The following is a 56,419-nucleotide window of genomic DNA, read 5'->3' as shown; positions in this document are numbered from 1 at the left end:
ACGGCGCGGTCGAGGTCGTCGTGCAGTTCGCGCAGCAGGGAGACGAGGCCCTGTTCGTGGATGGTCCGTTCCTTGGCGGTCAGCGGTTCTTCGGCGCGCAGTTTTTCCAGCAAGTTGTACATGCCGGTAAGCGTGAGGTCCGGGTGTTCAGCCTGGCGCGCCTTGCGGTGGGCGTCGATGCGCTCGGCGAGGTCGCCGATGGTGGCGGCCTGCTGGTCGTCGAGTTCCGGGAAGGCGAAGGTCTCGAAACAGCGGGTCTTGTTGTAGCGGGCATCGTTGCCCATGCCCAGGCGTCCGCCTGCCGCGAGCGCCCAGGCGGCATGGATGCGGCTGGACAGGACACCCAAGGTGGCGGGCCGGTCGATGGCGATGTTCACCAGCATGTTGTCGGGCAGGATGTCCGCGTCGAGGAACTGGAAGACGCGATGCTTCGTGGTTTCGACGGTGGCAATGTAACGTGGCAGTCCGGCAGCCATGGTCCGCCAGTCTCGGCGTGCTTCCCCAAAAAGCCACCAGTAGTCACGGTACGTGGCGCGCTTGTTCTGGTCGCGCTCGGGTTTTACACGTTGGAGCACCCACTGATAGATCGCCGGGAATTGGTCCCTTACCTCGTCGGAAGTGAGACGAAACAGGTCGATGACCCTGACGCCGCGCGGCCTCTGGGTGAGGTCCCGGCCGTTGCGGTACTCGCGGATGACGCGGGCGGTTTGGGGTGTTTTGCCCAAACCGAGTTCCGCTGCCTCGTCCGGCGTCACGATGAAGCCGGCACCGTGCAGTTTTACGCCGGGGCTGCTGATGCCCTGATTGGCTTGCAGGGTGATGGCACCTGCTACGTTGGCGCCGATGGTGAGGTCCGAGAATAGCTTTCCCGGCCTGTGGCTCAGTTCCACGGTGCGGGCGTCGTCGCCGGCGTCCCGTTCGTTGACGACATGGCGCAGGGTGCCGGGCTGGTCTCCGGGTACGCCGACGGTCATGGCAATGCGCACGGCGGCGCCGTCGGCGCTGTCCACCCAGGGGTGGTCGGGAATGGCGAAGGCGAGCGACAGGGGCTTCTTGCTGTCGCTCAGATGCGGTTCGAGCACGCGGCGGTTGAAGGTCTGCCGCAGGCTGTTGGTGGTGATGGAGCCGAACCGCCGGGCCTCGCCCTTGCGCACCTTCTCGGCGGCGATGTGCCACCAGTACATGACGAAGTCGGCGGAGTCCGGGACGATGCCCTTGAAGACCTTGCGCACGGCGTCCACGTAGCCGTCGCCCAGGGCGCGGCGCATGGTGGAGGCGCCGATGAACGGCGGGTTGCCGACGATGAAGTCAGCCTCGGACCATTCGGCGCGGCGGGGGTTGCTGTAGTGGTAGACGGGGGTGCGGCCGGTTTCGTCGGGGATGAGTTCGCCGGTGACGGGGCTTTTCTTGTAGCTGATGCCGTCCCAGATGGTGACGGGTTCGCCGTGCTCGTCGGTCATCGGTTCGCGGGCATCAAAGTCGATCAGCGCGTCGCGGCATTCGATGTTGTGGAAGTCGCGCAGGATGGGTTCGGGCAGGCTGAGGCGGCCGTGCAGGCGGTAGTGCCATTGCAGGTAGCCGATCCACAGCACGATTTCGGCGATGGCGGCGGCGCGCGGGTTGATCTCCAGCCCGAGGAACTGGTGCGGGTCGACGGTGAGTCCTTCGGTGTCGAAGGTGGCCTGGCCGGCGCTCAGGTCGCGGATGAGGTTGAGCACTTCGCCTTCGAGGCGCTTGAGGTGTTCCAGTGCCACGTAGAGGAAGTTGCCGGAGCCGCAGGCGGGGTCGAGCACGCGCGTCTCGCACAGCCGATGGTGGAAGCGGCGCAGCTCGTCCAGGGCCTTGTCAGGCTTGTTCTGTTGCAGCCAGGCCTCGGCGGCGACCTGCACGGTGTTCCATTCGGCGCGCAGGGGCTCGATGAGCGTGGGCATGACGAGGCGTTCCACGTAGGCGCGCGGGGTGTAGTGGGCGCCGAGCTTGTGGCGTTCGCGCGGGTCCAGCGCGCGTTCCAGCAGGGTGCCGAAGATGGCGGGTTCGACGAAGCGCCAGTCGGCCTTGCCGGCCTGGATGAGCAGACCGATCTGGTCGGCGTTGAGCGGGATAGGGTCGATGTTCTGGAACAGGCCGCCGTTGAAGCGCTGCACCTTGTGCATCAGCTGGCCTTCGTAGCCGCCGGTGTTCATCGTCTCCCATAGGGAGCGCATGGCGTCGGGGAAGTGTTCGGGGTTTTGCTGCAGGCGCTCCAGCAGGGCGGTGAAGCTGCCCTTGGGCAGGAGTTCGACGTCCTCGCTGAACATGGTGAACAGGCAGCGCTTGAGGAAGTGGGCGACGCGCTCAACATCAAAGCCCTGCTGTTCCAGGGATTTGGCCAGTTCGGCCAGGCGCGCGCTGACCTCGCGGGTGACGCGGGCGGCGTGCTTGCTGGCGTCGAGCTGGTCCGGCGCGAGCCACAGGTGGTGCAGGCGCTGCTGGATCTCGGGGTCGCGCAGGTCTTCCAGGCGGATGCGGTGGCGACTCGGGTCCGGGTAGGGGACGTAGGTGCCGCCGGAGCGGGAGAACTCGGAGTAGAGCTCCAGGCTGCGGCCGACATCGGTGACGACGATGAACGGCGGGCGGCCTTCGTCTTCCGGCAGGGCGCGCACGTACTGGTCGGCCTGGTTCTGCGCGGCGAGCATGGCCTTGTCCCAGCCCTGGGTGTGCAGGCCCTTGCCGGTCTGCTTGGCCTCCAGTACGAAGCAGCCGCGGCGGTAGAGGTCGATGTAGCCGCGGTTCTCGCTGCCATCCGGGTTGCGGATGGTGACGCGGCGTTCGAACACGTAGGCGTTGTCGGCGGTGTCGTCGCTGGCCGGGTCGGGATGGGGCAGCTCCAGCAGCTTGCACAGCTCGGTGAGGAAGAGCTGGTAGTTGGCGCGCTCGGAGCCGCCGGTGTCGCGCCAGCGCTCGATGAACGCCTCGACCTGCTCGGGGGCGGCCAGCGGCGTTGCGGTGTCGTGATCGAAGAACGCGGCGTGGGCCGGGTTGCCCGGGGTGACTTCCATGTGACGAAGGTCCGTTTTCGTTTGGGGGCTACCTTACCGATCCGTGGCGGTGTTGTCGTCTGTGGCTTCGGTTGGAGATCGCCGCGGCCGCGTTGCGGCCTCGCGATGACGGGGTTTGTGGGGTTTGGATGGTGCGGGTGGGGTGGCTGGCGTGGGAGATCCCGGCTCTTCGCTGCGCTGCAGCCGGGATGACGGGGTGGGGCGCCGCGGCCGGGGTTTGGCGTTGGGGCCTGCCAAATGTGGGGCATCTGTCCCGTCATCGTGAGGCGCGAAGCGCCGTGGCGTCCGGTCCGGTGCCCTGGGCACTCGCCAAGCCTGAACCTTCCGGTCTGCGTGTCTTCCTGCTGGTTCTGGCACGAAGCTCGGGCGCGCGGTTCGCCCTGGCGGGCGCATGATCTTGTTTTCCGCGTGGGCGGTGTGGCGTTCTGACCCGGTCGCGATAACCCATGTGTCGTTTTGCATCATTCCGGAGTGGAGTGTTGCGGTGTGAGCCAGCGGAATCGATCACACTTTGTTTCGATGATGAGATCTTCGTCAGCAGGGGTCATGTTTGGCATCCCCCTTGCTCCTTCTCTGGCGCAGTCAATTGAAAGCCTGACTGGCCCGATTCGGTTGGCTGTGACTCGATTCCAACTTGAAGGAGAGAACCATGATGTCGACTTTCCAGAAAACTGCGATCGCGATGGTGCTGGGTTCCATGTTTGCGCTGGGCGGCCTTGGCGCGGCGCACGCCCAGGCGGGCGGTGACGCCGGCGCAGATACCGGTGCCCCGGAGGCCGGTGCCGGTGCTGAAGGAGGCGCTGGCGCTCCCGAAGGCGCTGCCGGTGGCGGCGCGGGTGCTCCGGAAGGGGGTGCTGGTGGCGCCGGTGGCGGCGGCACCATGGGCGGCGGTGGTGCCGAAGGTGGTGCGGCCGGCGGCTCCATGGGTGACCACGACGAAGAAGACGACGACGATGACGATGACGAAGGGGCCCCTGACTGGTAACAAGCCCCAGTCCCCTCAACAAGCCGGGCTCCCCGCCCGGCTTTTTTGATTGTCTCCCATCGCCCCGGTGCTTCCTCCCTATAGCCCGGCCGGGCGAGGCCTCTAACCCGTTATCGCGGTCCGACCCTGCCGTTGTTCCCGGTCGGTCGTTGGCTTTGTTGCTCCGGAAGCTGCTCTTTGTCCCAGTGTCGTCATCCCGGAAACCGCGAAGCGGTTATGCGGGATCTCGGGCGTTTGGGGGTTGGGCTGGCGTTGGAGATCCCGGCTCTTCGCTGCGCTACGGCCGGGATGACGGGGTGTGGGGCTGCGGCGGGGGTGTTTGGCGAGGCCGGGGAAGACGGTGGGGCGGTAGGTGTGCGGAAGCGGGGCGCGGCCGGGTTGCGGCCTCGCGATGACGGGTGGGGTGTGGGGGCTACAGCCAGCCGCGGCGGCGGAAGAGGTAGAGCATGACGGCGACGACGGCGAGCATGATGCCGAGCAGGATGGGGTAGCCGTAGTAGGTGTAGAGCTCGGGCATAGACCAGGGGCTGTCGGGGTGTTCGAAGTTCATGCCGTAGATGCCGACGATGAAGGTGAGCGGGATGAAGATGGTGGCGATGATGGTGAGCACGCGCATGACGTCGTTGGAGCGCTGGTTGATGGCGGACATGTAGGCCTCGATCAGGGTGGCCGCCATCTCGCGGTAGGACTCCAGCAGATCCATGATCTGGATGGTGTGGTCGTAGGCGTCGCGCAGGTACGGGAACAGCTCCGGGGTGAAGGGCTCGAGGTCGTCGCGCATGAGGCGGGCGATCACGTCACGCGTGGGCCAGAGCTGGCGGCGCAGGACAAGGAGCTCGCGCCGCAGGATATGGATCTCGTTGAGGGTGTGGCGGTCGGGCTGGTCGAGGACGGTCTCTTCCAGTGTCTCCAGGCGTTCGCTGATGTGTTCCAGCACCGGGAAGGCCTGGTCGATCACGCTGTCCATCAGGGCGTAGGCGAGGTACGCGGCGCCTAGCCGGTTGAAGTTGCGGTTGGCGTTGCGCATCCGTTCGCGGACCGGCCCGAAGGGATCGGCCGCGCCGCTATGGACACTGATGACGAGGTGGGTGCCCACCACGAACAGGTTGAGCTGGTCGAGTTCGATGTTGCCGTTGTGATGGCGCGGCTGACGCAGGATGGCGACCATTTGCGCGTCGAAGAAGTCCACCTTGGGGCGCTGGCCCTGGTGGCGCACGTCTTCCAGCGCCAGCGGGTGCAGGCCGAAGGCCTCGCCCAGGTCGTGGAGCTGGCGCGGGCTGGGTGCGCCCTGCAGGTGCAGCCAGACAAAGCCGCCGTCGAGGGCCTGCACGCCTTCGCGCAGGGTGCGTTGCGGGTCGAGGTCGACGAGTTGTTCGCGATGGTAGTGCCAGGCGGAGACGGTGGCGTCGTCGGCGTGCGGATGTTCGGTGGCGTGGGCGCCGTGGCCGGGGGCGGCGCCGGGCTTCAGGTAGGTCTTTTCGAACAGGCGGGTCATCGCGATTCCTGTGCGGATTTTCTGCCCAGTATAGGGTGCTGAAAAGTGCTGCGCGCGGGGGGCAACTCTGGCAGTCTGGGCGGCGACTGAACGGCCCGGAAGCGGCTGGGTCCCACGGGGTGAGGAACAAGGAGCGCGGTATGGAACTGAAGACCATGTTGGTGCCGGTGGATGGTTCCGCCAACGCCTGGCGGGCGGTGGAAGTGGCCGCGGATCTGGCGTCCAAGTATCACGCCCGGGTGGTGCTGGTTAGCGTGCTGCTGCAGGGCGAGGTGCCGCCGCATATCCGCCAGCTCTCGGACCTGCCGGACCCGAACGATCCGCCGCTGGCAGCGGGCGGTGCGGCCGTGGGCGCCGCGGTGCCGCCGAAGGTGCTGCGGGATATCGCGAAGAAGCTGATCGAGCAGGCCCACGGATACTTCACCGATCTGGGCGTGACCGACATCGAGCACCATGTGGAAGACGGCTCTCCGGCCAAGGTGATCCTGCAACAGGCCGAGTATCACGACGTGGACATGGTGGTGATGGGCTCGCGCGGCCTTGGGGGCCTGCAGGGGCTGCTCTCCGGGAGTGTCTCGCACAAGGTGCAGCAGCTGGCGCGCTGCATCGTGGTGACGGTGAACTGAGCCTCTACTCGCGGGGTTCGCGATGTCGCGGTTGTCGATCGATCTGCACGAATGCTTTCGCAATGGCCGCCGGATCGACGCCGAGTTGAACGGCGTGATCGAGGCGGCCTGCGACAAGCGCATCAAGACGGTGGAGATCATCCATGGCAAGGGCAGCGGGCAGCTGAAGAAGCGCGTGCTGCGCTTTCTGCAGCAGCCGGAGGTCAAGGCGCGCTATCACCGCCTGGAGAAGGATTCGAAGAACCACGGGCGGCTGTTCGTGCACTTCAAGCATTGATCCGTGGCCTCCTACAGTTCGGGGTGCTGTCGGCGCGTGCCTGCATCCGACTTTGGCAGGGGCTTCGCGTGCAAGCACGCTCCCACAGGGGGGCTTCCACAGGGTTGATTGATGTTCCGGCGGTCCGGAAGGTGCTGTCATCCCGGAAACCGCAAAGCGGTTATCCGGGATCTCGGGCGTTGGGGGTGGGCGTGGCTTTGGAGATCCCGGCTCTCCGCTGCGCTGCGGCCGGGATGACGGGGTGTGGCGCGGCGGCCGGGATGACCTGGTGGGGCGATGGCCGGGAGGATATGGGCTGGGGTTCTGTAGGAGCGTGCTTGCACGCGAAGCCCCTGCCAGAGTCGGACGCGGGCAGGGGCATTCGCGTGCAAGCACGCTCCTACAGGGGCCTCCACAGGGGGGATGGATGTTTCTGGCGGCCGGGAAGGGGCTGTCATCCCGGAAACCGCAAAGCGGTTATCCGGGATCTCGGGCGTTGGGGGTGGGCTGGCGTTGGAGATCCCGGCTCTTCGCTGCGCTACGGCCGGGATGACGGGGGTAGGGGCGCTGGCCGGGATGACGAGGTATGGCGCTGCCGCCGCGATGAGGGGGTGTGTGGCCGGCGCGGACGTGGGGATGGATCAGCGTCTCCCTAGTTTGCGGTCGGCGAGTTCGTAGCCGAGGTCGATCATCTCGGCGGCGCGGTGGAAGTCGAATATGCCGCAGGCGTTGACCGGGATCTCGATCAGGTGCTCGGGGTTGTAGGCGGCGATGCGAAAGCGCGCGATCGTGCCCTGCATGGCCTCGATGGAGTGGGAGACGATGTCGATCATGCCCAGCGCGTGGGCTTCCTGCTCACGGCTCAGGCCGGGGTCGGTCTCGCCCAGGCCCAGCTTGTCCTGCCAGTCCAGCAGCCAGCTGCCGACGCGATCCGGCAGGGCGTCGGTCAGGCGATGGTTGAGGAACCCGCTGTCGGGTTCTTCCCGGTCCGGGTCGGGCGCCTTGGCGCGCTCGGGACGGATCAGCTCTTCGCCGACGCGGCCGTTCAGGCTGACGGCCAGGGTGATGTCGGTGTCGTCGGTCAGGGTCGGGGCGATCGGGACCGGGTTCAGCAGGCCGCCGTCCACCAGCAGCCGGCCCTTGAGGCGCACCGGGGTGAACACGGTGGGGATGGCGATGGAGGCGCGGATGGCGTCGAACAGCGAGCCGGAGTTCAGCCAGACCTCGCGCTCGCGCTCGATGTCCGTGGCCACGGCGGTGAACGAGATCGGCAGATCCTCGATGTCCATGTCGCCGAGCATGTCGCGCAGCTTCTCGATCAGGCGGTCACCACGGATCAGCCCGGCACCGCGGAAGGAGAAGTCCAGCAGTCGCCAGACGTCCTGACGGCGCAGGGACTTTACCCAGTCCTCGTAGGCATCCAGCTGGCCGGCGGCGTAGATGCCGCCGACCACCGCGCCCATGGAGGCACCGGCAATGGAGCGGATGCGGTAATCCGAGTGTTCCTCCAGCCAGCGGATCACGCCGATCTGTGCCAGACCGCGGGCGCCGCCGCTGCCGAGGACCAGGGAGATGGACTGGGGCTTTCGCGTCATGGTGATCGGTGTGCCTGGGTGGAGTGTTTGCGGAGGGCCCGCCTTCTTGCGTCACAGCCTTCGCTGCGAGCGCCGCCGCCCGCGACGAGCCTGCTTAACCCAACGTTGGGGGTGTAGTGCGCTTTTTCCAGTGGCGGGTCATACGCGGTCCGGGTCGAGCAGGTGGTCGTGCAGGGCCTGGGCGGACTCGCCGGCGGGTTCTTCCACCCGCAGCTGCCACACGGCGGAGGGGTGATCCGGCGACCATTCGCTGAAGACTACGAGGCCGGCGTACGGGCCGTGCCCGCGGATGGTGCCCAGCGTCAGGCGGCCGTCCGGGTCGCCGTACAAGTGCACTTCGAACTCGGGGGCGGGTGGCGGCAGCTTCCAGTAACCGTCCCGACCGGTCTCGCGGAAGGTGGCGTCGGAAGGCTCGGCGTCGTCGCCGAAGTGGCGGCGCAGCAGCGGCACCGACAGTCGGTGCGGCAGCCCCAGGACGGTCTCGATGCCCGTGCGGCCATGGTCAACCGCCTGGGCGGCGGACGCCAGCGGATCCCGCCGGCCCAGCCATTTCTTCAGTAGCTTGCGCATGCGCGGATCATCCGTGTGCCGTCCGCGGTCTGCAAGCGCCGGGCTTCACGTGCTGGCTTGGAGACCGGCGGTCGGCGGCGTTACCGTGCGGGTAGGTAATGCAAAGGAGTACGTCATGGGTTTTGCACTGTCCGAGATGCAGCTGTCGAGTTCCGCCTTTGGCCCTGGCCAGCCGATCCCCAAACGCCACAGCGGCGAGGGTGAGGACACCTCCCCGGCATTGCGGTGGCGGGACGTGCCGCAGGGCGCCCGGTCCCTGGCGGTGATCTGCCATGACCCGGATGCGCCGTTGATCCAGCCGGGCACCTACGGCTTCGTGCACTGGGTGCTGTACAACCTGCCGCCGGATCTGGATGGCCTCCCCGAGGCGACCGATCTGGGCGCGCCCGGCCAGACGGACTTCGGTCGCACCGGCTACGGCGGGCCGATGCCGCCCGAGGGCCATGGAAAGCACCACTACTTCTTCTGGTTGCTGGCGCTGGACGCCGACCTGCAGCTCCCGCCCGGCCTGACCCTGTGGCAGTTCCTGGAGCACGCCGAGCCCCACGTGATCGGCATGAACCGCCTGGTGGGCACCTACCAGCGCGACTGAGGCCTTGTAGGAATGCCTTGTGGGAGCCGGCTTGCCGGCGAAGCCCCTGCCAGCGTCGGACGCGGGCCGGGGCTTCGCGTGCAAGCACGCTCCTACAGTGATGCCCCCACCGGTGGGCAACTAAGGCTTCTGGCGGCCGGGAAGGGGCTGTCATCCCGGAAACCGCGAAGCGGTTATCCGGGATCTCGGACGTTGGGGGTGGGCCTGGCGTTGAAGATCCCGGCTCTTCGCTTCGCTACGGCCGGGATGACGGGGTATGGCGTTGCGGGCGGGATGACGGGGGGTGCGGTTGGTGCGGGCAGGGGGTGGCGGCGTTGTTGGCGCCATCTATCCACAAAAAAGGCCCGGGCCGAGCGAACTCGGTCCGGGCCTTTTGCGTTCCCGGGCGGGTGCCCGGGGCGGCGGCGTTGCTTAGTAGCGGTAGCCGAAGGCCTTTTCGAACTTGTCGGCGAACTCTTCGGCGGTGAAGTGGTGGTTCTGGGTGCCGGAGTGCGCGATCTTGATCGAGCCGATCAGCGAGGCGATGCGGCCGGTGGTCTCCCAGTCGTAGCCCTTTTCCAGGCCGAACAGGATGCCGGCGCGGTAGGAGTCGCCACAGCCGGTCGGATCCTTGATCGCGGCCGGTTCGACCGACGGGATGGTGATCTTCTTGCCGCCGGTGTAGATGTCGGAGCCCTCGCCACCGCGGGTGACGATCATGGCGTCGACCATCTCGGCCAGCTGTTCCAGGCTCAGGCCGGTGCGGTCGGCGGTCAGCTGCGCCTCGTAGTCGTTGAACGCGGCGTAGGTGGCGTTCTCCATGAAGCGCTTCAGGTCGTCGCCGTCGAACATCGGCAGGCCCTGGCCCGGGTCGAACATGAACGGGATGCCGGCGTCGGCGAACTGCTGGGCGTGCTCGATCATGCCGTCACGGCCGTCCGGGGAGACGATGCCGACCTTGATGCCGTCGGCGTCGGTGACCTTCTGCTGGTGCGAGAAGCCCATCGCGCCCGGGTGGAAGGCGGTGATCTGGTTGTCGTCCTGGTCGGTGGTGATGAAGGCCTGACCGGTGTAGGTGTCCTTCAGCTCCTTGACGAACGTGCGCGAGATGGCGTGCTTGTCCATCCAGTCGGCGTACGGGGTGAAGTCGCCGCCCACGGTGGCCATGATCGTCGGGTCCGCGCCCAGCAGCTTCATGTTGTAGGCGATGTTGCCGGCGCAGCCGCCGAACTCGCGGCGCATGTCCGGGACCAGGAAGGACACATTCAGCATGTGCACCTTGTCCGGGAGGATGTGGTTCTTGAAGCGATCGGGGAACACCATGATGGTGTCGTAGGCCATGGACCCACAGATCAGTGCGGACATTGTTGCTCCTTAGCGTTGGCTGAAATCGTTGTCGTGCGCGCCTTTGAAGGCGGCACAGGACGTCCCGTGGCGCGCGCTGGAAGCCCGAATGGCGCGCCGGTCACGGGTCGTGCGATGTGCATAGGGTAAGTATTTGGGCGCAAAACAACAAATCAGGGGGGCTGCACGACGCCCGTCGAGTGCGTCCGCAGCCCCCTGAAGACGTGCCCGGACGGAGGTTCCGGGGCGGTTCGGCTCAGTCGTCCTGTTCGAGCAGGTGGCGTTCCATGTCGACGATGAAGTCTGGCAGGGTGTCGAGGTCGTGCTCGTCGCGGACGCCGAGCTCGCTTTCCAGCACCAGCGCCTGTCCGGGGTGCTTCTCGCTGTGGAGGAACTGATTGGTGATCTGGCCGGGATAGAATACCTCGATCTCGGTCCACTCCGGTTCCGCGTCGTCGAGGTTGCCGTCCACCCGGCGGGCCACGATGTCCGCGTCCTCGTTCTCCAGACCCAGGGTCTGCGGCAGCGAGACCAGATGCCAGCGGGCGCCCGCAGCACTGTGGACGGCGAAGGCCACGTTGTAGGTGCCGCCGTGTTCCAGTGTCTTGCTGTCGCGTTCGTTCGGGGCTTCCAGCGAACGCGTCAGGGCGATGCGCCAGGCACCGTCCTCGTAAGCGCCCGAGGCGCTGATGGCCCCGCGGCTGCCGCTCGGCTCCTGCAGGAAGCGTTGCGGGATGACGTCACCCTCTTCCCAGTCGTGGTCGGGGTCGAACGGGACCGCATTGTCTTCGGAGATGTAGTAGTGGTCATCCTGATCGTACTGGCGATCCAGCAGGGCCTCCCAGTCGAGGGAGCGTGAGCCGGTCTGCTCGGGGTCGAACATCCAGGCGGGCTGGTCCTGCTCGTCGTCCCAGTTGTCGGTGAACATGCTGTCCCCCTCGGAGGACAGCCGGTAGTGCAGCACGTAGTTGTTGTCGGCGTAGCCCATGGGGTGGCTGCGATGCGAGCGCCACTGCCACAGATCGATAAAGCCCCCGGCTTTCTGCAGCTCCTCCAGGGCCCCGTCGTCCTTGATCTGGTCCCAGGACTTTTCCGTGGGGTCTTCGGTCGTGCGGGTCTGGGGCAGGTACTTGCGCACGTCGCTGCGGCCCAGTTCCTCACCCAGCTTGGGATGCTCGGTCACGGCCTCGGAGTCCACCTCGGAGGTCAGGCTGCGCATGCCCTCGTGGGCAGTCATCCAGCCGCCCAGGCGATCGAAGCCGTCGACCGCGCCGTCATCCAGCATCATGGAGATGCGGTCTTCGTACAGGCCATGTTCGTCAGGGCCGGGGCCGCCGGAACCGTAGCGGACCCAGTCGCCATCCTCGTAGCGCCAGACCTGGTGATACCAGCTGGGATCGTCGGTCTCGTACTTGTAATGGATACGGAACTCTTCGTCGTTGTACACCGCGCCGACGCTCAGTACGGCGCTCCCGTCCTCCTCGGAGGGGATATACACGTTGCGATCGGTATCGACCATGCGGGGTTCTGCCAGGCCGAGCCCCGGGACTGTTCCGGCGATCGCGATCACGAGCAGTGAACGTTTCATGGTAAATCCTTTCGTTCTGGGTGGGAATTCAATGTGACACCCAGTAGTTCTGGCAGTTCCGCCGGGGCCTTTTCCCCTTCGGCCAGAGTCCCCGGGGCTGGCCTGTGGCAGCATGGGGTCATTCCCGTGAGCGAGGGCGTGACTGATGAATCCGCGCGTACTGATCCCGATCCTGATCATCCTGCTGTTGTTGCTGAGCCTGTGGTCCATGAGCCTGGACGGCGACGGGGGCATCCTGCCCGGCGCGCCCGATACGGGTGCGGCACCGGCGGCCGAGCGCCTGGCCGCTGGATCAGGATCGGTTGCGCCCCGGGCGGCATGAATACAGCCACGGCGCCCGCCCCGGATGCGCCGCACGCCGGGCGCGAAGTGATCTTCCGCGCCGCCGGGGTGACCAAGGTCTACCGCATGGGCGAGGTGACGATCCACGCCCTGCGCGGCGTGGACCTGGAGCTCTATACCGGCGAGCTGGTGGTGATGCTGGGGGCCTCGGGCTCCGGCAAGTCGACGCTGCTGAACATCATGGGCGGGCTGGATACCGCGTCCGAGGGCGAGGTGCGCTACCGCGACCAGGACCTGGCACAGGCCTCCGAGCGCACGCTGACGGCCTTTCGCCGTGACCATGTCGGCTTCGTGTTCCAGTTCTACAACCTGATCTCCAGCCTGACCGCGCGCGAGAACGTGGCGATTGTCACCGAGATCTCGCGCGACCCGATGCCGCCGGAGGAGGCGCTGGCGCTGGTGGGGCTGGAGGACCGCATGGACCACTTTCCCTCGCAGCTCTCCGGCGGCGAGCAGCAGCGGGTGGCCATCGCCCGCGCGATCGCCAAGCAGCCGGCGGTGCTGCTGTGCGACGAGCCCACTGGCGCGCTGGACTCGAAGACCGGCATCCGCGTGCTGGAGGTGCTGCAGCATATCAACGAGCGCCTGGATACGACGGTGGCGATCATCACCCACAACGCGGTGATCGGCGAGATGGCCGATCGCGTGATCCACCTGAGTGACGGCCGCGTGAGCGAGATCCACGAGAATGCCAGCCGGCAGTCTCCTGCCTCGCTGCACTGGTAGCGGCGCCGGTCCCGTCTCGTGCGCGCCCTGAACCGCAAGATCCTGCGCGATCTCGGCCACCTGAAGGGGCAGGCGGCGGCGATCGCGCTGGTGATTGCCAGCGGGGTGATGACGCTGGTGATCGCGGTGACCAGCCTAGATGCCCTGACCATCACCAAGGAGCGCTTCTACTCCGAATACCAGTTCGCTGATGTGTTCGCGGAGATCACGCGCGCGCCGGAGAGCGCGGTGGAGCGCTTCCGCGATGCGCCGGGCATCAACCAGATCGAGACCCGGGTGCAGGCCCCGGTGCGTCTGGAGGTGGCCGGCTTCGACGACCCGATCCGGGGCACCATGCTCTCCCTTCCGGACGGGGGCGAGCCGCTGCTGAACCGGCTCTACCTGCGCGAGGGCCGGCTGCCCGAGCCGGGCCGCGAGCGCGAGGTGGTGGTTAGCGAGGCCTTCGCCGAGGCGCACGGTCTGGGCGCCGGGGATGCCCTGCGCGCGATCATCGACGGGCGCTTGACCGACCTGCAGATCAGCGGCATCGCGCTGTCGCCGGAGTTCGTCTACCAGATCAGCCCCACCGACCTGCTGCCGGACTACGAGCGCTACGGCATCCTGTGGATGAACCGCCGCGCGCTGGCGGCCGCCTACGGCATGGAGGGGGCGTTCAACTCCGTCACCGTGAGTCTGCAAGCGGGCGCCGACCCGGAGCCCGTGATCGAGGCCATGGACCGCGCGCTGGCCCGCTACGGCGGTCTGGGCGCCTACGGGCGCGAGGACCAGTTCTCGCACCGCTTCCTGTCCGAGGAGCTGACCCAGCTGCGCGCCCAGGCGGCGATCCTGCCGACCATCTTCCTGGCGGTGGCGGCGTTTCTGCTGAACGTCGTGGTCGGACGCATCATCCGCTCGCAGCGCGAGCCGATCGCGGTGCTCAAGGCCTTTGGCTACGGCAATGGCGCGATTGCCGCGCACTACGGCCTGCTGACCGGCGGCATCGTGCTGGTGGGTTGTGCGCTGGGGCTCGCGTTCGGGGCCTGGGCCGCGCAGGGCCTGGCCGGCATCTACGCCGAGTACTTCCGCTTCCCGGAGATGAGCTTTCGCCTGCAGCCCTGGGTGATGGTGCTGGCGGTGGCCGTGGCGATGGGCGCGGCCATGCTCGGCACCTTCCGCGCGGTCTGGCAGGCGGTGCGCATGGCCCCGGCCGAGGCCATGCGCCCACCGGCACCGGAACGTTTTCACCGCGGCTGGATGGAGCGCACGGCGGCGTGGCGCGGGCTGGATCAGCCGACCCGCATCATCCTGCGCAACCTCGCGCGCCACCGGCTCAAGTCCGTGCTGTCGGTGATCGGCATCGGTCTGTCCGGTGGACTGCTGCTGATGGGCGCCTACCAGCTGAACGCCGTGGATCAGATGCTGGATACCCAGTACGGCCAGGTCCTGCAGATGGACATCGACCTGCAGTTCACCGACCCGGTGCCGTCGCGCGTGGCCGGGGAGCTGCGCCACGAGCCGGGTGTGCTGGCGGTGGAGACCTTCCGCGCGGTGCCGGTGCGGCTGGTCGGCGTGAACCGCGAAGAGCGCGTGCGCCTGCTGGGTCTGGACGCGGAACCGCGCCTGCGTCAGTTGCCGATGGCGGGCGGGCGCGGCCGCCTGCCGGACGAAGGCATCCTGCTGACCGACTACCTGGCGGAGCAGCTGGGGCTGCGCGTCGGCGATCCGGTGGAGCTGGAGATCCTGGAGGGACGCCGGCGCACGGTCTCGGTGCCGCTGGCCGGGGTGGTAGAGGAGCCGATCGGCGTTGGCGCCTACATGTACCGCCCGGCGCTGAATCGCCTGATCGGCGAGGGGCCGGCCGTCTCCGGAGCCTGGCTGCTGACCGACCGCGCGCAGGAGGACGCGCTGTTCGCGCGGCTGTCGGATCGCCCGCGCGTTGCCAGCGTCGGTCTGATCGCGGAAGCCGAGCGCAACATCCGCGAATACATCGGCGAGACCATTATCGTGTTCGCCCTGGTGTTCGTGGCGCTGGCGGTGTCCATCGCCTTCGCCGTGACCTACAACAACGCGCGCATCACCTATGCCGAACGCGCCCGTGACCTGGCGACGCTGGAGGTGCTCGGCTACTCGCGCGGACAGGTGAGCTGGATCCTGCTGGGCGAGATCGCCGTGCTGACGCTGGCGGCGATCCCGGTCGCCTGGCTCACCGGTACGGGTTTCGCCTGGCTGCTGAACCAGGCCTTCGCGATGGACCTGCTGCGCGTGCCGTTCGTGATCACGCCGCAGGCCTACGGCTTCGCCGCGCTGGGCATCCTGGTGGCGGCCAGCCTGACCGCGTTCCTCGCCTGGCGCCGCCTGCAGCACCTTGACCGCGTGCAGGCCCTGAAGGCCGCGGAATGACATTCCGGAGGACCGCCCAACATTCGAGCAGGCCGGCCGTCATTGCGAGGAGCCGAAGGCGACGCGGCAATCTCCATCCGGAACCACCACAGCCGGATCTTGAACGCATTCCCAGCTTTCGGAGATTACTCGCTGCGCTCGCCTTTCAGGTCGGCCTGCGGCCGTTCAACGCGCTGCGCGCTTTTGTGCTTCGTCGCTGCGCTCCTCGCAATGACGGGTACGGATTTGGGTGGGTGCGGCGCGGGGCAGCGACGTAGGATGTGATGAGCGGAGCGAATCGCATCATCTGGAAGCCACGGGAATCCACCGATGCAGAAAGGTGGCGAAACCGTGGATACCGGCCATTCGCGCGGCTTCCCGGCGCCGTCTTGATGCGATTCGCTTCGCTCGTCGCATCCTACGTGTGGGGGGCGTGTTGCTCGGGGGTGGCCCTGGGCGCGTCGAGGCGGGATTTGCGAGACTGATGGCATGTTGATGAAAAAGCGGATCACGATCGGGCTGGTGGTGCTGGCGGGGGTGGCCGCACTGGTGTGGGCGCTGCGGCCGCAGCCGGTGCCGGTGTCGCTGAGCGAGGTGCGGGCCGGGGCGTTCGAGGAGACCGTGCGCGAGGAGGGGCGTACCCGGCTGCGCGACACCTACACGGTGTCGGCGCCGATTGCCGGCTATCTGCATCGGGTGGCGCTGGAGGAGGGCGACGCGGTGGCGCTGGGCGATACGCTGTTCCGCCTGGAGCCGTTGCCGACGCCAGCGCTGGATGCGCGCTCGCGCGAGCAGGCGCGCGAGAACCTGGCCGCCGCGCGTTCGCGGCTGCAAAGCGCGGAGGCGAACCTGGAGAACCTGCGGGCCGAGGCGCGTTTTGCCGAGTCCGAGTATCGCCGCCACCAGGAGTTGTTCGACCGCGGGGCGGTGTCCGCGACCGAGATGGAGCGCATGGAGACGATGCGCGACCGGGCGCGTTCCGCCGTGCGCGCGGGCGAGTCGGCGGTGGAGGTCGCGCGCAGCGAGATCGAGAGTGCCCGCGTGGTGCTGGATATCGCCAGCGGCCAGATGCCGGAATCCGAGGCGGATACCCTGTCCGTGCGTTCGCCCGCCGAGGGCGTAGTGCTGGAGCGCTACCGCTGCTGCGAGGGCACCATCGGCGCCGGCGAGCCGGTACTGGTCGTCGGCGATCTGGACGACCTGGAGGTGCAGGTGGACCTGCTGTCGATGGATGCGGTGCGCGTGGTACCGGGAATGCGTGTGCGCCTGACCGACTGGGGTCGTGATGCGAAGCTGGACGCCACGGTGCGCCGGGTGCAGCCCTTCGGCTTCACCAAGATCTCCGCGCTGGGCGTGGACGAACAGCGTGTGCCGGTGATCCTCGATCTGGATGCGGTGGAGGCGCGCCTGGCCGGGCTGGCCGTTGGCTACCGTGTGGAGGCCGAGTTTCTGCTGTGGGAGGGTGACGACGTGCTGCAGGTGCCGACCAGTGCGTTGTTCCGCGACCGTGGCGACTGGTCGGTGTTCGTGGTCGAGGACGGACGCGCCGAGCCGCGCCGGGTCGACGTCGGTCGCCGTTCCGGGTTCACCACGCAGATCCTTGAGGGCCTGGAGGCAGGCGAGCGCGTCGTGACCCGCCCGGGCGACCGCGTGCAGGCCGGTACCCGCGTCGTCGAAAACTGACCTGCCCATGGCCGAAACCCCGAATGCCTCGCCCGAGGCGCTGGATGACCTGCTGAGTCCGCTGGATGCCGCGCTGGCCACGCGCGGTGCGGCCGTGCTGGTGGCCGAACCGGGGGCGGGCAAGACCACGCGGGTGCCGCTGCACCTGGCGGATTCCGTATCCGGGGGGCGGGTCATCGTGCTTCAGCCGCGCCGCCTGGCCGCGCGCATGGCGGCCACGTTCATGGCCGCGCAGCGCGGCGAGCCGGTCGGGCAGACGGTGGGTTACCGCGTGCGCGACGAACAGAAGGTCTCGACGCATACCCGCGTTGAGCTGGTCACCGATGGCCTGTTCCTGCGCCGCATCCAGGCCGACCCGCTGCTGGAGGAAGTCGGCGCGGTCGTGTTCGACGAATTCCACCTGCGCCGGCCCGAGGCCGAACTGGCGCTGGCCTTTGCGCTGCAGGTGCGCCGGTTGCTGCGTCCGGAGCTGCGGGTCGTGGTGATGTCCGCCACCCTCGACGACGAGGCCGTGGCGCGACTGCTTGCGGGGCCGGAGGCGGACCCCGTGCCCGTGCTGCGGGCTCGCGGGCGACAGTTCCCGGTGGAGGTGCGCTACGCGCCGCCGAGGAAGGGCGCCCCGCTGGCCGACGCCGTGGCGCAGGCCGTGCGCGAGGCACTGGAGGCCGAGCCGGGTTCGGTGCTGGTCTTTCTGCCCGGCGAGCGCGAGATCCGCGAGGTCGCTGCGCGCCTGGGGGAGACCCTGGAGACGCCGGTCGGCCCCGCGCGGGTGGCACCGTTGTTCGGGCGGCTGTCGGCGGAGGAGCAGAACCGTGCCGTGCGACCGGCCCCGCAAGGCGAACGCAAGGTGGTGCTGGCCACCGACATTGCCGAAACCAGCCTGACCATCGAGGGCGTGCGCGTGGTGATCGACGCGGGGCTGTCCCGCGAGCCGCGTTTCGATGCCGCCACCGGGCTGTCGCGACTGGTGACGGTCCCCGCCTCGAAGGCCGCGGCGGAACAGCGCGCCGGCCGTGCCGGGCGGACCGAACCCGGTGTCGCGATCCGGCTGTGGGCGCGCGCCGAGGAGGTGCAGCGCCCGGACTACGCGACGCCCGGACTGCAACAGGTCGATCTGTTGCCGCTGGCCCTGGAGCTGGCCGGCTGGGGCGAGGCGGTGGCCGAACTCGACTGGCTGGAGCCGCCGCCGGCGCACGGCATGGCCGCCGCGCAGGCAATCCTCGCGGAGCTGGGCGCGCTGGACGCCGAAGGGCGGATCACCGGTCACGGCCGCGCCCTGCTGCGGCTGCCGACGCATCCGCGCCTGGCGCACATGCTGCTGCGGGCGCGCGAGCGGGGCCTCTCGCGTCTGGCCTGCGAGCTGGCGGTGGTGGTCGAGGAGCCGGGAATGGCCGGGCCGGGTGCCCCGCTGGAACTGGGGGAGCGCCTGGTGCAGGCACGGCGTGCGGGCGGCCGCGCCTGGAAGTCCGGGCTGCGGCGGCTTGAGCAGGCCCTGGCGCGGCTGGACGACAGCGCCGGCGCAGCAGAATCCGTATTGGACGAGGGTGTGGCGCTGGGGGTGCTGGCTGCGCTGGCCTGGCCCGAACGCATCGCGCGGCCACGCGGCGGGCAGGCCGGGCGCTTCGTGATGGGCAATGGCCGCGGGGCGTTGCTGTCGGAGCGCGAGCGCCTGGCGCATGCCGAGTACCTGGTGGCGGTGGACTGCACCGACGCCGAACGCGAGGCACGTATCCGCTGCGCGGTGGCGCTGGACCTCGCCGCGCTGGAGCGCGAGGCCCCGGAGCTTTTCCACCGCGAGACGCGTTGCGACTGGGTGGAGGACGGGGCGCGGCTGGAGAACGCGCGCATCCGCCGCATTGGCACGTTGGTGGTCGAGCGGCAGATGGTCGCGCTGGACGACCCCGCGTCCACGATCCCGCGCTGGTGTGAACGGATGCGCCGCGAAGGGCTTGCGCTGCTGCCGTGGGATGACGCGGCGACCCAGCTGCGCGCGCGCATCCAGCTGCTGCATCAGGCGATGCCGGAGGCGGGCTTTCCCGACATGGGTGACGCCGCGTTACTCGCCGGTCTCGAGGACTGGCTGGGGCCGTACCTGGCCGGGATGACGCGGCTGCGCGATCTGGACCGGCTGGACCTGGCTGCGATCCTGCGCGCGCGGCTGGACTGGGAGCATCAACAGCGACTGGAGCGCGAGGCGCCGGCCCGTATCGCGGTGCCCTCCGGTTCCGCCCACCGGGTCGACTACACCCAGGACCCGCCGGTGCTGGCGGTGAAGCTGCAGGAGCTGTTCGGCCTGGCGGAAACGCCCGCGGTAGCCGGAGGTCGCGTGGCGCTGGTGCTGCACCTGCTGTCGCCGGCGCGGCGCCCGGTGCAGGTCACCCAGGATCTGAAGAGTTTCTGGGAGAACGGCTACCCGGAGGTGCGGCGCGAGCTGAAGGGCCGTTACCCGAAACACCCGTGGCCGGAGGATCCGTGGAATGCGCCGGCCACGCGGCATGCGAAGCGGCGTGGGTAGGCAGTTAAAGTTTGGCGGGGGCTTCGCCTGCAAGCAGGCTCCCACAGAGGTCAGCACAACGCGGGACGCCGCGCGTGACCCCCTGTGTCGTCATCCCGGAAACCGCGGAGCGGTTATCCGGGATCTCGGGCGTCGGGGTGGCCATGGCCGCGGAGATCCCGGCTCTTCGCTGCGCTGTGGCCGGGATGACGCCGGGGTGATGGGCGCCAGGCAGCACTTGGGGCGCCGGGTGGTGTGGACGATGCGGCGGAGGGCGTTCTCCGGTAGTGTCGCGTTCAGCTCTGTTGCGAGTCCCGTGCGAGGAAGCGAACCCCGATGCTGAAGTTTCTGACCGTGATCCTGATCCTGCTGTTCGTCTGGTGGCGGGTGTCGCGCTGGATGGATGTGCGCCGCCGCCGTGCGCGGGGGGAGGATGTGTCCTATCAGGTGGACGTGAAGGGGTTTCGCCCGATCACGGTGCTCAGTGTCATCTTCCTGCTGCTGTACGGCGGCTACGTGATCTGGTTTGCCCTGAACGAGTGGTTCGATCTGCTGTAGATCAACGTCTCCCTAGTCGATCCCGAGTTTCTTCAGGCGATAACGCAACTGGCGGAAGCTGAGGCCGAGCAGGCGTGCGGCGGCCGTGCGGTTGCCGCCGGTCTGCTGCAGGGCGGTAGCGATGGCCTGGCGTTCCTGCGCGGCGAGCTGGTCGTCCAGGGCGCTCTCCGCGCCGTCGAGGCCGTTCTCGGGTTCGCCGTACTCCGCGCCCGGGGTGGGTTCGGTGCCCAGACCGTTCGCCGGCAGGTCGATGTTGCCGGCGCGGATCAGCGGCCCTTCGCACAGCGTGGCGGCGCGTTCCAGGATGTTCTCCAGCTCGCGGACGTTGCCGGGGAAGCCGTGCCCCTGCAGGGCCGCGAGGGCGTCGGGTGCCAGCTCCAGGTCGCCGGTCTGCCACTGCTCGCCGATGCGTTGCAGGATGCGCGTGGCCAGGCGTTCGATGTCGCCGCGGCGCGCGCGTAACGGCGGCACCTTCAGCTCGATCACGTTCAGGCGGTAGTAGAGATCCTGGCGAAAGCGGCCCTCGCGCACGGCCTTTTCCAGGTCGTGGTGGGTGGCGCTGAGGATGCGTACGTCGACCGGGATCTCGCGGGTGCCACCGACCGGCTTGATGGCGCGTTCCTGGATGGCGCGCAGCAGCTTCACCTGCATCGGCAGCGGCAGGTCGGCGACCTCGTCGAGGAACAGCGTGCCGCCGTCGGCGGACTGGAACAGACCGGTATGGTCCTGGGTGGCCCCGGTAAACGCGCCCTTGCGGTGGCCGAAGAATTCGCTCTCCATCAGCTCGCCGGGGATGGCGCCGCAGTTGACCGGCACGAATGGACGTTCGGCGCGCGGGCCGAGGCGGTGGATCTCGCGCGCGACCAGTTCCTTGCCGGATCCGGACTCTCCGGAGATGAACACCGGGGCCTGGCTGCGCGCCAGCTTGTGGATGGTGGCGCGCAGACGCTGCATGGGCTCGGACTGGCCCAGCAGCGGGCTGTCATCGGGGGTGGCCGGGGTGGCGTCGTCGCCGGGCTCTTCCGCGATCGAGGCAGCCGGCTCCAGGCGCAGGGCCGCGTCAATCAGTTCGCGCAGCTGTTTCAGGTCCACCGGCTTGCTGACGAAGTCGAAGGCCCCCAGCTTCAGCGCCAGGACGGCGGTATCCACGCTGCCGTGGGCGGTGATGACGGCCACGGGGAGCTCTGGGCGTTCGCTCTGGATGTGGCGGACGAGGTCCAGCCCGTCGCCGTCCGGCAGGCGCATGTCGGTCAGGCACAGGTCAAAGTCGTGCTCGGCGATCAGGGCGCGGGCCGGCTCGAGGCGGGTGGCCGTGGTGGCCTCAAGGCCCATGCGGGCCAGGGTGATCTCGAGTAGTTCGCAGATGTCGGGCTCGTCGTCCACGACCAGCACGTGGCGGATACTCATGCGCCTTGTTCCTTTGGCGAATCGGTTTCCAGGGGGGCGAACAGGATCCGGAAGCAGCCGCCGATGGGTGTGTGGACGTATTCCAGCGATGCCCCGTTGTTTTCGCACAGCATGCGCGAGATGTACAGGCCAAGGCCGGTGCCCCCGGCACGCCCGGAGACGAACGGTTCGAACAGGTCCTTTTCCTGTTCGGCAGAGATGCCCGGCCCGGCGTCGATCACGTCCAGACTGACCACCCGCGCGACCTGGCCGGCGCCGCCGCGCAGCACGATGGGCGGGCTGTCGGGCTGATCGTGGCCGCCATGGATGCGCGCATTGCTGCACAGGTTCCACAGGATCTGGTTGAGCTGGGAGGGGTCGAACTGGATCTCGGAATCGGCCGGTTCGATGCGCGCATGCAGGGTCTCTCGCGGCAACTGCAGCGCACCGCAGAACTCCTCGGCGAAGCGATCCAGGGTCTCCTGAAGGTTCAGCCGCTCGCGTCCTCCGGCGTCCCTGCGTGACAGGCTGAGGACGTTGGAGATCAGTTCGTTCACGCGCTTGCTCTGGTTGTTGATGATGTCGAGCAGGCGCTGGTCGTGAGGCTTGAGATCCGGCGATTCGCCGAGCAGCTGTGCGCTGTGGCTGATGGCTCCCAGGGGGTTGCGAATCTCGTGGGCAATGCTGGCGGTCAGGCGGCCGAGGGCCTGCAGCTTGCCGGCCTGGGCCTGACGCTGGAGTTCGGCGGCGTCCTCCAGGATCAGCAGGCTGCCCTGGTCGCCGCGGTCACCCAGCGGGGCCAGACGGATCCGCAGGGCCGGCTGGTTGCGGTCGCCCGGCAGCTGCTGGCTGGTCGTGGGCATGCCGTTGCGCTGCCAGTCGCGGATCACGCGTGCCACCGAGGGCGACAGGGACGACAGGTGGCGTCCCGGCCGCGGGGGGAGCAGGCGGCGCGCGGCCTCGTTGATGGAGCGGATGTACCCGTCCGGGTCGACCGCGATGACACCGGCGCTCATGCGCGCGATGATCTGGGCGTTCAGTTCGGCCAGGTTGGCCAGGTCCACCTCCTGGCGTTCCACCTGGGCGCGGGTCTCGCCGGCCCGACGGGCGAACTGGCGGGCCAGCAGGCCGGCCGCAAACAGGGTGGCGCCCAGCAGCCCCGCCTGGGTGATGGCGGTATCGGCGGGGTGCAGGAATAGTGCGCTCACGCCCTCGGCCAGCAACAGCGCCAGGGTGGCGATCGCGGCCAGGGTCAGGGCGAAGCGTGCGCTGGAGAGCAGCACGGCTGCCACCAGGGCCGGGACCAGCAGCAGGCCAATGCCGGTGCCAACCCCTCCGGAGACGATCAGCAACGCGATCAGGCCGATGCCGTCGCCGGCGCCGCCGATCAACGCGATACGGGTGAGGCTGGTGGTGTCCGGATTGTGGGTGCAGCGCCAGGCGAAGGCGGCGGCGACGAGCGCAAACGCGAGATAGGCGGTGGCGATGACCGCGTAGAACTGGGGGGTGACGAGATGCAGCCCCAGCGGGGTATCCGGGAACAGCCCGAGCAGTAGCAGGACCGCCGCGACAAAGACCCGGTAGAGCGCGAAAAGCCAGGCGGAACGCCGGGTGTCGGCGTCGATCGGCGTGTTCCCCCCGGACTGGTTATCCATGGACGAGGGTCAGTCGTCTTCGGTGCGGGAGTCGGCGTCCGAGCGGTTGCGGTCGACCTCGGCGTGCTGCGGTGAGCAGTAGAGGCGGTCGCCGTCGCGGTAGGCCTCGGCCTCCGGCACGTGCACGCCGCAGAAGGCGCAGCGGATTACCGCGCCGCCCTCTTTCAGGCGTTCGGGCCGTTCATCCTGGCGGACCTGCTTGCGGTTGCTGGTGGAGCGCACGAGGGTGCGCACCGCAAGGAACACGGCGACGATGGCGACGATCAGTAGCAGCAGGCGCATGGCGTGATTCTAGGGAAACACTGATTAATGTGCACGCTCGCGCCCGAGTCGCTTTTGCGTGCGAACAAGGCGCGGTATTGCCGTGCGGTCATTCGGCACAAGGGAGCCGCAACGCCGTACGCGCGCCCGTTTTGGATAACAACGGGCGACTCGAGCCCCTGCATTCAATCGCTTGTGGGGTTGGCACCCCAGGTTCCCCGATCCTGCGTTACGGCCCTTGCCGGTAGAACCACTACCGGCTGCGCACCGCGCCTTGTCTCGGAAAACCTGGGGTGCCAACGCGAGGGTACACATTAATCAGTGTTTCCCTAGCAGGATGACGATCGCGGACCACCGGCTGGGGCGGCCCGTGATCAGCCTCTCCCTAACCGGTGTTGCGCATGCCCGCGGCGATCGCGTTGATCGAGCGCAGCAGGGGCGACAGCCACGGATTTTCGTCGGCGTCGTCGTCGGCCTCGGCGTCGAACTGGCGGGACTCGCGCAGCAGGTGAATCTGGATGCTGTTGAGCGGGTCCAGGTACGGGTTGCGCCGTTGCAGCGAACGCGCCAGCAGGGGCGTCTCGTCCATCAGTCGTTCCAGTTGTGCCACGCGCAGCACTTCGGTGACGGTGCGGCTGTGTTCCTCGCGCACCAGGACGTAGATGCGCTCGGCCAGTTCCGGGTCGCTGCACAGGCGGGCGTACTCCGCGGCGGTGCGCATGTCGGCCTTGGTCAGGGCCATCTGGCAGTTGGACAGCAACGAGCGGAAGAACGGCCACTCCTGGTACATCCGCTGCAACTGGGCCAGGCGTTCGGGGTCATCGCCGCGCCACTGTGCCAGCGCGGTGCCGATGCCGTACCAGGCAGGCAGGGTGTGGCGCGCCTGGGCCCAGCCGAAGACCCAGGGGATCGCGCGGATCGAGCTCTTGGAGCGATCGGTCTTGCGCCGGTGCGACGGGCGCGAGCCGATATTCAGGAAGCCGATCTCCTGTACCGGGGTGATCTCGTAGAAGTAATCGAGCACGCGTTCGGTGCGGTCGATCAGTTCGCGGTAGGCATCCTCGCCAGCCTGCGCGAGCTCGTGCATGGTGGCGCGGTAGTCGTCGCGATCCTTGCGCGGCGGCCGGATCAGGCTGCGCGAGGCCAGCATGACGCCGGTCGCACCCATGCCCAGCTCGTACACCGCGGTCTCCACGTTGGAGTACTTGTACGACAGTACCTCGCCCTGTTCGGTGAACTTGATCCGGCCCTGCACCGTGGCCGGGGGCTGGGCGAGGATGGACTCGTGGGTCGGGCCGCCGCCGCGCCCGACGGTGCCGCCGCGGCCGTGGAACAGCTGGCAGCGCACACCAAAGCGATCGGTAATGCCGACGATCTTCTTCTGTGCCTCGTAGAGGTTCCAGCTGGAGGCGAGGATGCCGCCGTCCTTGCAGGAATCGGAGTAGCCGAGCATGACGTCCTGGATGTTCCCGGAGGCGGCCAGCAGTCGTGCATACACCGGGTTGGACAGCAGGCCCTCGAGGACGTCCTCGACATGCAGCAGGTCCTCGATGGTCTCGAACAGCGGCGAGATGCGCAGATGGCAGAACGGGTTGCCTTCTTCGTCGTTGCCCGCGAGACCTGCCAGGCGGCCCAGCAGCAGGACCTCCAGCACATGCGAGGCGGCGTGGGTCATGGAGATCACGTAGGTGCCGATGCCGTCCGGACCGACCTCGCGGCGCATGCTCTGGATCACCTCGAACACGCGCAGGGTCTCGCGGGTGCTCTCGCCCAGGGGCTTGCGGTCCACCTCGGGCAGGTTCTCCAAGGCGATCAGTTCGCTCAGCGCCTGCTGGCGGCCGGTCTCGTCCAGCGCGGCGTAGTCGGTGTCCGGTGCCAACTGGCCCAGCAGTTCCGCGATCGCGTCGGAGTGGACGGTGGACTCCTGGCGCACGTCCAGGTGGTGCAGGTGAAAGCCGAAGGTCTCGACCAGGCGGATCAGGTCGGTCAGCGCGCCGCTGGCGATGTTGCGATCACCATGGCTGACCAGCGAGTCGCGGATCAGCTTGAGGTCGTTCAGGAAGGCCTGGGCGTCGGCATAGGCGCTGTTGGTCGGCAGCACGGCGGCCTCGCCGCGGACCCGGCGCACCACGGTGTCCAGGGTCTCGCGCAGACGGTAGCGCATGATGTAGAGCTTGCGCCGGTAGGGCTCGCTCTCGAAGCGGTCGGAGGCGCCCTGGAACACCGCGTTGGCGATATTGGAGTCGGCGTCCAGGCTGTCGAGGAATGCCTGCGACGGCTGGCACATGAAGGATGAGTGAGTCAGCACGTTGCGCAGGTGGTTGACCCGCTTGAGGTACTCGCGCAGGACCTGTTCCATTGCCAGGCGGCAGGACAGCTCGGTGACCTCGGGGGTCACGTTCGGGTTGCCGTCGCGGTCGCCGCCGATCCAGGAGCCAAAGTGCAGGAAGGCCGGGATGCGTACCGGCAGGCTGCCGTCCGGGTTGACGCCGTAGATCCGGCGGATGGCCTTCTCGAGGAAGCGGTAGGACTGCGGGATGGCCTCGAACAGGCTCTCCTCGAAATAGAACAGGCCGTACTTGATCTCGTCCTGAACCTGCGGCTTTTTCACCCGCACCTCGTTGGTGCGCCAGAGGATCTGGATCTGGGTCTCCAGTTCCTCGGTGATCAGGCGGCGTTCCTCCTCGCCCAGCCCCGGCTGGTTCAGCCGGTCGGCGGTCTCGAACACGCGGCGCTGGTTCTCCATCGTGGTCCGGCGGCGGGCCTCGGTGGGGTGGGCGGTGAACACCGGCTGATAGTGCAGCTCGTTGAGCAGGCGCTCCAGCTCCTCGGCGGTGACGCCTTCGCCATGCAGCTCGCGCAGGGTCTGGTCGAAGGAGCCGGTCCACAGCGGCTCGCCGCTGGAGACCTGGGCTCGGCGCCAGCGGTAGAACAGGTCTTCCTCGGCGATGTTGACCAGGCTGAAGTAGATGCTGAAGGCGCGGATCACGCGCTCGGTCAGCGAGGCGTCGAAGTGCGTGATATCGGCCATCAGCTGGCGGCGCAGGTCCGGATCCTCGTCCTTGCGCAGGCTGACGAAGCCGCGGCGCAGCTTCTCCACCGCGTCGAACACGGCCTGGCCTTCCAGGTCGTGAATCACGTTGCCCAGGAGTTCCCCGAATAGGCGCACGCGGGCGCGCAGTTCCTTGTCCTTGGGGAGGAATCGGTCGTGTTGATCGCTTCGAGTCATATCGGGCCTGTGCGCGCAGGACGACGATCGCCGCTGCCTGGGCTTGCCGGTTGGGGTTCGGGAGGTCGCGAAAAGGACGCGATTATAGCGCAGATGCCGCCTTCGCACGCCGGCTGCGGCGCGGAAGCTGTTCGCGGTACAGGGCGAGATAGGCATCGGCGCTGGCGGTCCAGTCGAAGTCGCGCGCCATGCCGTTGTGCATCAGCTGTTCCCAGTGGCCGTCGCCGCGCGCGGTATACAGCGCCAGGGCGCGCTCCAGGGCGGCGCCGAGGGCGGCGACGCTGTCCGGGGTGAAGCTGAAACCGGTGGCGGTGCCCGCCTCCAGGTTCTCCGGCGTGGCATCCACCACGGTGTCGGCCAGACCGCCGGTGGCGTGGACCACCGGCGGGGTGCCGTAGCGCAGGCTGTAGAGCTGGTTGAGCCCGCAGGGCTCGAAGCGCGACGGCATCAGGAACAGGTCGGACCCGGCCTCGATCTGGTGGGCCAGCGGCTCGTCGTAGCCGATGTGCACGCCGACCTGGCCGGGGTAAGCGCGGGCGAGGGCGCCGGTGGCGTGTTCCAGGTCCTTCTGGCCGGAGCCGACCAGCGCCAGCTGGATGCGCCCAGCCTCCAGCAGCGGCGTGCAGGCGGCATGCAGCAGATCGACACCCTTTTGCTCGACCATGCGGCCGACATGGCCCAGCAGCGGGGTCTCCGGGTTGGTCTCCAGGCCCATGCGGGTCTGCAGCGCAGCCTTGTTGGCGGCCTTGCCCGCGAGGTCCTCGGCGCTGTAGCGCGCGGCGATGTGGCGGTCGCGCGCCGGATCCCAGTCGCTGTAGTCGACCCCGTTGAGGATGCCGTGCAGGTCGGCGCCGCGGGCGCGCAGCACGCCGTCCAGCCCCATGCCGTAGGCCGGTTCCTGAATCTCGCGTGCGTAGGTGGGCGAGACGGTCGTGATCGTGTCGGCGAACACCAGGGCCGCCTTCATGAATGAAAGCTGGTCGTGAAACTCCAGGGCCTCCGGGTGCCATAGCTCCGCGGGCAGGTTCAGATCCTGCACGGAGTTTGCCGGGAACAGGCCCTGGTAGGCCAGATTGTGGATGGTGAACACCGTCCGCGGGCGTTCAACGCCGGTGCGCTCCGGGTCCAGCAGCAGTGGCACGAGACCGGTCTGCCAGTCGTTCAGGTGAATCAGCTCCGGTGCCCAGTCCAGCCCGGCCTCGTCGCGTGCCAGGGCCACGATGGCGCGTGCGAAACCGGCAAAGCGCTGGGCGTTGTCCGGCCAGTCCATGCCATTGCTGGCGCTGTAGGGGTTGCCGGCGCGCTGGAAGTATTCCGGCCAGTCGATCAGGTAGACCGGGAGCCGGGTCCCGGGCAGGCGGCCCTCGAGGATCTGCCAGGGGGCGCCGTCCGGGCCCGGGCGCGGGGTGGCATCCACCAGGTTGCGGCAGGCCTCGGGGTAGCCGGGCAGCACCAGACGGGCATCCTGGCGCCGCCGGCGCAAGGCGGCGGGCAGGCTGGCGCTGACATCGGCGAGCCCCCCGGTCTTGACCAGGCCGTGGGCCTCGCTGCTGGCGAACAGGATGCGCATGCAAAAAATCCCCAAGTGCGGAACCGGCGGCGCCGGATGACTTTCTGCTAATTGTAACGCAGGGGCCGGGGCGGCACTCTGGAGGTCTAGAGAGACACTGATCAATATACTTTGCGTTGATGCCTTGTGGCCCTCGATCCGGTGTGCAGCCCCTACCCAAAGAATGGGGGACCATTGGACATGGGGCACGAACGCGAATGTGTACATTGATCAGCAACTCCTAACAACCGAGGGAAAAGAATGGCGGCAGGAGTGGGTGCGGTGATGGAGAGTGCCTTGCGGGTCGAGGCCCGACGGCTGGCGGACGAGCCCCTGCGCGAGCTGTTCGCGCGCGATCCGGATCGAGTGCAACGCGACGTACAGGAGGTCGCCGGGTTGCGCCTGGACTGGACGCGCCAGCGCCTGGACGGTGCGGCCTGGGATGCCCTGTACGAGCGCGCTGCGGCCTGTGAGGTATCGGAGGCGCTGCGCGCGTTGTTTGCCGGCGAGCGGGTCAATACCACCGAGGGGCGGGCGGCCCTGCACACGGCCCTGCGCCTGCCGCGCGACGCCCACTGTGAAGTGGATGGCGCGGACGTGGTTCCGCAGGTGCATGCGCAGCTCGACCGGGTCGAGACGTTCGTGCGGCGGATCCACGATGGGGTCCACCGTGGCTACAGCGGGCGTCCGATCCGTCGCGTGGTGAACATCGGCATTGGCGGCTCCGACCTCGGGCCGCGCATGGTCTGCCGGGCGCTTGCGCCGCATGCACAGGCGACGGCCGACGGCGTGCCGCTGACCGTGCAGTTCGTCTCCAACGTGGATGGCGCGGCGCTCTCCGCCGTGCTGCGCGAGGCCGATCCGGAAACCACGCTGTTCATCGTCGCATCGAAGACCTTCGGCACCCAGGAGACCCTGACCAACGCCCGTGCGGCCCGCGCCTGGCTGCTGCGGCATGCGTCGGACGACACGGCCGTCGCCCGCCACTTCGTGGCGGTTTCCACCGCCCGCGATCGGGTAACGGAGTTCGGTATCGACCCGGACAACATGTTCGGCTTCTGGGACTGGGTCGGCGGGCGCTATTCCGTGTGGTCCACCATCGGGTTGCCGGTGGCGCTGCTCCTCGGCATGGACGGCTTCCGTGCGTTTCTCGGCGGGGCTCATGCCATGGACGAGCACGTGCGCCAGACGCCGGTCTCCAGCAATGCCGCGGTGCGCATGGCTTTGGTGGATTTGTGGAACCAGAACCTGCTGGGGGCACAGTCGCGCGCGGTACTGCCCTACGACGAACGCCTGTCGCTGCTGCCGCCGTACCTGCAGCAGGCGGAGATGGAGAGCCTGGGCAAGCGCGTGGGGCTGGACGGGCAGGTCGTGACGGACGCAACCGGCGCGGTGGTCTGGGGTGCGGTGGGCACCGATGGTCAGCACGCCTTCTTCCAGTTGCTCCACCAGGGCACGCGCTTTATCCCGGCCGAGTTCATCGGCGTGGCCCGCCCCGAGCACGACCTGCCGGCGCAGCACCCGTTGCTGCTGGCCAACCTGGTGGCGCAGGCCGAGGCGCTGGCGATGGGCAAGGACGAGGCCGCGGTGCGCGCCGAGATGACGGCGGCCGGGCAGTCGCCGGAGGCGATTGATGCGCTGGCGCCGCATCGGACCTTCCCCGGCAATCGGCCGAGCACGCTGATTCTGCTGGAACGCCTGGATCCGGCCACGCTGGGCGCGTTGATCGCGCTGTTCGAGCACAAGATCTACGTGCTGGCCACGCTGTGGGGGATCAACGCCTTCGATCAGTGGGGGGTGGAGCTGGGCAAACAGCTGGCCGGTCAGGTGCTTGAGGACCTGGCGCCCGGCGCGACCGCCGGCGAGCACGATCCGGCAACCACCGCCACGCTCGACTGGCTGCGCCCGCGGCTTCCGCCGCGGGACTGACCCGCGTCCGTTCCGGCTCTGCTCAGACGGTCAGGGCGTCGTCGGACTCCTCGATCTCGGGGACGTCCGTGGGCAGCGTAATACTGCGGGTCTCGCCATCCAGCCAGTAGCGGATTTCGGCGGGCTCGCCCTCCGGTGTCGCGGAGATCGCCTCGAGGAAGTCCATCGGGGTGGTGGGCGTGCGCCCGTTCACTTTCAGAATCAGGGCGCCGTGGGTCAGGCCCGCGGCGGCGGCGCGGCCCGCGGCACGGCTGACCAGCACGCCGGATTCGTCCGGCAGTTGCAGGGCTTCGCGCAGGTCGTTGCGAGCCTCCACAACGGTGATGCCGAGGGCGGTGACGACCTCGTCCTCGCCCGGAGGGGTGTAGTCGAAGGCGACATCGGCCTCCAGGATTTCCGGCGCGACATGGATGGCGGCCCCGCTGCGTACCGCCAGGGCGAGCCCGTCGCTGGGGCGGGTGTCGATCAACCGGGGTTCGGCCTCGCCGGCGATCCGTACCTCCAGCCAGCCGAGATAGGTACCGTTCTCCAGGCCGTCAATGATCACCCGTTCCAGGCGCGCATCCATCTGCTCCAGCAGGTCGATCATCAGGTCGTGGGTCTGCGGGCGCGACAGTGTTATGTCGTGCATGGCCAGCAGGATCGCGCGGGCCTGGTCGGTCCCGATCACGATCGGGACCACCTCGCCGGACGTCGGGTGTCGCAACAGGGCGATGGGCGTGCCGGAGCCGGCATCCACCCCGACGGTGGCCAGTTCGACCGGCAGCAGGCGCTCCGGGTCGGTCGCCATGTCGCGGGCCAGCGCCTCGCCGCCCATGACCAGCAACAGGACAAGCAGGGCGGGCAGGAACAACCGGAAGCGGGGTGTCATCAGGGCAGCCTGGAAATAGGGTGTGTCCCGATCATGGCAGTGCGGTTGCGGGGCGTCCAGAATACCGCCTTGTCCCCCGTGAACGGATCGCTGCGATGACCTCCGACAAGCCCTATGCCCCGGCCGCGGATCAAAACCGCGCGCCGATCCTGGCCCAGCTGCGCGAGCAGTTCCTTGCGCATGGACGGGTGCTGGAGATCGGCGCCGGCACCGGGCAGCACGCGGCGCATTTCGCCGCGGCTTTGCCGCATCTCGACTGGTATCCCAGTGACGTGGCAGAGAACCTGCCGGGCGTGGAGGCCTGGCGACGCGACGCGGCCCTGCCCAATCTGCGGCCCCCGCTGAAACTGGACGTGCTACGGGATGCCTGGCCGGAGGGGCCGTTCGAGTACGTCTACAGCGCGAATACCGTGCATATCATGCACTGGCCGGCGGTGGAGGCGCTGTTTGCCGGCGTGGCCCGGGTGCTGGCGCCGGGTGGGCTGTTCGCGCTGTACGGCCCGTTTGCCCACGACGGTTCGCATACCGCCGAATCCAACGCCCGGTTCGACCAGATGCTGCGGGCGCAAGATCCGGGCATGGGCGTGCGCGACCGCGCCGACCTGGATGCCCTCGCCACGGCCGCCGGCCTCGAGCCCGCCGCGGTCATCGACCTGCCGGCCAACAATCAGATCCTTCTCTGGCGCAGGGCTTAACGACCACGAAGGCACGAAGAAGGGCCAGAGCGAAAGAATATTCACCACGGAGGTCACAGAGGGCACGGAGAAGAAAAACGATCTGGGAAGAGGCACAAGCAGGGATCGCGACTTGCGTAACTTCAGCCCCCGGACTTTTCTTCGTGCGTTTCGTGGTGAATACAGGGGGTCAGCAGTCGCCGATGCGCTGGCCGCGCATCTCCATGCGCACGTTCATCCGGCCCATCGGGGTATCCATCTCGCTGGTCATTTCGCCCTCGGTGCGATCGCCCATGAAGCGCATGCTGCCGTCCATCTGCATGCGTCCGCCCTGCGGGCCTGGGCAGCTCATGGTGTAGTCCATGCGGTCGGCCGTCATGTCCATCTGGTCCAGGGTGCAGCCTTCCGGCGCCTCGATGATGTTCTCGCCGCGGTCGAGGTCTTCCTGGGTGACGCACTCGGTGCTGGTCTCGGTCTGGTCCGGCATGCCGCCCATGCCTTCCATGATCATGGTGGTCTGGTTTTCCCAGAGACCGGGCTGGATGTTCGGGGTCTCGGCCTGGACGACGAGCGGCAGGGCAACGAGCGGCAGGGCGGCAAGAAGGATGCGCAGCATGGCTGTCTCCTGAAAGGGGCGTGAGTGCGTCTTGCCCAATGGTGCCTGGCGCGTCATGACGGGGCAAACGCGGGTGGCGGTGCCCGCTGGCTGGTACCTTGGGTGTGTGCGAGGGAGGAACTGTAATGGCAATACCGTTATGGCTGGTCGGCGGTGTCGGGGCGCTCGCGCTGGGCGGTGTCCTGTGGCAGGAGGGGCAATTGTCGGGCGGCTCCGCGGGGCATGCGCACCTGGCCGCGCCGCGCTGCGAGGTGCCCATCACCCTGCATCTGGAGGCTGTGGACCCGCGCTTCCGGCTGGAGCGTGACGCGGTGCAGGCGGCCCTGGATGCCGCCGTGAGCATGTGGGACGGGCAGACGCCGGAAACACTTTTCCATCAGCGCGAGGGCGAAGGCATGCCGGTGCGGCTGGTGTTCGACGAGCGCCAGGCGGGTGCCGAGAGCCGCGACCGGGCGCGCGCGGAGCTGGACCGGCTCAAGCGGGGGATCGCCGAGCGCGAGGAGCGCCTGGATCACCGTCACTCGGCGCTGGCGGCGGATGCCGCGGGCTATCAGCGACGCCTGGACGACCTTCAGGCGCGCCAGCGCGAGTACGAAGAGGCGGTGGCCGCCTGGAATGCCGGACGCATGGCGCACAGCGCGGGGAACCGCGAGCGGCTGGAACGGCAGCGCCGGGCGCTGGATGCGGCGCGGGACGACCTGGAGCAGCGCCGCCGCACGCTGGATCGTCGGCGCGACGAGCTCAACCGCGAGATCCGCGACCTCGAGGGCGAGATCGATGGCTTCAACGAACGGGTCGCGGAACTGAACCGCGAGATCGGCGCGACCGGGGCCTTCGATATGGCGGTCTACGAGCAGCAGGGCGCGCGGCGCTCCATCACCGTGTTCAAGGCCAGTGACGCGGACGAGCTGCGCCTGACGCTGGCGCACGAGCTGGGGCACGCCCTGGGGATCGAGCATGTGGACGACCCGACCGCGGTGATGCACGCGATCCTGGGCGAGGCCAACGCCGGGCGGCGCGATCTGAGTGACGCCGACCGGCGCGCCCTGGCGGCGGCCTGCGAAGTGGAGCTGGAGCGGTGATGAACGGGGCGGGGCGTATGCCCGGCCCCGGATTCGGCGCTAGAAGTGGTAGCGCATGGCGGCCGACAGGACGTGCACGTGACCCTTGGTCGTCCCCTGCATGTTGATGTGGGTCCCGTTAAAGCTGCGCGTGATGTCGAGATCCTCGCTGGCGATGTGGATGTAGCTGTAGCCCAGGTCGAAGGTGAAGCGCTCGCTGCGGGCGTAGCTGGCGCCGAAGGAGAACCAGGTGCGGTCGCCATCCGGGGTGCGCGTGCCGCGCCCGTTGGTCTGCGTCGGGGTCTGGTCGTACTGGATGCCGCCACGCAGGGTCCAGCGCGGGTTCATCGCGTACTCGGCCCCCACCGCCAGGGCGTAGCTGTTGCGGTAGTTCTGTTCCAACACCTGCTCGTTGCCCTGGGGCAACTGGATCCGGATCTCGTCGAAGTTCGACCAGTTGAACCAGGTGTACTGGGCGAGGCCAGTCCAGCGGTCACTGAAGCGATGACGAATGCCAATCGAGGCGATATCGGGCAGCTTCAGGTCGGCCTGGCCACCTTGAACGATGGTGTCGCCTACTTGGGCGCGTAGGGGGTCGTTTGTCGATAGCGTCGCGGTGGCTGTGCCCTGGAGGGTATGGGTGACGCCTTCACGGTAATGGATGCCCAGGCGGGTCGCATCGCTCAGGTCGAACAGCATGCCGATGTTGAAGCCGACATCCCAGTTGTCGCCCTCGAGTTCGAATTTCCCGTCGGTGTCCGGATTGAGACCGGCCGGGTCCGGCGTCGCGCTGCGCAGGGTGGCATCGGCGTACTGCAGGTCGAGGCCGCCGCCGATGGAGATCCGGTCGGTCAGCTCGAACGCGATGCTCGGTTGCAGATTGAGCACGCGCAGGTCGGATTCCAGTGAGTCGTAGCGGGCGAAGAAGTTGTCGTTGTACTCATTCTTCAGGCCGAACGGGGCGCTGAGGCCGAAGCCCAGCCAGACTCGGTCGGAGTACTGCTGTGCCCAGTACAGGTTGGGCACCGGGGTCGGGTCATAGGGGTTGCTGCTGTCGCGCCCGGGGATCTGGGTGCTGCGCTGATTGACCTCGGAGTTGGGCATCAGCAGATGCACACCGGCCTGGAGTTCGTTGCCCTTCAGGCGGGTCATGCCGGCCGGATTGAAGTAGATGGTGGAGGCATTTGAGGCGACGGCGACATCCCCCGCATGGGCCCGGCCGAGGCCGGACGCGCCCTGCGTCTGGATGTAGAAGCCGGCGGCCATCAGGGTTGCGGGGGCGGCAGACAGGGCGGAGCTAACGGCGATCGAGAGCGCCAGGCGGCGCGACGGTGTCAGAGTCATGCGGTCTCCCCTCGTTTTTTGTTCCAGGGGGGCCGCAGCGATGCCGCGTCCGGTGTCGGTCGCAGGCTCCCCCGAGGCGGACCCTACCGCCTCGGGAAGATCACGCCAACCGCATCACATTTTCGAGGTCATCAGGATCAGGCCGATCAGCGCGGCCACGCCGCCACCGATAAGCAGCGCGAGGGTGCGCCGGGTGAAGCGGCCAAGGAACAGCCGCGCCGCGCGCTCGCGCATGCCGAAGGCGTCCTGAACACCGACCAGGGCGGCGATCAGGCCGCCAACCAGCAGGATGATGCCGAGGATCTGGATCATGAGAACTCCTTGGATCGGGTGGATCAGGCCTTTCGGATCAAGCGAAGCAGACCGAGAAGCAGCACGGCGCCCACGGTGGCGGCGGCAAGGCTGCCGATCAGTCCGGCTGCCTGCACCCCGAGCTGGGTGAACAGCCAGCCGCCGAGGAAGGCGCCGATCACGCCAACCACGATATTCAGCAGGATGCCCTGCCCGGACCCGTGTACCAGCAGGCCTGCGAGCCAGCCGGCAATGCCGCCGATGAGCAGGAGGAGGAGAAGGGATTCCACGGGCATGTTGTCGCGCTCCTGGCAAGTGACGGGCGATTGGATCGCGCGGATGTCGAGGCGTTCCCCCAGGGAGGCACTGCTCAACTCGAGCACGGGCGTGCGAATTGATCAGTGCCTCCCAGGCCTCAAGGATGCCCGCTGGGTTTGGCGGAGCCTTTGGCCTTGTTCCTGGCCGCGGTCGTTCGCTCGGCGATGGGCCGGACTTCGACTGTACAGGGCGTGTCGCCCTTGTGCCCACCGGCACGGGTGAGCCGAACATCCGTGAACGGATACTTGGTGATTCTGCAACCCCGCGAGTGTGGGTATTTTTGAGAACCATTCCGCAAAACCCTAGTCTCGGTATCGGACATTCATGGATCCGTCATGGAATCGGTTGGCGTTTGACGCCGGCTGCCGACGGGAAGGAAACCGGTATGACCGAACAATCGAAGCGCAAGGGACGGGTCACTCGCTCCGCGCGCTGTGGGCGAGCCTTCCGGGCATTGATCCCGGCGGCCCTGCTGGCGTTACTGGCCGGGTGTGGTTCGGAGAACGGGCAATCCGGAACGATGGTTTCCAACGCGGCTGCGGGCGATCGCCTGGCCTCCGTGGAGGAGACCGGGACGCTGCGCGTGGTGACCCGCAACGCACCCACCACCTGGTACTTTGACCAGCATCTGGAGACATCCGGCACCGAGCACGACCTGGTCGAAGGCTTTGCCCTGGCGCATGGCTGGAAGGTGGAATGGGTCATGGCCGACTCGGTTTCCGGTGTCCTCGAGTCGCTCGAATCCGGCGCGGCGCACATGGCGGCAGCGGGTCTGACCCATCTGCCGTCGCGCGATGAGCGCTTTCGCCGCGGTCCGCACTACATGGAGGTGAGCGAGCAGGTGGTCTGCCATCGCGACTTGTCCGGCCTGCCGGGTTCGACGGACGAGCTGGAGGGCGTCGATCTGGTCGTCTCGGCCGGCAGCAGCTACGTCGAAACCCTGGAGGAGGCGCTGCCGGAATCGGTCGATTTCGAGGTGCGCGAGATCGGCACCGAGCGCCTGATGGCGCAGGTCGCCCGGCAGGAGATCGGCTGCACCGTGGCTGATTCGCACATCGTGCGTTACAACCGCCGCTCCTTCCCGCATCTCGACATCGCCTTCGATCTGTCCGCGCCGCGCGCGCTGGGGTGGTATGTCGATCCGGAGCATGCCGAGCTCGCCGAGCTGGCTGCGACCTGGATGCAGGGCGCCGGTGGCCGCGAGCTGCGCGACCTCGTGGACGAGCGCTATTACGCCTACATCAACCAGTTCGACTTCGTCGACCTGCGCGCGCTGAACCGGCGCATAGAGGATCGCCTGCCCCAGTACCATCCCCACTTCGAGGAGGCGGCCGAGCGCACGGATTTGCCCGCGGATCTGCTGGCTGCACTGGCCTATCAGGAGTCGCACTGGGATCCGGAGGCGCGCAGCCCGACGGGCGTGCGCGGGCTGATGATGCTGACCCGTCGCACCGCCGAGTCGCTGGGCGTGGATCGCCTGGACCCGGTGGAGAGCATCGACGGCGGGGCCCGCTACCTGCAGCGTCAGCACGGGTTGCTGCCGGATGACATCGTCGAACCGGATCGTACCTACCTGGCGCTGGCGGCCTACAACATTGGCCGGGGCCACCTGCTGGATGCGCGCCGCCTGGCGCGCGAGCTGGGACGGGACCCGGATCGCTGGGCCGACATGCGCGAGATCCTGCCGCTACTGACCGAGGAGCGTTACTACAAGGATCTGCGCTACGGCTATGCGCGCGGGTATCAGCCGGTGTACTACGTGCAGCGCATCCGCAATTACCGCGACGTGATCCGCCCGGTGTTCGTGGCCGAGGACGAGATGTCGGATCGGGTCGTCGTCAGCCGCGACTGACCCGTGGCCTCTTGCGGCTACCCGCGACGAGGTCGTCCAGCATTCCTTGCCAATCCGGCTCCAACCGCTCCGGCGTCCACGCGCAGACGTCGGGTGCGGGCGGGGGCCCTTGTTGCAGCCATGCCTGCAGGCGGTCCGTCAGCGTGTCTACATCGCCTTGCGGGTAGCGACAGGCATCGGGGTATTGTTCGCGGTAGGCCAGGGCATCCGGGACCAGCGGTGTGGCACCAGCGGCGCTGGCCTCCAGCACTGCCAGGCCCTGGAACTCGTGCCGGGCGGTACTGACGACGATGCCTGCGAGGCCCAGTAACGCGTCGTATTCGCTGCGGGGCAGCTTGCCATCGGCGATGATCCGGTTCCCCAGGGCCTCGCGCAGCTTTTGCAGGGGTTCGGGGGCATTCGCCGGCCGCGGCCCCAGCAGGGCAAGACGGAAATCCACGCCCGACCCGGCCAGCGTCAGCATGGCCTCGGCAAAGACCTCCGGGGCCTTGTCGTATTCCCAGCGGTGATTCCAGAGGATCAGGCCCGGATCGCGAGTGCCGCCGGCCACGGCCGTTGGCTGGATCGGCACCGGGAGGATCGCGCTGCGCTGCGTCAGTCGGTCGCGTATCCCGGAAGGTACCGCATCCGGCATGCGTCCGAGCAGGGTCGCCATCCCTTCCAGGAACGAGTCGCGGTTGAACGCCGAGTTGAAGGCGATGCGGTCCGCGGCCAGCGCCGCATAGATCTGCACCATCTGCGGGTCCACCGAATCCACCTGTTGCGGGCCCAGCGGATAGGCAAACTGGTTCTCGTGCACATAGTAGAGCGTCGGCAGGGCGGCGAGGTGGGGCTGGAGTCCGCGCAGGGTGGCGAGATCCACCATCGAGGTGGCGATGACTGCGTCGGCTTCCGTGGTCGCCAGTGCGTCCAGCCAGGAGATCGGGTTGCCACGGATGCGCCAACGGAAGTGGCGCCCAGGCAGTTCCAGTAGCCGCCAGTCGAACGCATCGAAGGTGCTGGTTAACCAGTCCGCCCAGGCCGCGTGGCTGTCGGCGCGATAGGAGGACAGCAGGAGGATGCGCTTGCGATGGTCCGGCACGCCCCTGTACGCCTCCGGTCGGAGAGGGGCCACCGGTGCGGCCCCTCGGGTGATTACCAGGTCAGGACTTTGCCGGCCGACCCCAGCGAAGGCAAGGCCTGCGAGGGCGTAAGCAAGGGGAGGTCCGGGTAGGCCAGATCCGATTCATCCATTCCGTTCAGCTCAAGCGATTGCCGGCAGCCCATCATCTGGACGCCGTTGTCCATGGCGTTCTTCATGAAGTCGGCGATGCTCTTGCCGCCCTCCATGGGATGGATGTTCTCGGCGACGCCGGTTTTCAGCAGTTCCGTGGCCGGCCCGGTGAAGTACATGATGACGTTCTGTTCGCTTGCGGCGGCGGTGGCCGCCAGAAAGAAGGCCGACGGCAGACGACGCTTGTTCTCCGGCCCGGTGATCATGATGACAACAAGATCGGCGGTTTCTTCGCTCATGTTGGTTTCTCCTTCGGGGACGTTGGGACGGCGTGGTTATGCGCCCGGTGCCGTCCAGCGCTCGCCGGCCATGGGCTCGTCGACCGGGGTGCCGGCGATGTGGTTGGTGTAGTTGGACAGGGTCTTCAGGCCGATCGCCAGGATCACCTCCAGCATCTGTGGATGCGTGTAGCCGGCGTCCAGGAAGGCCTGCTGGGTGGCCTCGTCGACCCAGCCACGCTGTTCGATCATGGCGTGGGTGAACTGGCGCAGTGCCTCCAGCTTCGGGTCGTCGATCGGCCGGTCCTCGCGCAGCGCATCGACCACGCTGTCCGGAACGCCGGTCATGCGGCCGGTTATGCTGTGCGCGGCCATGCAGTAGTCGCATTCGTGATAGCGGCTGACCGTCAGCAACAGGGTGCACTGCTCGGTCGGGCTCATGGAGGTCTGCTGCAGCAGGGTATTGAGGGACAGATAGGCCTCCGCCAGGACTGGCGCGCTGGCCATCTTGCGGATCAGGTTGGGGACCATGCCGAAGGTCTGCTCGGCCTGCTCGAAGGCCGGCTTCGCGTCGGGGGCGCTGGCGGCGTCATGCAGGGGGAAGTGTTCATCGCTCATGGTGGACCTCCGGGGTCGGGTTGAGCAGGAGCGCCCCGAGCGCGGGGCCCAGGCGCAGGATCGTGGCCGGATCCTGATCGGCCTTGGCCATCACCAGGATCCCTTCCATCAGCGCCAGCCACTGTTCGGCGGCAGCAGCGGTGTCGGTTTCGGGCGGAAGCTCGCCGTTCTGTACGGCCGCGTCCAGCACGGCGCGAAAATGTGCGGTGACCGCATCCAGGTGCTTCCGGATCGCCTGGCGCAGGGCCGGGTTGTGGGTACCCATCTCCACCGCCAGGTTGCCGAAGGGGCAGCCGGGCAGCTGTCCGGATTCCGACTGCATCCGCGCCTCGAAGGCATGGATCGCCTGGACGAACGCGTCGATGCGAGCGCGGAGCCCGTTGGCGCCCGACAGCCCGGGGATCAGCACCTCGCGCTCGAAGTCCGCGTAGAGCGCGTCCAGCATCGCCAGGGTGAGCGCCTCCTTCCCGGGGAAGAAGTGGTACAGACTGCCCTTGCGCACGCCCGCCTGCGCGCAGATCTCGGCGATGCCGACGGAGGCGTAGCTGCGCGTGACAATGAGGTCGCGGGCGGCCTGCAGCAGGGCTTCGCGGCTTGCGCCGCGGGTGTCGTTGGGTGTGATGGCTTCCATGTCTTTGCACACTAGTTGACCGGTCGGTAAAGTGCAAGGACGACACCTGGTACGGAGACGAGCCAATGACGCGCGAACGGGGTCTGCAGGATAGGGACGAGGGTGGCGTGGCCATCCCGGCGCACTACGCCGAATCCTGGGCGGATGGCTTTGGGGTGCGTGGCTGGAAGCTGGATCTGCCAGGACGCGGCACGGACGTGATCGCGGCGACGCCCTTCGCCGGCGAGCGCATCCCGACGTCGGTGTTCGTGCACGACATCGTGGATCATCACTTGTGCGGGTTTGCCCTGTCCGGTTATCGCGACGAGGCCGGGGCATTGATCCAGCTGGCGCAGCGCACGGGTTCCGACCCGGTCCCGGACTTCGTTCAGATTATCGACGAGGATTTGATGCCGGGCGCTTTCGAGAGCGATGACTGGCGCGAGCTATTGCCCGCATCGCTGGTCGCGACGGTGGAGGCCGCCGCGGATACGCGTTCCGGGATGGCGCAGTTGCGCCAGCAGTGGGGTGATGGGGTGCTGCGCGCGCTGTGGATTGCCGGGTTCGTCGAGACCGGCTGGAGACTGGCGGATGCGGCCCGTGCCGGATGGGAGCGCCACGGCCTGGAATACGCGGCCCGGGGTGCCACTGCGTTGGCGCTGCAGCGGCTGTTCGAACGGGTCGACGCGAGCGTCCTGGAGCAGGGCTGGATACAGGCGGAAGGCGAGTTCCGGGTCGCGACGGATGCCGTCGGCTTTCGTTTCGAGGGGGGTGGGGCGGAGCTCGTTGAGCGTGTCGAAGTGATGGACTGAGCCGCTTTCCGGAAAGGAACGCTGGGCCTATTCCGTGTCGCTCCGTTCGCGGGGGATCTCCAGGGATGGCCGGTGCAGGTGATAGCCCTGCGCCATGTCCACGCCCAGTTCGGCCAGCATCGCGAGGGTCGGGCCGTCTTCCACGCACTCGGCGACGGTGCGTTTGTCGAGACCGCGGGCGACATCGACCATCGCGCGGATGAAGGCCTGGTTGTCGCGGTTGTTGGGCAGGTCGCGCACGAACATGCCGTCGATCTTGAGGATCTGCACGCCCAGGTACTTGAGGTAGGCGAAGGTGGAGAATCCGGAGCCGAAGTCGTCCAGGCAGACGGTGCAGCCGGTTTGTTGCAGCGCCTCGATGAAGCGCTGGGCGTCCTGCATCTCGGACACCGCGGCGGTCTCGGTCAGCTCGATGATCAGCCGGCGGGGTTCGACCGCATGCTGTTCCAGCTGTTGGGCGATGTACTGCGGAAGGCTGGGTTCGTCGAAGCTGCGCCCGGAGATGTTGATCGCGATGCCGGCGATCGTCGGGTCGCCGGCCAGGCGGGCGATGCTCTCGCGGATCACCCAACGGTCGATATCCAGGATCTGGCCGGTCTTCTCCGCGATCGGGATGAACTGGCCGGGCATGGCGATCTCGTCGGGTTTGGTCGGGTCGCGCATGCGCACTAGGGCCTCCAGGTGGTGCAGGTGGCCGTCATCGATGGCGTAGATCCCCTGGTAGTGCAGCTCCAGGTGGCCCAGCTCCAGGGCCGTAGCGATGCGCTGGCTCCAGGACATCCGCTCCAGCATGTGCTCGGCGGTGTTGCGGCTGCGGTCGAATACCGCCCAGGTGTTCTTGCCCAGGTCCTTGGCCTGGTACATCGCGGTGTCCGCGTGGGCCACCAGATCTTCGACGTTGTCACCGTGCTCGGGGTAGTGGGCGATGCCGATGCTGGCGGTGAGCCGGTAGTTCTGGCCGCGGAAGCGGAACGGGATTGAGGCGATTGCGCGGCCGACGCGTTCGGCCAGCTCGATCGGTTCCTGATCCGATTCGCGGTCGACCAGGATCGCGAACTCGTCGCCGCCCAGGCGGGCGAAGATATCCTGGCTGCGCACCAGTGCCGCGATCTCGCCGGCGGCGCGTACCAGCACGGTGTCTCCGGCGCGGTGGCCGAAGGTGTCATTGATGGTCTTGAATTCGTCGAGATCGAAATACAGCAGGGCAAAGCGGCCGTTGCGGCGGCGTTCGCTGTGGATCATGTGTTCCAGGTGCTTCTGGAAGTGATGGCGGTTGTAGAGCCCGGTCAGGGCATCATGCTCGGCCAGATAGACCAGCTGCTGGGCGGTCTGGCGCTCGTGGGTCACGTCCTCGTACAGCCACAGGCGGCCGATGGTGCGCTCGTCGGTATCGTGCACCGGGTAGGAGACCTGAGTCAGGATGCGCCCGTCGTACAGGTCGACCTCGAAGCGTTCGCTGATCTCGTGGGTGTCCAGCACGTGCAGCACATGGCGCGAGGCGTGGTCCGGCCGGGCGAAGCGGTGGGTGGAGTGCTCCAGCACCTCGCGTGAGGCCCGTCCCACCAATTCCAGTTGGTTGTCGATGGCCCACATCCGGCGGAAGGCCGGGTTCACGTATTCCACTCGCCCTTCGCGGTCCTCGAACAGGATGCCGATGCTCATCGCGGAGAGCAGGGCGGCCATGCGCCCCTGTTCGCGCTGGGTCAGTTCCAGCAGGCGGGATTGTTCGTCGCGCGAGGTCTCCAGCTCGGCCAGGGCCTGCAGCAGCGCCTCTTCGTTGCGCTTGCGCTGGGTGATGTCGTGCGAGATCGCCACATACCGGGCCGTCTCGCCGCGGGGTGCGACCAGCTGCAGGGAGATTTCGACCGGCACATCGAAGCCGTCGCGATGCCGGTGGCTGGTATCGAAGCGGAGCTGGTCGCGTATGCCCCGGCGCAGCGGCTCGATCAGCTGACGAAAGCGGCCTTCCGGGAAGTCCGGCTTGATATCAAAGGGGTGCAGGGTCAGCAGTTCCTCGCGCGGGATGCCGGTCTGGTCCACCGCCCCCTGGTTCACGTAGATGAAGCGCAGGGTCTCGACATCGAACAGGAAGACCGCGTCCAGGGTCAGATCGAGGGTGGACCGAAAGGCCTCCAGTTCGTCGGTCTTGGCGCGCAGGCTCTCGCTGGTGGTGACCAGTTCGTCGGCATCGATCACGTGGCCCTGGATGTACCGAAGCCGGCCCCGGTCGTCGTAGGTGCCGGCCCCACGCTCGAAGACCCAGCATACGCCCCCATCCTGCCGCATCATGCGCCACTGGATCTGAAACTGACCGGAGCGCTGAAGGCCCTCCGAGACCTCGCGCCATACCCGTTCGCGATCATCCGGATGGACCAGGTCGCCGAACGTCATGCCGCCCTCGACAAAATCCCCGCGCCGGTATCCGGTGAATTCCTCGAGTGCGCCCTCGGCATTGATCACGTCCCAGGTCGGGTTGTTGCGGCAGCGATAGACGAAGCCGTTGAGGGTGTCGAGGATGCGCAGCAGGTCGTTGCCCTGCTGGGTGCCCAGGGTGCGGGTCAGGCTCATCAATGCGATGCCGGCGAGGAGGGCCGTGAACATGCGCAACAGCTGTACCGGCAGCCCGGTCGCCTCGAGGAAGTCGCCATAGGTTGGCAGCCAGCCGGGAAGCCCCGGATCGACGATCCCCGGGAACGGGGTCAGCAGGGCATAGCCGAGGAAGGCCAGTGCGAGGGTGGCTACGGCCGGATAGTGGCGGCCATGATCGCCGGGTTGCGGGGCGCGCAGGGCGGGGCGCCGCAGCAGGAACCAGAAGGCCAGGCCGACGAGCAGTGCGCCGGGGACGCCGACCAGGTAGCGCCCGCCATTGGCGAGGCCGCGGCCCGGATCCTCCGCCATCCCGATGACGAGCAGCAGCCCGGCAACGATGACCGGGTACAGCCACAGGGCATCCAGGCGGATGCGCGTATGGCTGGCGATCAGGGCGCGCCGTCCGAACTCCAGCAGCGGCACATAGGAGAGCAGTTGCCAGATGGCGTTGAGCCACAGGTCCCGGGCGGGCGGATAGTGCAGGCCTGCGGCCTGCAGGAATTCGTAGGTGCCATGGACCAGACCGAACAGGGCCAGGAGCCAGAAATGCCGGGCAAATGGCAGCGTGCCATCGCCCCGCGGCAGGATCAGGGCGACCACACCCAGCGAGAAGAACGCCAGGCCGTAGACCAGGTAGAGGATGGTGAAAGCGGCGGGCGAGGGGTCCATCAGCGGCCGACTCGCGAGTCGGGGCGTGGGTCGCCGGAGGCGATGCGGCGAGACGGCCGGGATGAGTGGTCAGGCACGCACATTCCTTTCGGCCACGTTCGGCAAGAGTGAGGCCGGTTTACGGAATTGAGGGTCTAGCTTGCGGGGTGGTGCGGCGGGGATGCAAGTCGCAGCGGGGGAGTGCTGCGGGAGGCCAGCGTCCGGCCCGGATACCCGGGCCGGACAGAGGTGTCAGGATCAGGCCCCGACGTACTCGTCACACCAGCCAGAGGCGTTCACCTGAACACCCTGGAAGTCGGCGTGGAAGCACTGGCCCCATTCGGCGTCGCCGCCGCCCCAGAAGGCGCAGTTCTTGCACTTCTCGCCTTCCGAGTAGTCCTCGTGACCGGCAGCGTCTGCTGCATTGTTCACGTAGTCGTGGCGGTGGCCGTCCTCGGCCTTAGGGTTGTCGGCCTTGGCCGTGGACATCCCAGCCAGACTGATCACCGGGATGGCCGCCACGGCCGCGGATGCCTGACGCAGGAACTTTCGACGGTTTGCATTCGGTTGGTCGGACATGAGGTCCTCCGTTTGCTTCTGAGTGGATGGGTCTTCTTGTTGCTTGGAACAGCGAACTTCGCCCTTTCCGGGTTGGGCGGGTTCACCCCCTTCGAGGTCTTCGGCCGCCGAGGGTTCCCCTGAATTTTTCAGGGATCAGGAAAACCCTTCCGGGGTCGAGCTTCGGCTGAGAGATGCAACTGCGGGGAGGAAAATTCCATTCCGGGCCACGCGTTCCGTGAGCGCGTGATGAAGATCACGCCATGCTGGTCTACCATTAGCGTCTGCTTATTCATGTCGATCAGGAGGTGTGCGATGCAGCACAAGAAGACGATGTCGATGTTGGCCCTGGGTGCATTGGTGCTGGTGCCGTTCGCGCAGGCCAGCGCGGTCGAGCGCGGCATGGAGCCCAGCGTGGCCCTGCTGGGCGGGGTGGTTTCTCCGGACCTCTCCGATGCCAGTTCCGATGCGGCCTATGGGGTCGAGATCGGTGCCAACTGCCAGTTGTTTCAGCCGGCCACCGGGGTGCTGCGTCATCACTTCAGCGTGAGCCGCTACAGCGACGACCCACTGAAGATGACCAGCGCCGAGATCAACAGCCACTGGATGTTCGAGCCGAACGAACGTCTGTCGCTGGGCTTCGGTCCGGGCATTGGTTACGTGCGGGCCGAACTGGACGACGAGACGAACGGCCTGTGGGCGGCCCAGGTGGGCGGCAGCCTGAAGTACCAGCTGGATCGCCAGTGGTTCCTGGGGCTGGAGGCGCGCTACCAGTTCACCGAGAACGACCGTTTCGACGGCCGCCGCGCGGATGCCGACAACATGCGCGTGATGGGCAAGGTCGGGATGCAGTTCTGATCCGTTCGCCGAGGCGACAGGCAGGCATCCAGGGATACACCGATCAGGGTTTCCCTGGGGCTTGCCGTCCCCCGGGTGCCGGGGGACGATAGGGCAACGCTGACACGCGAATGGGTTGCCCATGGCCGAAGTTTCCGACCCCCAGTCCCCCCGTGCGGATCGCGATGTCCCGGCATGGCACAGCCAGAACGCGGATGCCGCGTTCGAACACTGGGGGACCTCGCGCGAGGGGCTGACGGCAGAACAGGCCGAGGAGCGCCTGGCGCACTACGGCCCCAATCAGTTGCGTCCGCCCGAACGGGCGGGTGTTCTCCGGCGCTTCCTGCGCCATTTCCACAATGTCCTGATCTACATCCTGCTGGTAGCCGCGCTGGGGACGGCGCTGCTGGGTCACTGGGTGGATACCGGTGTGATCCTGGCCGTGGTCCTGATCAACACGCTGATCGGGTTCGTCCAGGAGGGCAAGGCGGAGAAGGCCCTGGACGCCATCCGCCGCATGCTCTCCCCGCGCGCGCTGGTGGCGCGCGGCGGCGAGCGGCGCGAGATCCCCGCGGAGCAGCTGGTCCCGGGGGACATCGTGTACCTGCAGGCCGGGGACCGGGTACCCGCGGACCTGCGCCTGTTCGAGACCAAGAATCTGCGCCTGGAAGAGGCCGTGCTGACGGGTGAGTCGGTGGCGGTGGAGAAGGACGCCGCCGCGGTAGAGCCGGAGGCGGACCTGGGGGATCGCCGCGGGATGGCCTTCTCCGGCACGCTGGTCGCCTTTGGCCGCGGTATGGGCGTAGTGGTGGCGTCCGGTGAGCATACCGAGATCGGGCGTATCTCCACCATGCTCGGCGAAGTCGAGGGGCTGGAGACGCCGCTGGTGCGCCAGATGGAGCAGTTCGGCCACTGGCTGGCCGCGGTGATCGTGGTGCTTGCGCTGGCCACCTTTGCCTTCGGCTACTGGGTGCGCAGCTATCCGCTGGACGAGATGTTTCTGGCTGCGGCCAGCCTGGCGGTGTCCACCATCCCCGAGGGATTGCCAGCGATCATGACCATTGCCCTGGCCATCGGGGTGCAGAAGATGGCGCGGTGCAATGCCATTATCCGCCGCCTGCCGGCGGTGGAGACCCTGGGTTCGGTCTCCACGATCTGTTCCGACAAGACCGGCACGCTCACGCGCAACGAGATGACCGCCCAGACGCTGCGTACGGCCACCCGCGAGATCCTCGTCAGTGGCGTGGGTTACGCGCCGCAGGGTCAGTTCTCCGAGGACGAGCGGGACATCGACCCGGATGACGACCCGCTCTTGAGCGAGGTGCTGCGCGCGGGTCTGTTGTGCAACGACGCCCGGCTTTACGAGAAGGATGGCGACTGGGTGATGGAGGGTGACCCGACCGAGGGCGCGCTGATTACCCTGGCGCGCAAGGCTGGGCTCGACCTGCACCTGGAGGGCGAACGGTTGCCGCGCACCGATGTGATCCCCTTCGAGTCGGATCATCGCTACATGGCCACCCTGCACCACGACCACGAGGGGCATGCGTGGATCTTCCTGAAGGGCGCGCCCGAGCGCGTACTGGAGCTTTGCAGCGAGCAGCAGGTGGATGGCGAGACCCGCGAGGCGCTGGATCCGGATCACTGGCACGCGGCGATGGAGGCGGTGGCGGCCCGCGGCCAGCGCCTGCTGGCGGTCGCGGTGCGCGAGGCCGAAGCGGACGGTGGCGAGCTGCGCTTTGACGATGTCGAGGCCGGTGGCTTCACCCTGCTGGCGCTGGTGGGCATTATCGACCCGCCGCGCGAGGAGGCCATCCGCGCGGTGGCTGACTGTCGCGCGGCGGGGATCGACGTGAAGATGATCACCGGGGACCACCTGGCCACTGCGCGGGCGATCGGCGAGCAGCTGGGCCTGGGGCGGGAGGCCGAGGCACGCGCCGGTCACGAGCTGGATGCGCTGGACGATGCCGCGCTGGCGGAGATCGCGGAGCGCACGGATGTCTTCGCGCGGACCTCGCCGGAGCACAAGCTGCGTCTGGTGAAGGCGCTGCAGACGGGCGGACGGATCGTCGCCATGACCGGCGATGGGGTAAACGACGCCCCGGCGCTGAAGCGCGCGGATGTGGGCGTGGCCATGGGCGGGAAGGGTACCGAAGCGGCCAAGGAGGCCTCGGAGATGGTGCTGGCGGACGACAACTTCGCGTCCATCGCCCACGCAGTCGAGGAGGGCCGCACGGTCTACGACAACATCCGCAAGGCCATCCTGCACATGCTGCCGACCAACGCCGGGCAGTCGCTGACCATCATGATGGCCATCCTGATGGGCCTGGCGCTGCCACTGACCCCGGTGCAGGTGCTGTGGGTCAACATGGTGACGTCGGTGACGCTGGCGATGGCGCTGGCCTTCGAGCGCGCCGAGCCGGGGGTGATGCAGCGCCCGCCCCGCGCGCCGAATGCCCCGTTGCTGTCCGGCTTCCTGCTGTGGCGCATCCCGTTCGTTGCCTTGCTGCTGTGGGTCGGCACCTTCGGTCACTTTGTCTACATGGAGAGTCTTGCCGGGGTCGCCGACGAAGTCGCGCGCACGGTGGCGATCAACACTCTGGTGGCCGGGCAGGCGTTTTACCTGCTGAATCTGCGGCTGATCCACCAGCCGGTGCTACCGGGCGGGGAGCTGTTCCGCTCGCGCGCGATGTGGCTGGCGATCGGGGTGCTGGTGGTGCTGCAGCTGGCGTTTACCTATGTCCCGCTGATGCACACGCTGTTCGGGACCACCGCCATCGGTGCGGACGACTGGGCGCGCATCCTGGCATTCGGGCTGGCGGTGTTCGTGATCGTGGAGCTGGAGAAGCTAGTGGTGCGTCAAGTGATCGCGCGCCGGCGTGGGGTGGCACCGCAGGCCGTGTGACAGGTGCCCCATGCTTTTCCGAGTCCATGCAGCCGTCGGTCGTTCTACCGACAGCCCACCAGGGCATCGCCGGAAAGCAGGGCCGTGGCGTTGGCGGCGTCCACCGGTGGGGAATAGTAGTAGCCCTGGGCCAGGGTGCAGCCGAGGGCGCGCAGCGTCGCGGCGTGGGTATGGCTTTCGACGCCCTCGGCCACGGCCTCCAGACCCAGGTTGCGGGCCATGTGGATTACGGTCTGAACCAGGCGCTGGCTGTATTCGTCGTGGTCCAGCCCGGAGACGAAGCTGCGATCGATCTTGAGGATGTCCAGTGGTAGCCGGTGCAGGTAGCTGAGTGACGAGTAGCCGGTGCCGAAGTCGTCCATTGCCAGGCTGATGCCCAGGGCCTTGAGCCGGTGCAGGGTCTCGATTAGTTCGTCGAGATTGCCGAGCGTCGCGGTCTCGGTGATCTCCAGGCGCACCTGGGAGGCCGACACCCCGGTGCCGGCAAGAATCGTCTGCACCTCGTCGACCAGTCCCGGGCGCGTGAGCTGCCGGGCGGAGAGGTTGGTGCTGATGGTCAGCGGCATCTCGGGGTGGTCGATCCCCCATTGCACCAGCTGACAGCAGGCCGTGTAGAGCACCTGCATGTCGATCAGGTGGATTTGCCCGGTGTCCTCGGCGATGGGAATGAAGTCGTCCGGCGCGACCAGCGCGCCGTTGCGCTGCCAGCGCACCAGGCCCTCGAAGCCGGTGATGCAGTCCTCGCCGAGTGACACGATGGGCTGGAAGTGGACGATGAAGTCGCCGCGCTCCACCGCATGGCGCAGGTCGGTCTCGAGGGCCAGGCTTTGCAGCGCCTGGGTCTGCATGCCGGGGTCGCAGAATTCGCAGCGGGCCTTGCCCAGTGACTTCGCGCGGTACATCGCCATGTCTGCCTCGCGCATCAGGTCGTCCGGCGTGGCCGGGCGCGCGGGGTCGTCCGCCGCGTTGGTCTCGCGGGCGGGGCAGCTCTGGCCGTAGGGGCGGGTGGCAATGCCGATGCTGACGGTGACGTAGATATCCTGTCCGGCGATGGTGAACGGCTCGTGCAGCACGGCCTGCAGGCGTTCGGCCACGCGCAGGGCGTCCACCGGCTCATGCAGGCCCTCCAGCAGGATGGTGAATTCGTCGCCGCCCAGGCGCGCGAGGGTGTCGTCCGGGCGGTTGGCCTTGTCCCCCTTGGGCCGCGAGACGGTGTCGTTCCGGCGCAGGGCGTTCAGCAGGCGCCGCCCGACCTGCACCAGCAGTTCGTCGCCGGCCGGGTGCCCGAGGCTGTCGTTGACGACCTTGAAGCGGTCGATATCCACGAACAGCACGGCGAACAGGTTGAAGGGTTCGCGGGTGGCGCGGGCAATGGCATGGGCCAGCCGGTCGTGGAACAGACGGCGGTTGGGGAGCCCGGTCAGCTGGTCATGGGAGGCGTTGTGGAGCAGGTGCTCTTCGTGGCGGTTGCGCTCGATCACGCGGCCCAGTTGCACGCCGATCTGCCACATCAGCCACAGCAGGTCGGGGTCGGTGGTGGTGGGTTCTGTGGCAAAGAACTCGAGGACGCAGGCGACCTCCTGGCCGACCATGACCGGGAAGGCGAATCCGGACCGCAGGCCACTGGCGGCGGCCTGCGGTGCCCGCGGGAAATTGTCGTCCGCGGCCAGGTTCTCGATCCATGCCGGTTCGCCGTTCGCGAGTACCCGGCCGGGTAGCCCGTGGCCACTAGCAAAGGGTGTGCTGTCGGTGTTCTCGCAGAACTCGGTGAACGGCTCGGCGGTGGCGAGGTGCCAGATGCCGGTGGGGTTCAGTTCTCTGCAGCCGCTGTTTTCGTCGTGTCGGGCCAGATAGACATGCCCCACCGGCCAGTCGAGGTACTGCCCGATGGCCGCGAGGGCCGCGCGCAGAACATGCGCGATGGAGTCCGACTGGTTGGCCGTCGAGGCAATGGTGTTGAGCAGCTCGATCTGTTTCTGCTTGGCGTAGACGTCCTGCAGCCGGGTCTCGGCCAGGGTCTCGGCGCGGCGCCTTGCCTGGCGTTCCTGCTCGACCAGGCCTTGCAGACGGGCTTGTTCGCTAACCGCCGCGAAGTCGTTGGCGCGTCGATTCACGCGCACCCCCGGTGCTCGCTGTGACACGCGCGCTGTTTGGCATCATGCATGGGCCCCTCCCGGCCGTCCTTGTTTTACTGCATTCCCTGCCATGCGGTGACCGCGCAGCGTCTCATTCGAATGACTGACGCCGGAACAGGCCGACGCATTCCGTGTGCATTGTATCGGGACTGCGGCGGTGTGCGTATGGCTCGGCGTCGGGTTAGTCGGGTTAGCCGTCGGGGTGGGTCACCCAGGGTTCGCCCATGGCCTCTTCCCAATCGGCCTGGGTGGGGTGGTTGCGGTCGTAGCGTGTCCAGGCCTCGAAGATCTCGTCCGGCCAGTGCGACTGCAGCCAGGCGATGATCGCCTCGACATCCGCCTCCGAAAGCGTGTCCTCGAAGCTGGGCATTGCGCCGCCACGCGCCTCGGCGCCAAAACGGATCATGTCCTTCAGTTGCCAGTAGGGGTGGTGCCAGGTATGGGCGCTGCCATCCAGCGGGGGCGGCGGCAGGGTGCCGTCGGGGTTGCGCTGGCGCCAGTCCTCGGCGCCCTCGCGCTGCGCCCCGTGGCAGGCGACGCAGTGCTGCTGGTAGAGGCGCTCACCGCGCTGGAGGACCTCCGGATCCGTGGTGCGCTCCAGGTGGTCGGGTGTCCCGGACGCGCCGCCGAACCCGTCGCAACCGGTCAGGCTGGCCGATGCGAGGATCAGCGCCACGCTGCCGATCCAGGGGGTGAGCGATGGGTGTCGCCGCATCAGTCCTGAACGTCCGGCTCGCCCGCATTCCCGGACGGTTCGTCGCCGCCGCGGAAGGCGTCACGCACCGAGCCCCAGGCCTTGCGCGAGCCGTCGCGCACGCCGCCCCAGGCGTCCTTTGCCCCGTCGCGAATACCGCCCCAGGCACCGGAGGAGCGCTCGCGCATCTCGCTCGACCATTCGGCCAGGCGGTCACGTTCCTCGACCAGTCCGTCGTAGGCGCGTTCGCGGCGCTCGCGAGTCGCGTCGCTCAGGTCATCCCAGCCCTCGCGGAGGTTGTCGCCCAGGCGGCCGAGTTCGCGGTCCATCGCGTCCAGGGTCTCGCGGGTGCGCGAGCGGGTGGCCTCACCGGCCTCGGTGCTTTCTTCCTGGATCTCCTCGCGGGTCTCGGCCCAGGATTCGCGCAGTTCTTCCATCTCGCTGGCGGTGGCGTCGTCCTCTGCGGCGGACGCATGCTCGTCGGAGTGGAGCGGGCTTGCGGCCAGCAACAGGGCGCAAAGGCTCGTCATCAGGATGTAGCGCAGCTTGAGCAGTTTCATGGTGTCTTCCTCCCGGTCCGCGCAGGGCGGCGGACTGATCTGGTCTTCCTTCCATGGTAGGACGTTTGGTGGTCCGGTATGTTCGTGGGCAGGGAAATTTTTGCGAGAGGAACCACGGGATGCGATGGGGATGGCGGGTTGCATGGGGGTGTCTGACGATACTGCTGGCCGGCTGTGCCACGTCCGCTTCGGGCCCGGAAACGGGCACTGCGCCGGACGGCTGGGAGTCGGCGCCTACGGCCTTCGAGGCGCAGGCGGTGCCTTCGCAGGCGCCCACGGTGATGCCCGGTGCCGCGGTGATGGCGTGGCTGGCGGCCAGCCCCTGGCATTCTGGACTGGCGGTTGACTACGCCGGGCTGGAGATCGACCAGCCGCGTCCGGAGCGCGCCGAGGTCCGCCTGACCGGCTTGCGCGACGATGCCGTCAGTGCCTACGAATTCCGCCTGGAGCTGGACGAGGTCGAGGCGGGCTGGGTGGTGCAGTCAGTGGAGCGCCGTGCCATATGCCGCCGTGGCCTAGGCGACAGCGGCCTTTGCCGGTAAGGCTTCGTGGAGGATTCGCCCTTGACCTGGCCCTTCTCCATGCGCTCCGGAGGCTTTGTGGTGAATCCAGGGCAGCCTCTGCTTCAGCGGCGGCGGGCCAGGGTCAGGCCGTCGCCGATGGGGACCAGCGAGAGGTCGATGCGTTCGTCGTGATGCAGGGCGTCATTGAAGGCGCGGATCGCGCGGGTGTCGTCGCGCTGGTCGTCCGGGTCGGCGACGGTTCCGTGCCACAGGGTGTTGTCGGTCAGGATGAGGCCGCCGGGGCGTACCAGGCGCAGGCAGTGTTCGAAATAGTCGGGATAGCCGGTCTTGTCGGCATCGATGAAGGCCAGATCGAAGCGACCGGTCTCGCCGGCGGCCTCCAGCGCCTGCAGCGTGTTGTGCGCCTCGCCCAGCTCGAGCCGGATGCGTCCGGCGACCCCGGCGCGCTCCCAGTAGCGCCGGGCCGTGGCGGTCCAGTCCGCGCTCTTGTCCAGGGTGACGATCTCGCCGCCCTCCGGCAGGACGAGGGCGATGGCCAGCGCGCTATAGCCGGTGAAGGTGCCGATCTCCAGATAGCGCCGTGCGCCCATGAGCTTCGCCAGCAGGGCCATGAACTGCCCCTGCTCCGGGGCGATCTGCATGTTCGCCTCGGGCAGGCTGGCCGTTTCGGCGCGCAGCTGCGCCAGTACGTCGGGCTCGCGCAGCGAGTGCTCCAGGAGGTAGTGGTACAGCGGTTCATCGAGTCCGATGGAACGATTGGACATTCACGCACTCCGCGGGTGTGGATGAGGGATCAGGCGGTCCAGCCACCGGCGCAGGACCGGTGTGGCCATGACGATCAGGATGATCAGGGCGCTCCACTCGAGCCAGGCGGGCAGCAGCTCGCCGGCGGCGCCCATCTGGGTGGCGACGTCGACCCCGGTACGGGCCAGTCCGGCGTCCAGGGCGAGCCCCAGCGCGATGGTGGTGGCCGCGATTCCGGCCAGGTAGAGCACTAGCGCCGGGGTGCCGAGTTCGCGGCGGAACACGCCCAGCGTCGCCAGGCTGGTGATCGGCGCGGCCAGCAGGAACACCAGCACCGTGCCGGGCGAGACCCCGGCCGCGATCAGACCCACGGCGATGGGCGTGGCGGCGGTCGCGCACAGGTACATCGGGATGCCGATGACGGCCATTACCAGCATCGCCGCCAGGCCCGAACCCCAGGCGGCCAGGGTGGCCGGCGGGACCAGGGCGAGCAGGGCGCCGGCGACCAGCAGGCCGATCACCAGCCACAGGCGGATATCGTCGAGGACGTCGTGGAAGGCGTAGTGCAGTCCGCTGCGGAGCCGTGCGGAGAGGCGTTCCGGGGCTTCGGGCGTGGCGCAGCCCGTGTCGGTCCCGCAACATCCGCCGCAGGTGTCGGGTTCGGCCCTGGTTGCCTCCGGGGGGGCCGTCGCGGCGCGCGTGCGCCCCACCAGTAACCCCGTGGTGATGGCCGTGACGATGGCGCCAAGGGCGCGGGCCATGGCCATTACCGGGCCCAGCAGGGCGTAGCTGATGGCAAGCGAGTCCACGCCGACACCCGGCGTTCCGATCAGGAAGGCGGTGGTGGGCCCGCGACCGGCGCCGCCGCGATGCAGGGCCAGGGCGGTGGGGATGGCCCCGCAGGAACAAAGCGGCAACGGGGCCCCGACGACGGCGGCGCGCGCCGTGGCCGCCAGGCCGGCGCCGCCGAGCCAGCGCTGCAGGGCGGCCTCCGGGATCAGGGCCTTGACCGCGCCGGCGGCCAGCAGGCCCAGCAGCAGCCAGGGCGCCGCGGTGAGCGCGACGCCCAGTGTTTCATTGAGGATGTCGACGATCATGCCCCGATCTTCCGTTGCGCGCGGGGCGGCTGCAAGAAGCCTGCCCGCCGGGTGGCGGATCAGCGGGGGCGTTGCGTGTCAGCCGCGCTGGCGCGAGATGCGCAGGACGTCGGACAGCCGCCGCAGGCCGCGCATGATCTGGGCCAGGTGCTGGCGGTCACGTACGGTCAGCAGGAAGGTCATCGCGGTGGAGTGGCCGTCCTGCTCGTTGAACGAGATGTGCTCGATGTTGGAGCCGTGATCCGCGATGACCGCGGCCATGTCGGCCAGCGCCCCGCGGCGGTTGGCGGTGCGGGTGCGTACGGCGGCGGTGAATTGCAGCTGGGGCTCATGCGACCACTCCAGCGCGATGGTGCGGTCGGACCGGTCGCGGGTCTCGTGCAGGACGTTGCGGCAGTTCTCGCGGTGAACCACCAGGCCGCGCCCGGCGCTCAACTGGCCAATGATCGGGTCGCCCGGGATCGGGTGGCAGCAACGGGCGTAATTCAGCACCAGCCCTTCGGTGCCGTTGACCGCGAGCGTGGTCGTAGTAGCGGGCTCTGTGGCGGTCGGGTCGGGGCTTTCCTTGCCGACCATCTGGCGGGCCACCAGCGAGGCCATGCGATTGCCCAGGCCGATATCGATCAACAGCGCGTCCAGGTCTTCCAGCTGCATCGCGTCCAGCATCTGGTCCAGGCGGGCCGGCGAGATGCGGGGCAGGCTGGTATCCATGGATTCCAGCGCCTTTTCCAGCATGCGCTCGCCGAGGGTGCGGGCCTCCTCGGACTGCATGGACTTGAGGCAGTGGCGGATGCCGGTGCGCGCCTTGCCGGTGACCACGAAGGACAGCCAGGCCGGGTTGGGGCGGGCGCCGGGCGAGGTGACGATCTCCACCGTCTGGCCGCTTTGCAGGCGTACCGACAGCGGGGCGAGCTGGCGATCGATCTTGGCGGCCACGCAGCGGTTGCCGACGTCCGAGTGCACGGCGTAGGCGAAGTCGATCGGGGTGGCGTCGCGCGGGAGCACGAGGATGTCGCCCTCGGGGGTGAAGGTGTAGACCTCGTCGGGGAACAGGTCGACCTTGACGTTCTCCAGGAACTCGATGGAGTTGCCGACGCTGTTCTGGATCTCGAGGACATCCTTCAGCCATTCACGTGCCCGGCTCTGGGCCGTGCGACTGGATTCGCTGCCGGCCTTGTACTGCCAGTGTGCGGCGATCCCGCTCTCGGCCACGCGATCCATCTCGGTGGAGCGGACTTGCACCTCGATCGGGGCGCCCTGCGGGCCGAACAGGATGGTGTGCAGCGACTGGTAGCCGTTGGACTTGGGGATCGCGATGTAGTCCTTGAAGCGTCCCGGCACCGGCTTGTAGAGGTTGTGCACCACGCCGAGGGAGCGGTAGCAGGTGTCCACGTCGTCGACGATGATGCGGATGGCAAAGACGTCGAACACGTCTTCGAACGAGTGGTGCTTGTCGCGCATCTTGCGGTAGATGCTGTACAGGCTCTTCTCGCGCCCGGAGATGCGCCCGATGATCCCGGAAGCCTCCATGCGCGAGCAGATCGCCTGTTCGATGTTCTTCATCGGCTCGCGGCGGTTGCCGCCGGCCCGGTGTACTGCGCGTTCCAGTACCGCGGCGCGCCAGGGGTGCTTGGCCGAGAAACCGAGTTCCTCCAGCTCGCGGCGCATGGCATTCATGCCCAGGCGCTGCGCGATCGGGGCATAGATCTCGAGGGTTTCCTTGGCGATGCGGCGGCGCTTGTCCGGGCGCATCACACCGAGGGTGCGCATGTTGTGCAGGCGGTCGGCCAGCTTGATCAGAATCACCCGGATGTCGCGGGTGATCGCCAGCATCATCTTGCGGAAGTTTTCCGCCTGCGCCTCGGCCTTCGACTGGAACTGCAGGTGGGTCAGCTTGGACACGCCGTCCACCAGCTCTGCGACCTCCTCGCCGAACTCGGCGCGGATACGGTCCTTGCTGGTGGCGGTGTCCTCCATCACGTCATGCAGGATGGCGGCGCTGATCGCCTGGTGGTCCATCCGCATCTCGGCCATGGTGCGAGCCACGGCGAGCGGGTGATAGATGTAGGGCTCCCCGGTCTTGCGGGTCTGGCCCTCGTGCGATTCCGCGCCCAGGAGATAGGCGCGATAGACCTCCTCGACCTCTTCCGGCTCGAGGTAGGACTCGAGCTCGGAACATAAATCGCTGATCAGGAATCGGGTCGAGTCGCCCGGTACCGAGGAGGGGGCCCCGGGCGAAGCTGGCTGCCCAGCGGCCATTCAGAAAATCTCCTAGCGCTCGTCGGCTTCCAGCTGTTCCAGATGACGGATGGTGCTGAAGTCCAGCATCTGGTTC

Annotated in this window: 47 protein-coding genes (2 of these 47 running past the window's edge); 18 read left to right on the top strand and 29 right to left on the bottom strand. The window is 67.9% G+C overall.

Annotated elements, in window-relative coordinates; translation table 11 throughout:
* Window positions 1–3,038, bottom strand: the 5' portion of a protein-coding gene (locus tag G335_RS0109150) for a DNA methyltransferase (RefSeq protein ID WP_018176546.1). It extends 472 nt beyond the left edge of the window; 3,038 of the gene's 3,510 nt are visible here — the first part of the coding sequence; it begins with the start codon at window positions 3,036–3,038; the stop codon falls past the left edge of the window.
* Between the two features lie 649 nt (window positions 3,039–3,687).
* On the opposite strand from G335_RS0109150, the gene G335_RS0109145 reads away from it, so the two are divergent.
* Window positions 3,688–4,023: a hypothetical protein gene (locus G335_RS0109145; protein ID WP_018168017.1), complete on the top strand. Its 336-nt coding sequence runs from the start codon at window positions 3,688–3,690 to the stop codon at window positions 4,021–4,023.
* Window positions 4,024–4,435: 412 nt separating this feature from the next.
* On the opposite strand, the gene corA is transcribed toward G335_RS0109145, so the two are convergent.
* Complete coding sequence (gene corA, locus G335_RS0109140; RefSeq protein ID WP_018176545.1) at window positions 4,436–5,518, bottom strand: magnesium/cobalt transporter CorA; 1,083 nt, start codon at window positions 5,516–5,518, stop codon at window positions 4,436–4,438.
* Between the two features lie 140 nt (window positions 5,519–5,658).
* Here corA and G335_RS0109135 point away from each other — a divergent pair, with 140 nt between their 5' ends.
* Together G335_RS0109135 and G335_RS0109130 are read left to right on the top strand one after the other, a co-directional pair.
* Window positions 5,659–6,144 (top strand): universal stress protein, encoded by a 486-nt coding sequence (locus G335_RS0109135; protein ID WP_018146349.1) that lies wholly within the window; start codon window positions 5,659–5,661, stop codon window positions 6,142–6,144.
* A gap of 22 nt (window positions 6,145–6,166) precedes the next feature.
* Window positions 6,167–6,421: a Smr/MutS family protein gene (locus tag G335_RS0109130; RefSeq protein WP_018176544.1), complete on the top strand. Its 255-nt coding sequence runs from the start codon at window positions 6,167–6,169 to the stop codon at window positions 6,419–6,421.
* 620 nt (window positions 6,422–7,041) lie between these two features.
* Here G335_RS0109130 and G335_RS0109125 read toward each other — a convergent pair.
* On the bottom strand, window positions 7,042–7,995 hold the full coding sequence (locus G335_RS0109125; protein ID WP_018176543.1) for a patatin-like phospholipase family protein: 954 nt from the start codon (window positions 7,993–7,995) through the stop codon (window positions 7,042–7,044).
* 138 nt (window positions 7,996–8,133) lie between these two features.
* Complete coding sequence (locus tag G335_RS0109120; RefSeq protein WP_018176542.1) at window positions 8,134–8,565, bottom strand: hypothetical protein; 432 nt, start codon at window positions 8,563–8,565, stop codon at window positions 8,134–8,136.
* Between the two features lie 115 nt (window positions 8,566–8,680).
* Here G335_RS0109120 and G335_RS0109115 point away from each other — a divergent pair, with 115 nt between their 5' ends.
* Window positions 8,681–9,157, top strand: coding sequence for a YbhB/YbcL family Raf kinase inhibitor-like protein (locus G335_RS0109115; RefSeq protein WP_018176541.1), 477 nt, complete (start codon window positions 8,681–8,683; stop codon window positions 9,155–9,157).
* A gap of 411 nt (window positions 9,158–9,568) precedes the next feature.
* On the opposite strand, the gene G335_RS0109110 is transcribed toward G335_RS0109115, so the two are convergent.
* Together G335_RS0109110 and G335_RS0109105 are read right to left on the bottom strand one after the other, a co-directional pair.
* Window positions 9,569–10,501: a carbohydrate kinase family protein gene (locus tag G335_RS0109110; protein ID WP_018176540.1), complete on the bottom strand. Its 933-nt coding sequence runs from the start codon at window positions 10,499–10,501 to the stop codon at window positions 9,569–9,571.
* A 235-nt stretch (window positions 10,502–10,736) separates the two neighbouring features.
* A complete protein-coding gene (locus tag G335_RS0109105) occupies window positions 10,737–12,068 on the bottom strand; it encodes an ethylbenzene dehydrogenase-related protein (protein ID WP_018176539.1) in 1,332 nt (443 codons plus the stop codon).
* Window positions 12,069–12,213: 145 nt separating this feature from the next.
* Here G335_RS0109105 and G335_RS14280 point away from each other — a divergent pair, with 145 nt between their 5' ends.
* The 6 genes from G335_RS14280 (at window position 12,214) to G335_RS0109075 (ending at window position 20,229) form a co-directional block, all read left to right on the top strand.
* On the top strand, window positions 12,214–12,390 hold the full coding sequence (locus G335_RS14280) for a hypothetical protein (protein ID WP_018146341.1): 177 nt from the start codon (window positions 12,214–12,216) through the stop codon (window positions 12,388–12,390).
* Window positions 12,387–13,136: an ABC transporter ATP-binding protein gene (locus tag G335_RS0109095; RefSeq protein ID WP_018176538.1), complete on the top strand. Its 750-nt coding sequence runs from the start codon at window positions 12,387–12,389 to the stop codon at window positions 13,134–13,136. Before G335_RS14280 ends, G335_RS0109095 begins: the two co-directional genes overlap by 4 nt.
* A gap of 18 nt (window positions 13,137–13,154) precedes the next feature.
* A complete protein-coding gene (locus G335_RS0109090; protein ID WP_018176537.1) occupies window positions 13,155–15,515 on the top strand; it encodes an ABC transporter permease in 2,361 nt (786 codons plus the stop codon).
* Between the two features lie 468 nt (window positions 15,516–15,983).
* A complete protein-coding gene (locus G335_RS0109085) occupies window positions 15,984–17,177 on the top strand; it encodes an efflux RND transporter periplasmic adaptor subunit (protein ID WP_018176536.1) in 1,194 nt (397 codons plus the stop codon).
* A 7-nt stretch (window positions 17,178–17,184) separates the two neighbouring features.
* Entirely contained in the window at window positions 17,185–19,692 is a 2,508-nt protein-coding gene (hrpB, locus tag G335_RS0109080; protein WP_018176535.1) for an ATP-dependent helicase HrpB, read from the top strand.
* A gap of 315 nt (window positions 19,693–20,007) precedes the next feature.
* Window positions 20,008–20,229 carry a hypothetical protein gene (locus G335_RS0109075; protein WP_018146336.1) on the top strand — a complete coding sequence of 74 codons (222 nt, stop codon included), beginning with the start codon at window positions 20,008–20,010 and terminating at the stop codon, window positions 20,227–20,229.
* Window positions 20,230–20,241: 12 nt separating this feature from the next.
* Here G335_RS0109075 and G335_RS0109070 read toward each other — a convergent pair whose 3' ends face one another.
* From G335_RS0109070 to glgA, 5 genes are all read right to left on the bottom strand, one after another.
* Complete coding sequence (locus tag G335_RS0109070) at window positions 20,242–21,636, bottom strand: sigma-54 dependent transcriptional regulator (RefSeq protein ID WP_018176534.1); 1,395 nt, start codon at window positions 21,634–21,636, stop codon at window positions 20,242–20,244.
* Complete coding sequence (locus tag G335_RS0109065; RefSeq protein ID WP_018168004.1) at window positions 21,633–23,270, bottom strand: PAS domain-containing sensor histidine kinase; 1,638 nt, start codon at window positions 23,268–23,270, stop codon at window positions 21,633–21,635. The genes G335_RS0109070 and G335_RS0109065 overlap by 4 nt, the downstream gene beginning before the upstream one ends.
* A gap of 9 nt (window positions 23,271–23,279) precedes the next feature.
* Entirely contained in the window at window positions 23,280–23,552 is a 273-nt protein-coding gene (locus G335_RS0109060) for a PP0621 family protein (RefSeq protein WP_018168003.1), read from the bottom strand.
* Between the two features lie 364 nt (window positions 23,553–23,916).
* Window positions 23,917–26,760: a phosphoenolpyruvate carboxylase gene (gene ppc, locus G335_RS0109055; RefSeq protein WP_018176533.1), complete on the bottom strand. Its 2,844-nt coding sequence runs from the start codon at window positions 26,758–26,760 to the stop codon at window positions 23,917–23,919.
* Between the two features lie 82 nt (window positions 26,761–26,842).
* Window positions 26,843–28,330, bottom strand: coding sequence for a glycogen synthase GlgA (glgA, locus tag G335_RS0109050; protein ID WP_018176532.1), 1,488 nt, complete (start codon window positions 28,328–28,330; stop codon window positions 26,843–26,845).
* Between the two features lie 264 nt (window positions 28,331–28,594).
* Here glgA and pgi point away from each other — a divergent pair, with 264 nt between their 5' ends.
* Window positions 28,595–30,238: a glucose-6-phosphate isomerase gene (pgi, locus tag G335_RS0109045; RefSeq protein WP_018176531.1), complete on the top strand. Its 1,644-nt coding sequence runs from the start codon at window positions 28,595–28,597 to the stop codon at window positions 30,236–30,238.
* A 22-nt stretch (window positions 30,239–30,260) separates the two neighbouring features.
* Here pgi and G335_RS0109040 read toward each other — a convergent pair whose 3' ends face one another.
* Window positions 30,261–31,109 (bottom strand): bifunctional nuclease domain-containing protein, encoded by an 849-nt coding sequence (locus G335_RS0109040; RefSeq protein ID WP_018176530.1) that lies wholly within the window; start codon window positions 31,107–31,109, stop codon window positions 30,261–30,263.
* A gap of 95 nt (window positions 31,110–31,204) precedes the next feature.
* Here G335_RS0109040 and G335_RS0109035 point away from each other — a divergent pair, with 95 nt between their 5' ends.
* Window positions 31,205–31,804 carry a DUF938 domain-containing protein gene (locus G335_RS0109035; RefSeq protein WP_018167998.1) on the top strand — a complete coding sequence of 200 codons (600 nt, stop codon included), beginning with the start codon at window positions 31,205–31,207 and terminating at the stop codon, window positions 31,802–31,804.
* Between the two features lie 169 nt (window positions 31,805–31,973).
* Here the strand turns inward: G335_RS0109035 and G335_RS0109030 are convergent, their stop codons facing one another.
* Complete coding sequence (locus G335_RS0109030; RefSeq protein ID WP_018176529.1) at window positions 31,974–32,399, bottom strand: DUF3617 family protein; 426 nt, start codon at window positions 32,397–32,399, stop codon at window positions 31,974–31,976.
* Between the two features lie 125 nt (window positions 32,400–32,524).
* Between G335_RS0109030 and G335_RS0109025 the strand changes: the two genes are divergently transcribed.
* A complete protein-coding gene (locus tag G335_RS0109025; RefSeq protein WP_018176528.1) occupies window positions 32,525–33,481 on the top strand; it encodes a matrixin family metalloprotease in 957 nt (318 codons plus the stop codon).
* Window positions 33,482–33,520: 39 nt separating this feature from the next.
* On the opposite strand, the gene G335_RS0109020 is transcribed toward G335_RS0109025, so the two are convergent.
* The 3 genes from G335_RS0109020 to G335_RS0109010 all read right to left on the bottom strand — a co-directional run bounded on the left by G335_RS0109020 (window position 33,521) and on the right by G335_RS0109010 (window position 35,391).
* Window positions 33,521–34,804 carry an OmpP1/FadL family transporter gene (locus tag G335_RS0109020; RefSeq protein WP_018176527.1) on the bottom strand — a complete coding sequence of 428 codons (1,284 nt, stop codon included), beginning with the start codon at window positions 34,802–34,804 and terminating at the stop codon, window positions 33,521–33,523.
* A 114-nt stretch (window positions 34,805–34,918) separates the two neighbouring features.
* Window positions 34,919–35,116: a DUF3185 family protein gene (locus G335_RS0109015; RefSeq protein WP_018146324.1), complete on the bottom strand. Its 198-nt coding sequence runs from the start codon at window positions 35,114–35,116 to the stop codon at window positions 34,919–34,921.
* 23 nt (window positions 35,117–35,139) lie between these two features.
* Window positions 35,140–35,391 (bottom strand): GlsB/YeaQ/YmgE family stress response membrane protein, encoded by a 252-nt coding sequence (locus G335_RS0109010; RefSeq protein ID WP_026304801.1) that lies wholly within the window; start codon window positions 35,389–35,391, stop codon window positions 35,140–35,142.
* Window positions 35,392–35,798: 407 nt separating this feature from the next.
* Between G335_RS0109010 and mltF the strand changes: the two genes are divergently transcribed.
* Window positions 35,799–37,265 (top strand): membrane-bound lytic murein transglycosylase MltF, encoded by a 1,467-nt coding sequence (gene mltF, locus G335_RS0109005; RefSeq protein ID WP_018176526.1) that lies wholly within the window; start codon window positions 35,799–35,801, stop codon window positions 37,263–37,265.
* On the opposite strand, the gene G335_RS0109000 is transcribed toward mltF, so the two are convergent.
* The 4 genes from G335_RS0109000 to G335_RS0108985 are packed head-to-tail and all read right to left on the bottom strand — an operon-like array spanning window position 37,252 to window position 40,005.
* Window positions 37,252–38,346 carry a DUF3524 domain-containing protein gene (locus G335_RS0109000; RefSeq protein ID WP_018176525.1) on the bottom strand — a complete coding sequence of 365 codons (1,095 nt, stop codon included), beginning with the start codon at window positions 38,344–38,346 and terminating at the stop codon, window positions 37,252–37,254. The genes mltF and G335_RS0109000 overlap by 14 nt on opposite strands.
* Before the next feature lie 53 nt (window positions 38,347–38,399).
* Window positions 38,400–38,777: a DsrE family protein gene (locus tag G335_RS0108995; protein WP_018176524.1), complete on the bottom strand. Its 378-nt coding sequence runs from the start codon at window positions 38,775–38,777 to the stop codon at window positions 38,400–38,402.
* A gap of 36 nt (window positions 38,778–38,813) precedes the next feature.
* On the bottom strand, window positions 38,814–39,374 hold the full coding sequence (locus tag G335_RS0108990; protein ID WP_018176523.1) for a carboxymuconolactone decarboxylase family protein: 561 nt from the start codon (window positions 39,372–39,374) through the stop codon (window positions 38,814–38,816).
* Window positions 39,364–40,005 (bottom strand): TetR/AcrR family transcriptional regulator, encoded by a 642-nt coding sequence (locus G335_RS0108985; protein ID WP_018167989.1) that lies wholly within the window; start codon window positions 40,003–40,005, stop codon window positions 39,364–39,366. Before G335_RS0108985 ends, G335_RS0108990 begins: the two co-directional genes overlap by 11 nt.
* A gap of 65 nt (window positions 40,006–40,070) precedes the next feature.
* Here G335_RS0108985 and G335_RS0108980 point away from each other — a divergent pair, with 65 nt between their 5' ends.
* The gene (locus tag G335_RS0108980; protein ID WP_018176522.1) at window positions 40,071–40,796 is read left to right on the top strand and encodes a hypothetical protein; all 726 of its coding nucleotides are present in this window, start codon (window positions 40,071–40,073) and stop codon (window positions 40,794–40,796) included.
* A gap of 27 nt (window positions 40,797–40,823) precedes the next feature.
* Here the strand turns inward: G335_RS0108980 and G335_RS0108975 are convergent, their stop codons facing one another.
* Together G335_RS0108975 and G335_RS0108970 are read right to left on the bottom strand one after the other, a co-directional pair.
* Window positions 40,824–44,054, bottom strand: coding sequence for an EAL domain-containing protein (locus G335_RS0108975; protein ID WP_018176521.1), 3,231 nt, complete (start codon window positions 44,052–44,054; stop codon window positions 40,824–40,826).
* Window positions 44,055–44,291: 237 nt separating this feature from the next.
* Window positions 44,292–44,612: a high-potential iron-sulfur protein gene (locus G335_RS0108970; RefSeq protein WP_018146315.1), complete on the bottom strand. Its 321-nt coding sequence runs from the start codon at window positions 44,610–44,612 to the stop codon at window positions 44,292–44,294.
* A gap of 294 nt (window positions 44,613–44,906) precedes the next feature.
* Between G335_RS0108970 and G335_RS0108965 the strand changes: the two genes are divergently transcribed.
* Window positions 44,907–45,449, top strand: a complete 543-nt coding sequence (locus tag G335_RS0108965; RefSeq protein ID WP_018146314.1) for an outer membrane beta-barrel protein — start codon at window positions 44,907–44,909, stop codon at window positions 45,447–45,449.
* Between the two features lie 121 nt (window positions 45,450–45,570).
* Entirely contained in the window at window positions 45,571–48,330 is a 2,760-nt protein-coding gene (locus G335_RS0108960; RefSeq protein WP_018146313.1) for a cation-transporting P-type ATPase, read from the top strand.
* A gap of 44 nt (window positions 48,331–48,374) precedes the next feature.
* Here G335_RS0108960 and G335_RS0108955 read toward each other — a convergent pair whose 3' ends face one another.
* The 3 genes from G335_RS0108955 to G335_RS0108945 all read right to left on the bottom strand — a co-directional run bounded on the left by G335_RS0108955 (window position 48,375) and on the right by G335_RS0108945 (window position 51,719).
* Entirely contained in the window at window positions 48,375–50,450 is a 2,076-nt protein-coding gene (locus G335_RS0108955; protein WP_018176520.1) for a bifunctional diguanylate cyclase/phosphodiesterase, read from the bottom strand.
* A 205-nt stretch (window positions 50,451–50,655) separates the two neighbouring features.
* On the bottom strand, window positions 50,656–51,180 hold the full coding sequence (locus G335_RS0108950; protein WP_018176519.1) for a c-type cytochrome: 525 nt from the start codon (window positions 51,178–51,180) through the stop codon (window positions 50,656–50,658).
* Entirely contained in the window at window positions 51,180–51,719 is a 540-nt protein-coding gene (locus G335_RS0108945; protein ID WP_018176518.1) for a hypothetical protein, read from the bottom strand. The genes G335_RS0108950 and G335_RS0108945 overlap by 1 nt, the downstream gene beginning before the upstream one ends.
* A 281-nt stretch (window positions 51,720–52,000) precedes the next feature.
* Between G335_RS0108945 and G335_RS0108940 the strand changes: the two genes are divergently transcribed.
* Entirely contained in the window at window positions 52,001–52,261 is a 261-nt protein-coding gene (locus G335_RS0108940) for a hypothetical protein (protein WP_018176517.1), read from the top strand.
* A gap of 83 nt (window positions 52,262–52,344) precedes the next feature.
* Here the strand turns inward: G335_RS0108940 and G335_RS0108935 are convergent, their stop codons facing one another.
* The 4 genes from G335_RS0108935 to rpoZ form a co-directional block, all read right to left on the bottom strand.
* Window positions 52,345–53,007: an O-methyltransferase gene (locus G335_RS0108935; RefSeq protein WP_018176516.1), complete on the bottom strand. Its 663-nt coding sequence runs from the start codon at window positions 53,005–53,007 to the stop codon at window positions 52,345–52,347.
* Window positions 53,008–54,084 (bottom strand): SO_0444 family Cu/Zn efflux transporter, encoded by a 1,077-nt coding sequence (locus G335_RS0108930; protein ID WP_018176515.1) that lies wholly within the window; start codon window positions 54,082–54,084, stop codon window positions 53,008–53,010.
* A gap of 78 nt (window positions 54,085–54,162) precedes the next feature.
* A complete protein-coding gene (spoT, locus tag G335_RS0108925; RefSeq protein WP_018176514.1) occupies window positions 54,163–56,343 on the bottom strand; it encodes a bifunctional GTP diphosphokinase/guanosine-3',5'-bis pyrophosphate 3'-pyrophosphohydrolase in 2,181 nt (726 codons plus the stop codon).
* 12 nt (window positions 56,344–56,355) lie between these two features.
* A protein-coding gene (rpoZ, locus tag G335_RS0108920) for a DNA-directed RNA polymerase subunit omega (protein WP_018146305.1) crosses the window boundary here: on the bottom strand, window positions 56,356–56,419 show its 3' portion. It continues 212 nt past the right edge of the window; 64 of the gene's 276 nt are visible here — the last part of the coding sequence; its start codon lies off the right edge, out of view; it ends in the stop codon at window positions 56,356–56,358.

The organism is Thioalkalivibrio sp. AKL8 (assembly GCF_000380525.1).
GTDB lineage: Bacteria > Pseudomonadota > Gammaproteobacteria > Ectothiorhodospirales > Ectothiorhodospiraceae > Thioalkalivibrio > Thioalkalivibrio versutus.
This window is presented reverse-complemented; position numbering and strand designations above follow the sequence as displayed.

Excerpts from the sequence above, each read along its gene's own strand:
- G335_RS0109135 (WP_018146349.1), top strand. The coding sequence starts at position 5,659 with ATGGAACTGAAGACCATGTTGGTGCCGGTGGATGGTTCCGCCAACGCC.
- G335_RS0109125 (WP_018176543.1), bottom strand. The coding sequence starts at position 7,995 with ATGACGCGAAAGCCCCAGTCCATCTCCCTGGTCCTCGGCAGCGGCGGC.
- ppc (WP_018176533.1), bottom strand. The coding sequence starts at position 26,760 with ATGACTCGAAGCGATCAACACGACCGATTCCTCCCCAAGGACAAGGAA.
- G335_RS0109060 (WP_018168003.1), bottom strand. The coding sequence starts at position 23,552 with ATGCGCCTGCTGCTACTGATCGTCGCCATCGTCGCCGTGTTCCTTGCG.
- G335_RS0109105 (WP_018176539.1), bottom strand. The coding sequence starts at position 12,068 with ATGAAACGTTCACTGCTCGTGATCGCGATCGCCGGAACAGTCCCGGGG.
- G335_RS0108930 (WP_018176515.1), bottom strand. The coding sequence starts at position 54,084 with ATGATCGTCGACATCCTCAATGAAACACTGGGCGTCGCGCTCACCGCG.
- G335_RS0109070 (WP_018176534.1), bottom strand. The coding sequence starts at position 21,636 with ATGAGTATCCGCCACGTGCTGGTCGTGGACGACGAGCCCGACATCTGC.
- G335_RS0108970 (WP_018146315.1), bottom strand. The coding sequence starts at position 44,612 with ATGTCCGACCAACCGAATGCAAACCGTCGAAAGTTCCTGCGTCAGGCA.
- G335_RS0108950 (WP_018176519.1), bottom strand. The coding sequence starts at position 51,180 with ATGCGGCGACACCCATCGCTCACCCCCTGGATCGGCAGCGTGGCGCTG.
- G335_RS0109035 (WP_018167998.1), top strand. The coding sequence starts at position 31,205 with ATGACCTCCGACAAGCCCTATGCCCCGGCCGCGGATCAAAACCGCGCG.
- pgi (WP_018176531.1), top strand. The coding sequence starts at position 28,595 with ATGGAGAGTGCCTTGCGGGTCGAGGCCCGACGGCTGGCGGACGAGCCC.
- G335_RS0109115 (WP_018176541.1), top strand. The coding sequence starts at position 8,681 with ATGGGTTTTGCACTGTCCGAGATGCAGCTGTCGAGTTCCGCCTTTGGC.
- G335_RS0109110 (WP_018176540.1), bottom strand. The coding sequence starts at position 10,501 with ATGTCCGCACTGATCTGTGGGTCCATGGCCTACGACACCATCATGGTG.
- G335_RS14280 (WP_018146341.1), top strand. The coding sequence starts at position 12,214 with ATGAATCCGCGCGTACTGATCCCGATCCTGATCATCCTGCTGTTGTTG.
- G335_RS0109085 (WP_018176536.1), top strand. The coding sequence starts at position 15,984 with ATGTTGATGAAAAAGCGGATCACGATCGGGCTGGTGGTGCTGGCGGGG.
- G335_RS0109015 (WP_018146324.1), bottom strand. The coding sequence starts at position 35,116 with ATGATCCAGATCCTCGGCATCATCCTGCTGGTTGGCGGCCTGATCGCC.
- mltF (WP_018176526.1), top strand. The coding sequence starts at position 35,799 with ATGACCGAACAATCGAAGCGCAAGGGACGGGTCACTCGCTCCGCGCGC.
- G335_RS0108965 (WP_018146314.1), top strand. The coding sequence starts at position 44,907 with ATGCAGCACAAGAAGACGATGTCGATGTTGGCCCTGGGTGCATTGGTG.
- G335_RS0109130 (WP_018176544.1), top strand. The coding sequence starts at position 6,167 with ATGTCGCGGTTGTCGATCGATCTGCACGAATGCTTTCGCAATGGCCGC.
- G335_RS0109120 (WP_018176542.1), bottom strand. The coding sequence starts at position 8,565 with ATGCGCAAGCTACTGAAGAAATGGCTGGGCCGGCGGGATCCGCTGGCG.
- G335_RS0109040 (WP_018176530.1), bottom strand. The coding sequence starts at position 31,109 with ATGACACCCCGCTTCCGGTTGTTCCTGCCCGCCCTGCTTGTCCTGTTG.
- G335_RS0109025 (WP_018176528.1), top strand. The coding sequence starts at position 32,525 with ATGGCAATACCGTTATGGCTGGTCGGCGGTGTCGGGGCGCTCGCGCTG.
- G335_RS0108995 (WP_018176524.1), bottom strand. The coding sequence starts at position 38,777 with ATGAGCGAAGAAACCGCCGATCTTGTTGTCATCATGATCACCGGGCCG.
- glgA (WP_018176532.1), bottom strand. The coding sequence starts at position 28,330 with ATGCGCATCCTGTTCGCCAGCAGCGAGGCCCACGGCCTGGTCAAGACC.
- G335_RS0109010 (WP_026304801.1), bottom strand. The coding sequence starts at position 35,391 with ATGCCCGTGGAATCCCTTCTCCTCCTCCTGCTCATCGGCGGCATTGCC.
- G335_RS0108935 (WP_018176516.1), bottom strand. The coding sequence starts at position 53,007 with ATGTCCAATCGTTCCATCGGACTCGATGAACCGCTGTACCACTACCTC.
- G335_RS0108985 (WP_018167989.1), bottom strand. The coding sequence starts at position 40,005 with ATGGAAGCCATCACACCCAACGACACCCGCGGCGCAAGCCGCGAAGCC.
- G335_RS0109075 (WP_018146336.1), top strand. The coding sequence starts at position 20,008 with ATGCTGAAGTTTCTGACCGTGATCCTGATCCTGCTGTTCGTCTGGTGG.
- corA (WP_018176545.1), bottom strand. The coding sequence starts at position 5,518 with ATGACCCGCCTGTTCGAAAAGACCTACCTGAAGCCCGGCGCCGCCCCC.
- G335_RS0108960 (WP_018146313.1), top strand. The coding sequence starts at position 45,571 with ATGGCCGAAGTTTCCGACCCCCAGTCCCCCCGTGCGGATCGCGATGTC.
- G335_RS0109030 (WP_018176529.1), bottom strand. The coding sequence starts at position 32,399 with ATGCTGCGCATCCTTCTTGCCGCCCTGCCGCTCGTTGCCCTGCCGCTC.
- G335_RS0108945 (WP_018176518.1), bottom strand. The coding sequence starts at position 51,719 with ATGAAACTGCTCAAGCTGCGCTACATCCTGATGACGAGCCTTTGCGCC.
- G335_RS0108975 (WP_018176521.1), bottom strand. The coding sequence starts at position 44,054 with ATGGACCCCTCGCCCGCCGCTTTCACCATCCTCTACCTGGTCTACGGC.
- hrpB (WP_018176535.1), top strand. The coding sequence starts at position 17,185 with ATGGCCGAAACCCCGAATGCCTCGCCCGAGGCGCTGGATGACCTGCTG.
- G335_RS0109145 (WP_018168017.1), top strand. The coding sequence starts at position 3,688 with ATGATGTCGACTTTCCAGAAAACTGCGATCGCGATGGTGCTGGGTTCC.
- G335_RS0109020 (WP_018176527.1), bottom strand. The coding sequence starts at position 34,804 with ATGACTCTGACACCGTCGCGCCGCCTGGCGCTCTCGATCGCCGTTAGC.
- spoT (WP_018176514.1), bottom strand. The coding sequence starts at position 56,343 with ATGGCCGCTGGGCAGCCAGCTTCGCCCGGGGCCCCCTCCTCGGTACCG.
- G335_RS0108940 (WP_018176517.1), top strand. The coding sequence starts at position 52,001 with ATGCCCGGTGCCGCGGTGATGGCGTGGCTGGCGGCCAGCCCCTGGCAT.
- G335_RS0108980 (WP_018176522.1), top strand. The coding sequence starts at position 40,071 with ATGACGCGCGAACGGGGTCTGCAGGATAGGGACGAGGGTGGCGTGGCC.
- G335_RS0109095 (WP_018176538.1), top strand. The coding sequence starts at position 12,387 with ATGAATACAGCCACGGCGCCCGCCCCGGATGCGCCGCACGCCGGGCGC.
- G335_RS0108990 (WP_018176523.1), bottom strand. The coding sequence starts at position 39,374 with ATGAGCGATGAACACTTCCCCCTGCATGACGCCGCCAGCGCCCCCGAC.
- G335_RS0109065 (WP_018168004.1), bottom strand. The coding sequence starts at position 23,270 with ATGGATAACCAGTCCGGGGGGAACACGCCGATCGACGCCGACACCCGG.